The sequence below is a fragment of the Amycolatopsis sp. NPDC033938 genome (genome assembly GCF_055575975.1).
The window spans coordinates 86,822-143,009 of record NZ_JBVIRO010000011.1 but is presented as its reverse complement, the minus strand read 5'-3'; the positions used below and the strand labels follow the sequence as shown (position 1 = coordinate 143,009).

Genomic DNA, 56,188 nt, shown 5'->3' with positions numbered 1-56,188 from the left:
AGCAACACGAAGGGGCCGGGACTACCTCGACGCGCCTGGGCGATGTCCGAACTCGGTCCCGGGACGCAGGTCATCGCGGACACCAAGAAACAGGCCACGGACTACTCGGCGCTGCAGCCCGGCGACATCCTCTTCTTCAATCTGGAGCCGAACCTCGGGCCGCAGGTGTCGCACACCGGGATCTACCTCGGCATCGACGGCGACGGGAGGCGGCGGGTGCTGTCCAGCCGCAAGGTCGCCAACGGGCCGACGTTCGGTGACGCCGGTGGTGTGTCGCTGATCGACGGCGAAGGCACCTACGCCAAGGCGTTCCGCGCCGCCAAACGACTCTGAAGCAGGCTTCCGGCAAAAGAAGGGCTCCGAGACCGGCCGCCCCTCGCAAGCCGGTATCGGAGCCCCTACGGAAGGCTCGCCTCCCCGCGAGCCGACCGTAAGCACACTTGGCGAGGTTCGCGGGAAATCGGCTCGCCGGACCCCCAGTACCAGGCGATTCGTATCCCCGCGCGGTCGCCGCGCGATGGCATAACCATGCCCGGTCACCGTGGGGTCACGGCAGCGTGAAGACCCTCAACTGTCCCTGGGTAGAACTACTCAACTGGTCTTGGCGCGCGATTTGGTCTTGGCCGAAGCCTTCTTCGCGCGCGTCCGCGCTTCGTGCGCCTTGCCCGACGCTTCCTTGGCTTTCCCGACCGGATCACTGTCGGCTTCGACAGCGCTTCGCTGCAGCGCCGCCAGCAGCCGCGTCACGCCTTCCGCCTGCTCGGCGGCGGTGGGCTGGAGGACGTCGTCACCGTCGAGTTTGGCTTGGATGAGCGCTTCCAGCGCTTCCCGGTATCGGTCGGTGTACCGGCCGGGCTCGAAGTCCTGCGTGAGGTCCTCGATGAGCGAGACCGCGTTCCGCAGTTCCCCGCGCCGCAGGTCGACGTCCTCGTGCAGGAACGGGAAGTCGGGCCGCCGGATCTCGTCCGGCCACAGCATCGTCTCGAGCACGATCACCTGGTCCCGTACGCGCAGCGCGCCCAGCGTCTCGCGCTGCCGCAGGGTCACCTTCACGATCGCGATCCGGCCGGACTGCTGCAACGCCTCGCTCAGCAGCACGTACGGCTTGGTGCCCGCCGGCTCCGGTTCGAGGTAGTAACTGCGCGCGAAGTACGTCGGGTCGACCTGCTCGGCGGGCGTGAAACCGACGACGTCCATCGATTGAGTGGTCGGCGCGATCAAGGAGGCGAAGTCGGCGCTGGTCAGCAGAACCACGTCACCACCGGGGACGGGGTGGCCTTTGCCGATTTCGTTCGGCGGGACCTCGGCGCCGTCCACCTCGCAGACCCACTTCACCCGCACCCGGCCGCCGTCAGGCTCGTGCACCTGGTGGAGGGGGAGGTTGTGCTCCTCGGTCGCGCTGTACGCCTTCACCGGAATGGCGTACGTCCCGAAGCCGATCGTGCCTTTCCACACCGCCCGCATGGCCCACCTCCGCCTGGTCAGCGTATCCAGGGCCCGAAGCGGCGGGACAGCTACAAACGGGTGTCAGGGGCTACTGATTCGCTCACACATTCGAATGACGGACGTGCTTCGGCGAGCGCGTCGGCCGAACAGCCGACAGCGGTGGCGGCCGCTCGGAGTACTTCCGCGACCACCTCGACGTCCACCTGGGGAGCGGCGGCCAACGCGCCCTCACCGCCCCCTTCGACCCGGACGGCCATACCTTCGAGCGCGGTGGCCAAGGCCTGTTGCCCGGCGACGAGGTGCTCGACCACCTGGAGCAGTTCGGGCACGGTCGCGGCGGTGCCCGACGCGGTCAAGGAAGCGGCCAGGTCGTCCGCGCAGCCACGGAGGTGAGAGGCGACGACCGTCGGCGGCAGCGTGAGCCGCTGCGGTCCGGGTGCGTTCTGCTCGTGCCCCAGCACGCGCTCACCGCCCCTCCGGATCCTTCGGGTCCCGACCGCGAACATCCTGCCACCGCTACCGTCCGCCACCCGCGCGACACCCCGATCCAGCGCGTGAAGGCCCCCTTTCCTCGGCTGAGCCGAGGGAAGGGGGCCTTCACGCGCTTCTGGGTCAGGAAGCGGCCGACAGCAACGCCGCCTCGATCTTCGACCGCCAGGCCTGGTCGACCCGGCCGGTCCTGGGCGCGACGGCGAACGAGTCGACCACCGCGCCACCGAGCGTGGCCACCTTCGCCCAGCGCACCTCGGCCTCGCACCGCCGCAGCGCGCCCGCGACCCGGTACAGCAGCCCGATCCGGTTCGCGGCCCGCAGTTCGACCACGACCGTGTCCTGTCCGCTGGTCTCGTCGTCGAACCAGATCACCTTCGCTCCGGCCGGCGGCGTCTCACCACCGCCGTAGTCCCGTTCCTTGGCCGCGAGCCGCTGGGTGAGCGGCAGCGTCCCGGCCACCGCCCGCGCGAACTGCTCCCGCAGCAACGTGACGTCGGGCAGCGAGCCGAACTTCGGCGACGCCGTGAACACGCCCGCCCGGCCCCCGTCGTGCCCGCGCAGCACCGCCGCGTGCACCTCCAGGGAGTTCAGCGCGAGCACTCCGGCGGCGGGCGCCAGCAGTTCCGCACGGGCCGGGACCGCGAGCACCACGGTCACGACCTTGCCCGCGGCGGTGATCCGCACCTCGCCGCGGCCGGAAGCGACGGCCTCGGCGACGAGTTCCCGCTGCTCGGCGCCCATCGGCTCCGGCGGTACGAAACCCTTGCCGTGCAACGCCTCTTCGCAACCGGACACGAGTTCGGCGAGCAACCGGGCCTTCCAGTCGGTCCACACGCCCGGTCCGGTGGCCAGCGAATCGGCCGTCGTCAGCGCGTGCAGCAACTCCAGCAGGACCAGGTTGTCGTCGAGCGTCTTCGTCACCCGCTGGATCGTGGCCGGATCGCTGATGTCCCGCCGCGTCGCGGTGTGCGGCAGCAGCAGGTGATGCCGCACCATCGCCGAGACCAGCGCGGCATCCGCTTCCGAGAGCCCGAGCCGGGCCGCCACCTGCGCACTGATCTTCGCGCCGAGTTCGGAGTGGTCCGCGTCGCGGCCCTTGCCGATGTCGTGCAGCAGCGCGCCGATCAGCAGCAGGTCCGGCCGCGAAACGGTGGTCGTCAGTTTCGACGCTTCCACCGCGGCCCGGACGAGATGCCGGTCGACGGTCCACGCGTGCACCGGCGACCTCGGCGGGAGATCCCGCACCGACCCCCATTCGGGGAACAGCCGCGCCCACAGTCCTGTCCGGTCGAGCGCCTCGACGGCGTCGATCAGGCCTTCGCCCGCGCCGAGCATCTCCACCAGCGCCTTGAGGGCGTCGGCCGGCCACGGCGCGCGCAGTTCCGGCGCCGTCTCGGCGAGCGCACGCAGGGTGCCGTGCGCGATGGGCTTGCGGATCCGGGCCGACGCCGCGGCGACCCGCAGCAGCAGCGCCGGATCCTTGGCTGGCACCGCGTCCCGCGCCAGCGCGACCTCGTTTCCGTGCAGGACAACGCCTTCGTCGAGCGGTGTCCGTGACGGTCGCCGCCCGAACCGCGCCTTTGGCGGTTCCACAGTGGACCGAAGCGCCACGTCGACCGCGTAGGCGATCGTCCGCCCCACGCCGGAAAGCTTGCGCGCCAAGGTGAACCGGTCACCGAACCCGAGTTCACCCGCCACCGTCTCGGCTTCCGGCGCGCTGAGGATGTCCCGCTCCCGGCGCAATTCCCGGCGTAACTCCGTCCGGACGTCGAGCAGGAGCCCCTTGGCCGCGAGCAGTTCCTCACCGGGCCTCGCGGTCAGCTGCGCCGCGGCCATCGCCTCCAGGACGGCGAAGTCGCGAAGCCCGCCTCGGCCGTGCTTGAGATCAGGTTCGGCGGACTGCGCGATCTCGCCACTGCGGGCCCAGCGCTGATGCACCGAGTCCGACAGTTCGCCGACCCGTTTCCTCGCCGTCCGCCGCCACTGATCCCTTGCCGCGGCCGCCAGTCTGGCGGTGATCTCGGCGTCCCCGGCGATATGCCGGATGTCGAGCAGCCCCATCGCGGTCCGCAGATCCTCGGACGCCACCTTCAGCGCCTCACCCGGCGTGCGGACCGAGTGGTCGAGGCCGATCTTGGCGTCCCACAACGGGTACCAGATCGCGTCGGCGATCTTGCCGACCTCACCGTTGCCGTTGTGCAGCAACAGCAGGTCGAGGTCGGAGAAGGGCACCAGCTCACTGCGCCCGAGGCCGCCAACGGCGGCCAGCGCGACACCGGGATCAGCGGTGTCGACGCCGGCCGCCGCGGCGCCCTTGCCCAACCAGAATTCGTAGAGGTCGACCAGGGCCGCCCGCAACGCGGCCGCCCCTAGCCTCCCGTGCCTGCCCTCGAGCAATCGCTCGGTGGCCTTGACCAGTTCACCCCCGTCGGCCATCCGTGACGCCTATAGAGCTGCGTTCATCGGATGGCGCGATCGCGAACGCGTAGCCGGGTCGCTCGTTGGCATGTAACCCTCACCTTCAGCTGTACGGCGACCCGCCTCGCGTTAGCGAGCCCTTCGGGCGAAGCGCCGTTCTGGTCAATTCCAAGACTCCGCGGCACGCCGAGCGTCAAAGGGCGTCCGAGCCGCGTTCGCCGGTCCGTACCCGGATGACCGTCTCGACCGGCGTCACCCAGATCTTCCCGTCGCCGATCTTGCCGGTGTGGGCGGCGGTGGTGATCGCTTCGAGGACCTTCTCCACGTTGGAGTCGTCGGTGACGACCTCCAAACGCAGCTTCGCCACGAAGTCCACGGAGTACTCCGCACCCCGGTAGACCTCGGTGTGGCCCTTCTGCCTGCCGTAGCCCTGGACCTCGCTGACCGTCATGCCGAGCACACCCAGCTGTTCCAGCGCGGAACGGACGTCGTCGAGCGTGAACGGCTTGACGATCGCGGTGATCAGCTTCATGCCTTGCTCTCCTCGAGTTTCGTGGCCGCGTTGCCGGTGGACGACTTGACCGGGATGGAGCTCGGCTGGCCGAGGCCGCCGCCCGAACCGGTGAAGTCGTACGCGCTCTCCGCGTGCTGCGCCTCATCGATACCACTGACCTCGTCCTCCGCGCTGACGCGGAACCCGCCGAGCTTCTTGATCACCCAGCCGATGATGAAGGTGAGCACGAACGAGTACACGAGGACCGCTCCCGCCGCCGCGGCCTGCTTGCCCAGCTGGCCGAGCCCGCCGCCGTAGAAGAGGCCGTCGACGCCGAGCGAGTTGACGCTGGTGGTGCCGAAGAAGCCGATGAGCAGCGTACCGACGAGACCACCGACGAGGTGGACGCCGACGACGTCGAGGGAGTCGTCGAAACCGAAGCGGAACTTGAGGCTGATCGCGAGGGCGCACAGGGCACCGGCGATGACGCCGATCGCGATGGCACCCAGCGGGCTGACGAACCCGGCCGCCGGGGTGATCGCGACGAGACCCGCGACGGCACCGGAGGCGGCGCCGAGGGTGGTCGGCTTGCCGACCTTGATCTGCTCGACGATCAGCCAGCCGAGCACCGCGGCCGCGGTCGCGACGGTGGTGTTGGTGAACGCGACGGCGGCGAGGTCGTTGGCGGCCAGCGACGAACCGGCGTTGAAGCCGTACCAGCCGAACCACAGGAGCGAAGCACCCAGCAGGACGAAGGGCACATTGTGCGGACGTCCCGTGCCCTTGGGCCAGCCCTTGCGCTTCCCGAGCACGATCGCGAGCGCGAGGCCCGCCGCACCGGCGTTGATGTGGACCGCCGTACCGCCCGCGAAGTCGAGCGCCTTGAGCTGGTTGGCGATCCAGCCGCCGACCGCGTCGGCACCGACGAAACCGTTGAACGAGAACACCCAGTGCGCGACCGGGAAGTACACGATGGTCACCCAGATCGCGACGAACAGCGTCCAGCCCCAGAACTTGGCGCGGTCGGCGATGGCACCGGAGATCAGTGCGGGCGTGATGATCGCGAACATCAGCTGGAACATCACGAAGGCGAACAGCGGCAGCGCGTCCGCGCCGGGCCAGGCGACCTCGGGCGCGGTGCTGGTCGCGGCCGTGGCGAACCCGGCGAGCTTGCCGGAGATGTTCGAGAGACCGGCGAAGTCGAAGTTACCGAGCAGACCGCCGCCCACGTCGTTGCCGAACGCCATCGTGAAGCCGTACAGCGTCCAGAGGACACCGACCACGGCCAGCGCGATGAAGTTCATCATCAGCATGTTCAGGACGCTCTTCGCGCGGACCATACCGCCATAGAAGAACGCGAGTCCTGGTGTCATGAGCATGACCAGCGCGGCGCTGATCAATACCCATGCCGTATCTCCTGCGTTCAGCACAATCTTCCTCCCGTGCCTGGGGTGTACTGCGCAGGAATTTTTGGTCCGCGGTGTTTCCTCGGGCGGCGATTGGTGTTTCACCCGCGTGAACTGTCGGCGCGGCGTTGTTACGTCCAGGTTTCCGGAGACCTGGTGCGTTCTGTCCGGTTGCGAAACCTCATGGTCGAATATCCCCATGAGCACCCACGACCCCGGCAATGACCCACTGCCACCAGAGATCGTCCGGTCGCTGCTGTGCTCGGTCTGCGGTGACCCGGTCGGGGTAACCGGTCGCACGGTGCGTTGTGGGCGCGGTCACTCGTTCGACGTGGCGAAGCAGGGTTACGTCAACCTTCTGCACGCGCGTATCCCGGCTGGCACGGCGGACACTGCCCCGATGGTCGCGGCTCGCGTCGACCTCCTCTCTTCGGGCGCCTATCTCCCCCTCGCCGAGGCCCTCGCGAAGGCCGCCGCGGAGCACGTCGAGAGCGGGCTGATCATCGACGCCGGCGCGGGCACGGGCTACTACCTCGCGCACGTGCTCGACGCCGTCCCCGCCGCGTACGGACTGGCGCTGGACGTCTCCGCCGTCGCGCTGCGCCGGGCCGCTCGCGCGCACGCGCGCGCGGGCGCGGCCGTGTGGAATCTGTGGGAGCCCTGGCCGGTGGCCGACTCGAGCGCGTCACTGATCCTCAACGTCTTCGCGCCCCGCAACGCGGAGCAGTTCCACCGCGTCTTGACCTCGGACGGGCTGTTGGTCGTCGCCACGCCGAACCCCGGGCATCTCCGTGAGCTGGGCGACCTGGTGATCTCCGTCGACGGCGGCAAGGACGCGCGACTGGAAGAAACCCTCGGCGACCGTTTCGGCAGAGTCGACCGACGCGAAGTCACCCAGCGGGTGACGTTGTCGCCCGCCCAGCTCCGGCAGGTCGTCGAGATGGGCCCGAGCGCGCATCACCTCCACCGCGACGGCCGCCGCGAACGGCTCGACGCGATCACCGAGCCGGTGGATGTCACCACCTCGTTCAGCGTCACGCTGTACCGGCCGGTGCGCTGATGGAGGCACCCGCGACCCTGCTCGCCGACGCCGCCTGGGTCAGCGCCCGCATCGGCGGCGCCGCGAAACTCTACGGCTGCTCGCGGCCCGAGGTCCTCGGCACGATCTGGTGGTACTCGCTGTCCTCGGTCCTCGTCGCTCCTTCCGTCGAGTCTCTCGTGCGTGGTGAGCCGCTGGATCCTTCGCTCGACGCCGTGACCATCGACCTCGTGCCGGACGGCCGCTTCACCGGGGCTCGTTCGTCACGGGTCCTTTCCGGCGGTCTCGCCGAACTCGGCGAGGCGTTCGCCGGAACGCTGGGCGCGGCGATCGGCACCATCTCGGCGGTCACCGGGGCGAATCCGCGCGCGCTGGGCGCGATCGCGACGGATTCGATCGGCAACCGCCTGCTCTGGACCGGCGACACCGCACGGGCGATCGAGCTGGCGGCGCCGCTCGTGGCCGCGATCGGACTCGGGATGCCGGAGCCACGGTTCTCGCGAGTCGGGCGGAACACCGTGGTGCGCCGTGCGTCCTGCTGCCTGATCTACGAGGCGGGGAACCCGAAGTGCACCAGCTGCCCCCGGCAGACCCCGGACGAGCGGGAGCGGCGCCTACGCGCCGCGCTCGGCTGACCGGCCGCGTTTCGCGCGTGAAGGCCCCCTTCCCTCGGTACGTGAACAAGGCAGCAGGCCACAACAGTCACCTCAGGCGGACCTGAGTGACGTGCCCTTGATCAACTACGGAACCGGCGCGATCCCCTTGTGTCCATGAAGGAATTGGGACAGTCAGCGTCCCGATTCCTTCATGGACACGCTCGACTCATCACCACCAGCATCAACGACACCACCAGTCACAATCGTGGCGCGTGAAGGACTCCTTCCCTCGGCTGAGCCGAGGGAAGGGGACCTTCACGCGCAGCCGGTGTGACAGGTGCTGCTGCCGAGGCTCGTGACGGGCGGCCGGGCCCTCCACCGTAGATACCTGAAACACCCTTGGCCAGAACACGAATCGCCACTTACGACCAACCCAGCCCGCTCAGACGGCGGCGAGGTTCTCCTTGGTCAGCGCGGCCACCATCGCCGCGCGGGAACCGACCCCCAATTTGGTGAAGATCCGCCGCATATGCGCGGAAACCGTGTTCAGGCTGATTTCCAGTACGCCGGCGATCTGCTTGTTCGTGTAACCCCGGCTCACCATGCGCGCCACTTCGTGCTCGCGCGGGCTGAGCAGGTCGTGCGCTTCCGGTGTCACCGGTACGAGCAGGCATCTGACACCGTGCTCGGTGAGATCGAGCAACGGTCTCCGCATCGCGGCGTCGCCGTCACACAGTTCCGTGACCCGCCGGACGAGTGATCTCGCCAGGCTTCGCACGGTTTCGTCGTCCGAAACGACCTTCATCCGCTGCCGCGCGAGATCGCGTATCGGTACCGCAGGAAATCCCACCGCCGGGCTCGTGGACATAGACCGGCCTCCCCCCTCTTGGTTTCCCTCCCTCTCTAGCAAACCCCTCCGACAGGAAAAGCGCATCGTCGGTTTGTGTGACAAGGACGAACTAGTTCATTCATGTCACACAAGAACGTGTGACTACCGGTGTCCCCCGGTGCGCGGGCAGTGTCGGTTCCGTGCTCACCGACGCACCGCGCCGGCGATCGCGGATTTTCACCGGAGCAGAGGAGAACGGTTATGAGCCGTGGCTATGCGGCAGTGGACGGCGAGCTGGAAGACGAGCTGAGCCGTGAACTCGAAGCCGAGTTCGCAAACGAACTCGAGGACGAACTGGCAGGCGAATTCGAAGACGAGGACGAGTTCGAAGACGAGCTCGGCGGGCTGGCCCAGGAGCTCGAAGACGAGCTGGAGGACGAGGTCTACGGCGAGTACGAGGACGAGGACGAATTCGAGTCCGAGTTCGAGGCCGTCGTGCGGGAACTCGAGGACGAGTTCGAACTGGAGTCCGAAGGCGAGGACTTCGCGCATCCGGCCCGGCGGTACTACAGCGACGCCGAGATGATGGCGCAGCTGGCTTTCCAGGCCGAGAACGCGGAGACCGAAGACGAAGCGGAGGCCTTTCTCGGCGCGCTCGCCCCGCTGGCGTTCCAGGCGGCGAAGTGGGCGGTGCCGAAGATCATCAAGCACGGTCCGCAGCTGATCCGCGGCGCGGTCAACCTCGGCCGCAAGCTGTGGCGGAACCCGGCGACCCGGCGCGCCGTCCGGCATATCCCGAAGATCATCGGGCGCACCGCGCGCGACGTCGGCCGCCGGTACGCCGACGGCCGCCCGATCAACGCCCGCTATGTCACGCGCAGGCTGGTCGGCCACACCGTGGACAGTGTGCAGAACGCACCCGCGAACCGCCGGAACCAGCAGCGCCGCCGCGGTCGTCCCCAGCAGCGCCGCCACCGTCCGGCCGCCCGTGGCGGGCGCCGGGCACAGTCGCGGTCCCGGGCGGGTGCCGCCAGGCGTGGCAAGGCGCGCGGCCGTGCGCGCCGCCGCTGAGGCACCGCCCGCGGCATCCGGTGAAGCGGCCTCGTCCACCGGATCCCGGCGGGCGAGGCCATCCGGAGACGGCGAGCTGACGGCTTGGCTCCTTTCCCAGGCCACCAACGTGGAGCGGCATCTGGACGCGCTGAGGCCGTTTCGGTGGTCGGAGTTCGGCGACCCGGCGACCGGCCCGAGCCGGGCCCACCTCGCGGCGGTCAACCGGATGATGGCGACCTTGCGTGGGCCGTTGTTCACCGCCACCCGCTCGGCTCGCCGGGCGGCCGAAGAGGCGGCCGCAAGACCGGGACAGCCCGAACTCGCCCGGCTGTTGCGGGCGAAGTCGCGGGCACAGCGCTGGGTCAAGACCACCGAACAGGTCTGGGACTTCTATCTCGACCTGTTCAACCAGCGGCAGGGCGCGTTCGCCCCGTGGCTGGTGGCCTGCGACAGGGTGGCGCTCGACTGCTACCAGTACGCCTACCTCGGGGTCGGGCACTGGCGGTCGATCCCGACCCCGCCGCCGTTCTGCTACCTGCGCACCGGCTCCGGCCCGGCTACCTCGCGTCGCGGGATTCCGTTGCGACGACTGGGAAACCGGCTCAATCCGTTCCCGCTGATCCAGCTTCCGTACCACCGGCTGGTGAACCCGTGGACGCTCGGCGCGGTGCTGCACGAGGTGAGCCACAACCTGCAGAACGACCTCGGCCTCGCCAGGGCGATCCCGTTGCAGGTGGCGGCGAGACTCGTCGAGGCGGGGGTGCCGCGAGAGGTGACCGGTATCTGGGTCAGGTGGAACCGGGAGACCTTCGCCGATCTGTCCGCGCTGTTGCTGGGCGGTCCGGCGGTGGTCGGTTCGCTGTTCGACGTCATCGGGCGTACCGGACTCGAAACGACGGGGTTCTCACCGCGCGCGGTGCACCCGGTGCCGTACCTCCGCGCCAGGATATCGGTGGAGTTGTTGCGCCGCATGGGTTTCACCCGGCACGCGGAGTCGTATGCGGCGATGTGGCGGAAGCTGTACCCGAGGGCGAAGCTGGTCAACGCGCCGCCGTCGTTGCTGAAGACCGCGGACAAGGCGATCCCGGTGGTGGTGGACGCGATGTGCTTCACCTCGTACCCCTCGTTGGGTCATCGCGCTCTGGCGAAGGTGCTGCGGTTCGAGACCAAGGAACAGGCGATGATCGAGGAAGCCGCGGAAAGACTGGCCGACGGCGTGTCCCCGGGTGTGGTGCCGGAGCGGTTCCTGATCGGCGCGGTCCGGTTCGCGCTCGAAGAGCGGATGGCTCCGCCGAAGCGGCTGTTCGGCTTCTTCATGGAAGAGCTAGGCAGGAGGTCGAGATGACCCTCCGCACCGAATTCTCCCAGCTGGGCAAGGAAGTGAACCTGGTGGCGGCGTGCTGGCGGGCACTGGAGATCAGCGTCGCCGAGGACAGACCCGTCGGCGTCGGACTCGCCGCGGCGGATCACCTCGCCGAAGTCGTCCTCGATGGCACCGGCGAGGTCGAAGCGGCGACGCGCGCGACGCAGGGGCCCGTGAGCGCCGAGGCGTTGCACACCACGGCGTCGTCGCTGCTGAAGCTGCGGCGGCGGGTGGACGGACAGTGCCGTTCGCATCACGCGGTTTCCGGGCTGCTGCGCGCGGTGCACGGACGAGAACAGGAATGGCGGGGCTGGGCGAAGAGCTTCCACGCCGGCGTGGACCACTGCGCCGCTGCCTTGTCCTCGGCGGAGGACGTGATGGTGCGGTGCTGGCGTGAAGCAGTGGAACTGGCCGAATTCAAGGGATGTGGGGCGACCCGATGACGATCAACGACGACCGCGGCGCGACCTTGCCGCGCGCACAGGACATCGACAGCGCGTATCCGCTGTCGACCGGGCAGCACCCACCTCAGGCGGCGGCACCCGGCGCACTCGCCGAACAGACGATCAGCGACATGCTCGGCTGGAAGTGGCGCGAGGGTGACACGAAGGGGTTCGTGGCGGCGCTGACCGGCAGCTTCGAACTGAAAGAGGTCCAAGGGCACACCGAGGCCCGGTGGACCCCGCGCGGCTACGCGATCCAAGCCGATCTCGGCGACGTCACCGGCGGGCAGGCTTCCCTCGCGGCGAGGGCACGGAGCGCGGTCAAGGACGCGCTGGCGCTGCTCGGCTCGCTCCGTCCACTGAGGACGGACGCGGATCCGGAGAACGCCGAGAGCTTCCGGGCGCTGGTCCGGCACGATCTCGAACAGATCCGGCAGGAGCTGGAGAGCCGGCTGATCCGCGTGGCCCGGGTCGATCAGCTCTTCCTGCTGCTGCTCGGGAACGGTGGTCTCGCCGTCGGCGGCGGGGACCGGACGGAAGGGCACCTCGGCCGACTGCGGGACGAGTTCGGCCTGGTCTCGGGCAAGGTCAACACGATCGAGGAGGAACGGATCCAGACCTCCTTCATCACACTGGTGGATTGGGTGGTCTCGTTGTTCCGGGGCTGGCAGGACGCACGCGACAAGATCGACCCGTTCTCGCAGCCTGCCGGCGGTCAGCCGTTCTTCGGCCCCGCGGTGGTCGCGCTCTCCCAGCTGCTGGCCGCGACTGCGTCCCAGGTCGACGAAGTCGTCGCGATGCTGCGGTCGGTGTTCATCCAGCAGGAGGACCTCGAAGTGCTCCGCGTCCCCGATCCGGACGGCGGGACCATGTCGCTCGGCGGGCTGCTGCGCTGGGTCCGGGAGTTCGCCACCTTCGAGGGCGGCAAGCTGATCGAGTCGGCGGGCAAGGAAGGCGTCGGCACGTCGTTCATCCAGATCGCGAGGCGATTGCAGCGGATCGTGACGAACCTTCCCCGGCAGAACACCGGCGGCCCGAACGGGGACGTGCCGGGCAACTTCCGCGCGTCGCTGCCTCCGGGCTTCTTCAGCTCGCGTGTCCAGCGGGCCATCGACGAACTCGACGACCACCTGCAGGAGGTCGTCCGGATCGCCGGGCCGATCGGCCGGGACGGTTCACCGTCTTCGTTCGATCCGAATCCACCGGCGCCGCCCACACCGCAGCTCATGCCGGAGCCGACACCCCCGGCACCTCCGCCGCCGCCGTCCGGGCGGACTCCGGCGGTGCCGTCGGTCGCCGAACTCCGTGAGGGGGCCGGCGGGCACCAGGAGCAGACACCACCCGAGGCGGAGGAGCCGCCGAAACCCCGGACCACGCGCAAGCGGACCGGGCAGTAGCCGGACCCGTACGGGAGGAAGACGATGGGCACGGAAAAGGAATACCGGGAACTCTTCGACCGGGTCGCGGCCCTGCGCGGTCAAGTCGCCGGGAAGCTCGCCAACGAACTGGGCAGTGATCCGAAACTCGGCGACGCGGTCCTCAAACAGCTGGACGACATGCTCACCGCGGTCGAGGCCGAACAGCGGGGCAAACCGGGGCCCGCGGACGGCGGGATCGCGCAGCTCGTCGGTCTCGGCGACGGTTCGGCCGCGGACCTCGGGGCGACGGCGATGCCGCCGGGTGTCGACGCCTACGACGAGACGGTCGCCTCGGAACGGGTCATCGCGGTCGGCGATCTGTACTACCTGTACCAGCACGAACGGATCGGCGTGTTCCGCGTGGTGCAGAAACTGCAGGAGCTGTTCCAGGGCGGCGCCATCCGGCTTTCGGACGGGCCCGGCGCCTTCGGCCTGTACCGGTTCGACCGGCGTGACGTCCTGCGCTACACCCGGCGGGACCGCGTCAGCGCGTACCGGCGCGTGCTCGGCTACGGCAAGGGACTCGGCTCGGCGAACTCGCGGCCGAACACCGATTTCCACCAGCTGTTCACGCAGTTCAGCAACCAGGTCGCGTTGTTCTGGCGGGACAAGCGGATCTCCGACGTCGTACGGGAACGCGCGTACGACCCGAGCTTCGGCAGTGTCGCGGTGGTCCGGCGAAGCGGGCTCGACCTGCGGAACAACCTGAAGTTCACCTCATACGGTCACCTGAACGTGTTGCGGGTCGAGGTCATGCAGCTGCTGACGGAGGCGTTCAAGATCCTCGGCTCCGAGGACGTGCTGGATCTCTTCGGCGCGTCCAACGCCTGGGACACCGTGGACGAGGTGCTGATCCGCTACTTCGACCAGCGGCTGGTGTCCTCGCCTCGTCAGCGGATGGCCGTCACCGGACGCCAGGTGCTGCGCTGGCTGGCGGCACCGCACATCCTCGAGACCACCCGGTCGGAGTTCGAGGCGCTGCTGCTCGAAATCGCGGAGCCCGCCGAAGAGTGGCTGACCTCGGCACAGTCCCTGCGGCTGGCCGATCGGACGAACTCGCGGGAGGTGCTTCCCGCCGACCGGCAGCGGCCCGCCGGGGTCGCGGTGTCCCGTACCGAACCACGGCCGGTGACCCCGCGCCGGAACGGGCACCGTCCGGGCAGCGTGATCACCCTGGACCGCAAGTAGCGGGCTCGGCCACGTGCTGGGAACGATGGTCACGGGGTGGGACGCGAGGTAGCGTCGGACGCGATGAGTGAACGCACCTGGGGCTTCCGCACCCGCGCCCTGCACGCGGGCGGGACGCCCGATCCCGCGACCGGCGCCCGCGCCGTGCCCATCTACCAGACCACGAGCTTCGTGTTCGAAGACGCGGCCGACGCGGCGAACCTGTTCGCGCTGCAGAAGTACGGCAACGTCTACAGCCGTATCGGCAACCCGACGGTCGCGGCCTTCGAGGAACGCTTGGCCAGCCTCGAAGGCGCGATCGGCGGGGTCGCCACCAGCAGCGGCCAGGCGGCCGAGTTCTTGACCTTCTCCGCGCTCGCCGAGGCAGGCGACCACATCGTCTCCGCCGGGGGACTCTACGGCGGGACGGTCACCCAGCTCACCGGGACGCTGCGCCGCTTCGGCATCGAGACCACCTTCGTCAACGGAGACCGCATCGAGGACTACGCGGCCGCGATCACCGACCGGACGAAACTGGTCTTCACCGAGATCATCGGCAATCCGGGCGGTGGGATCGCCGACATCGCCGCGCTGGCGGAACTCGCGCACTCACACGACATCCCGCTGGTCGTCGACGCCACCCTCGCGACGCCGTACCTGTGCCGCCCCATCGAACACGGCGCGGACATCGTGCTGCATTCGGCGACGAAGTTCCTCGGCGGGCACGGGACCACGCTGGGCGGGGTCGTCGTCGAATCCGGGAAGTTCGACTGGGGCAACGGGAAGTTCCCGCGGATGACCGAGACCGTCGAGAGCTACGGCGGCCTCAAGTACTGGGAGAACTTCGGCGAGTACGCCTTCTGCACCCGGCTCCGTGCCGAGCAGTTGCGCGATATCGGCGCCGTCCTCTCCCCGCATTCGGCCTTCCTGCTGCTGCAAGGGGTCGAGACCCTGCCGCAGCGGATGGACGCCCACGTCGCCAACGCGCGAGCCGTCGCCGAGTACCTCGCGGCGGATCCGCGGGTGGCGTGGGTCAACTACGCGGGACTGCCCGATCATCCGCATCACGACCGCGCGAAGAAGTACCTCCCCGCCGGGCCGGGCGCGGTGTTCTCCTTCGGCGTCGACGGCGGTCGTGGGGCGGGCGAGACGTTCGTGAACTCCGTGGAACTGCTGTCGCATCTGGCGAACGTCGGCGACGCGCGGACGCTGGTCATCCATCCGGCGTCCACCACCCATCAGCAGCTTTCTCAAGACCAGTTGCGCGCGGCGGGTGTCGGCCCGGACCTGATCCGCCTGTCGATCGGGCTGGAGGACGTCGACGACATCCTGTGGGACCTCGATCAGGCACTCGGCAAGGCGGTGGCGGGATGAGTTACGACGTCGGCGCCGTCGAGCGCCGCCGCATCCTTTCGCGGACGAAATCGGTGACCATCGTCGGCGCCTCGAACAATCCGGCGCGGCCGAGCTTCTTCGTCGCGACGTACCTGCTCTCGTCCAGCAAGTACCAGGTGAACTTCGTGAACCCGCGGCTGGAGGAACTCCTCGGGCAGCCGGTGTACCCCTCGTTGGCCGACGTGCCCGGCGAGGTCGACCTGGTCAGCGTGTTCCGCAAGCACGACGACCTCCCCGGCGTCGCCGAGGAGGTCGTCAAGGCCGGAGCGCGCACGCTCTGGCTGCAGCTGGGCCTGTGGCACGAACCGGTCGCCGACCAGGCCATGGAAGCCGGACTGGACGTCGTGATGAACCGCTGCGTGAAGATCGAGCACGCCCGGTTCGCCGGTGGGCTCCACCTCGCCGGTTTCAACACCGGCGTGATCAGCTCACGACGTCAGTCCGCTCCCTGAGGCGCTACTCGGCCGCGGTGTTCACCGTGAACGGCAGCCACTGCACCGTGACGCCGTTCGCCGGGGAAACCGGCATCCGCCAGTTCTGGCAGCCGCGTCCGGGAATCCGGTCCCAGATGAACAGCGGCGCCCCTTGGGTCCCGGTGCAGCCCTGGTCCAGCAGCTTGCCCGCGTTCTGGACGGCGAACCGATACACCCCCGTGCCGACGGTCTGCGGTTCGATCGTCCACTTCTGGCACGCGCCCGCCACCCGGTCGTAGGTGGTCACCGGGTTCCCGCTGGCCGTACTGCAGCCGGTGTTGTCCAGTACCTGCCCGGAATGCTTGGCACGGAACTGGTAGAAGCCGTCACCGGTGCCCCACGGGAAGAACTTCTGGCAGTCCGCGCCGTTCGACGGCCACTGCTGCACCTTGGTCCCGTTGTTCCAGCCGCACGCGGCGACGTCGGCGTAGAGCCCGCTCGACACCGCTTGCAGCGAGACCCAGGCGTCGTCGCCGAACTCACCACCAGGATCGAACGTGGTGGCCCGGAACCGGTAGCTGTGGTTCTCCTGCAGCAATCCCGGCGGCACCGTCCAGGTCGCGGCGGTACCGGAGGGGACGTCCCACGCCCAGTAGTCCGCGATCATCGTTTCGCCTTCATAGACGTAGAAGACCGCGGTGACGTTGCCACCGTCAGGGTCCGTCGGCGTGAAACGCAACGTCGGGGTGAGGGACTTCGTGTAGGTGACGCCGCCGGAGTCGACCCGGTCCGAGATGTCGTGCCCGGCGGCCGGGTTCGGCCGCTGGTTCCGGTACGTCACCTCGATGTACGGCGACTTGCCACCCTCGCTGGACGAGAACTTCTTCCAGCCGAACGAATCCGACTCGTCCTCCGCCTTCAGCACCATCGAACCGGTCGCGGTACCCGCGCCCGCCCAGGCGCCGACCAGGTTCCCGATCGGGGTCCGGACCCAATCCGCCGCGCAGGCCGAGCTGTAGCCGCGGGTCGCGTTCGTCGTCGCCCACCGGTTGTAGGGCGCCGGCTGGTTCGCCCACCGGGTACCCGAGTTGACCTGTTCGGTGTCCCAGATCTCCCAGTTGCGCGGGGAGCACGAGTAGGAATGGTTGGCCCACAACGACAACGTGGCCGATTCGATCTCTGCGCCGCGGAACCGCGACACGTCGAAGTGGAGATACGACCGGGCCTTCGTGGCTCCGCCGTCGAAGGTGCCGATGCGGAGCTCGGTGGCACCCGACTGGTCGGTGGTCGCGATGTTCGACTGCGTGAAGGTGTCGAAGTTCGTCCACACCGAGACACCGGGATCGACGATGACCGGATAGGCCCGCGCCGGGTCGGCGAAATACCCCGCGTCCGGTGTCACGTCGAGGCCGAGGGTGCCCCGTTCCTTGGCGGCCATCACCTTCCCGACCTTGACCTTCGCGGCGGGGTCACCGCTGCGCTGGTCGATCCGCGAGTCCCACATCTCGGCGGCCGGCACGCTGCCGGCCACCGCGCCGGACGCGGTGACCAGTTGTGTGTTCCCGTCGGCGTCGGTGCGGGTGGTGAGCCCCGTGGCTCGCAGCGGCAGGGTGAACGTCAGCGCGCGGTCGGGCCGCCGCTTCACGACGAAGAACTGCTCGAAGCCGGTCCGGGTGGCCTTGACCTGCAGGTCGACGCCGGGCTGAACCTCCGGATAGGTGGCGACCTCACCGGTCAGGACCGGCTCGGGCAGCGCGCCCGGATACTGCAGGGCGACCTTGCCGTCCCTGCTCTGTACAGCGGCGAGATCCCCGCCCTTGCCGGTCGCGCCGGCCAGCACGAGATCACGGGGATGCGCCTTCGACCGGATCAAGCCGTCAGCGCTCTTCACCAGGGTGAGGTCGACCGGAACCCAGTCACCGCCGCGGCGGACGTGGACCGGACCGCCGTGCACCTGGGTGGTGCGGGAGCCGTCGGGATTGGCGAAGGTGGACGAGTTCTCGGTGCGTTCCGAGAGCATCTCCACCGGTTTGTTCTGCGAGCGCGCCTCGGATTCGGGCGACGTCGCCTGCGCGGGAGCGGCGAACACGGCGCTCCCGGCCAGACACGCGGCGAACAGCACGAGGCCCCGCCGCGGGATTCTTCGAGTTCGGGTCTGCACTTCGATCTCCCCAGGAAAGTGGGTGAAGTTGACATGTCGCTTACGCATGTCACACCCGTGGGGTTGCCCGCCGCTCGAAAAAATCCGGCCGCGTGAGAGGGTGGCCCCATGGCCAAACCGACGCCGCTGCAGCTCAGGAACATCGTCATGGCACTGCTCATGGCCGCTGCCCTGGTGTGGAACCTGTCCATCGGCGGCGCGTGGTGGCTCACCGCGATCTTCTCGGTGGGTATCGTCCTCTCGGCGTTCTCCGCGTACCTGAACCGGCCGGGCGCGCGCCCCTGACCCCGCGTTTCGTCAGGAGCGCGAGGCCTCGAAGCGCGAAGCGACGTCTGCGCGGCCCCGATCGGTCAGGGCACCGAAGAGGCGCAGGCGCGCCATGCCGCCATCGGGATAGATGTCGAGCCGCACCTCGGTCACCTCAGGCCCCTCGGCGAGCGCGAACCGGTGCCGGGTGTCCGGCTGCAGGCGCGTCTTCGGCAGCAGCTCGACCCACTCGTCGTCGCCGTCCCGCCCGCTCAACGCCGCCCAGCCCGGCGCGTTGCCCTTGAGGTTGCTGTTGTCCAGCTCGGCGAACCGGACGATTCCCGCGCCGGCGAGCCGGACGGTGACCCAGTCGTTCCCGTCGTCCCGGCGCCGCGCCGTCTCCCAGCCTTCGGCCTGATGCGCCGCCAGCCCCGGCGAGAACAGGTTGTTGGGCGAGGAATAGAACATGTTGCTGCATCCGGTGACCACCGCGCCGTTCTCCAGCGCAGCGAGGTCGAGCGCGCCCAGGTCCAGCAGGCGCGGATCCGGGATCGGCGTGCCGTGCACCCGCAGGCGGGCGACCCCGCCGTCGGGATGCATGGTCAGCCGGACGTGCGTGTAGCGCTTGCTCCCGCCGATCTCGAAGAAGTTCTCCGTGTGCCCCGCGGCCGCGCCGCGTTTCACCAGGACGTCCCAGTCCCTTTCGGACAGTTCGGCGGCGCTGGGGTAGCCCTCGGCCGCGCACGCCTCGACCGAGACGAACGGCGGGTAGTTCCCCTTGAAGAAGGCGGTGTCGACGATGACGCCGGTGATCGCGCCCGCCAGCCCGAGCCGGACGATGGCCTGGTCGTCGCCGGGTTCACGATGCCGCCGGGTCTCCCAGCCGTCGTAGACCTGCCCTTTGGGCCCGAAGGTCTCCGCCCGGTGCGCGGGCGTCCAGGGGTTGACCAGGTTCTCCTTCTCGGCGAACAACTCGTCCGTCGCCCACATCACGGTCCCGCCGAACTTGCGCGAGGCCAGGTCGGGCAGTGCTGTCCACTCAGGACGGTCGTTCACGGTCTCTCCCATCTCAGCATTCTCCCCGGGTCAGCAGGACGCCCGCCGGGTCTTCACCGGTGATCTCCTCGCCACGCAACCACGTACTCCGGACGACACCGGCGAGCGGACGCCCGTGATAGGCGCTGACCGGATTGCGATGCTTCAGTTTCGCGACGTCGACGACGAACGCCTCGTCGGGCGCGAACACGCTGAAGTCGGCGTCGTAGCCGGGCGCGAGGTGCCCCTTGCGGCGCATTCCCGCCTGTTTGGCCGGATGTTCGGCCATCCAGCGGACGACGTCGGTGAGCGCGAAGCCGCGCTGCCGCGCCTGCGTCCAGACGGCGGGCAGTCCGAGCTGCAGTCCGGCGATCCCGCCCCAGGCGAGCCCGAAGTCACCGCTGTCGAAGCGTTTCAGCTCGGGTGTGCACGGCGAATGGTCGGTCACCACACAGTCGATGACGCCGTCCGCGAGCCCGCGCCACAGCAGTTCGCGGTTGCCCGCCTCGCGGATCGGCGGGCAGCACTTGAACTGCGTGGCGCCGTCGCCGATCTCCTCCGCGGTGAAACTCAGGTAGTGCGGACAGGTCTCGGCGGTCAGCCGGACGCCGTCGCGCCGCGCGCTCTCGACCATCGGCAGCGCGTCCGAAGAGGACAGATGCAGGATGTGCGCGCGCACGCCGGTTTTCCTGGCGAGTTCGATGACCTGGGCGATCGCCACGTTCTCCGCGCCACGCGGGCGCGAACGCAGGAAGTCGTCGTATTTCTCGCCGTGCGGGTCGGGTGCGTGATCGATCGCCTCGGAGTCCTCCGCGTGCACGATGATCATGCCGTCGAAGGTCCGCAGCTCGGTCATCGCCTCTTCGAGCCCGCGCGCGTCCAGCGGCGGGAACTCGTCGACGCCGGAATGCAGCAGGAAGGACTTGAAGCCGAACACCCCGGCCTCATGCAGCCCGCGCAGCTCCGCGAGATTGCCCGGGATCGCCCCGCCCCAGAAGCCGACGTCGACGTGCACGCGCCCCTCGGCGGTCTTGCGCTTCACCTCCAGCGCCGCGACGTCGACCGTCGGCGGCAGGCTGTTCAGCGGCATGTCCACGATCGTGGTGACCCCGCCGGCCGCGGCCGCGCGCGTCGCCGAAGCGAACCCCTCCCACTCGGTGCGGCCCGGGTCGTTGACGTGCACGTGGGTGTCCACGAGACCCGGGAGAAGGACCACGTCCTCACCGAGTTCGAGCACCCGGTCGCCGTCCAGCGCGGCACCCGCCGGTTCCACCGCGACGATGCGGCCGCCTTCGACACCGACCGTCGCGGGCACCTCACCGGCGGCGGTTATCGCCCTGGCGGCCTTGATCACCAAGTCCATTAAAGCCTCCAACTTCCACTGAGTGGAATCGAGGTTTCACACTCCGACATTAACTCTGGCCACTGTGCTCGTCAATGAGCCCGGGCGGCGCTACCTTCGCCTGGTGCAGTTAGAAGCCGAGTTCACCAGCGAACCTTTCCACGGCGAGGGCCCGCCACCCGAGCATGCCGTCAAAGCACGCGACAAGGCGGAGGACGCGGGCCTGTCCACCGACTTCGGCCCGCTCGGCACCCTCGTCCGCGGTGACGCCGACATCCTGCTCGACGCGCTGCCCGCCATCGCCAGGGCGGCACTGGACGGCGGCGCGACCCGCGTGACCCTCCAGCTCCGCCAGATCGGCGACGACGAGACGGCCGAACCCGCCGCCGAATCGCGCAATGCCCTCGAACTGCATAACGCACTCGCCCGCCTCATCGGCGACGTCGAACGCGAACTCGGCGGCAAGCTCGACACCCTCGACCGCGCCGCCAAGCAACGCGCGGTACGGCTGCTCAAGGAACGCGGCGCGTTCGGCCTCCGCAAATCGGTGTCGACCGTCGCCGAGGCACTGGGGGTCACGAGGTTCACGGTCTACAACTACCTCAACCGCGACCAAGACTGAAGAGCGATTTCAACAAAATGTTGACGACGGTGGATCCGTCGCCGTACCGTCCATTCCCGTGCCGCTGACCATCCGAGAGTTCAACCAGGCGCCCGCACAGGACGTCCGGCCGGTGCTGACCGCCTGCCTCGACGTCCCGCGCTGGGTGGAAACCCTGCTGGCCAGGCGCCCCTACGCCGATCTGACCGCCTTGCTCGCCACGGCCGAGGCGCTCACCCCGCTTCGCCCGGAGGAGATCCGGCAGGCGATGGCCGCCCATCCCCGGATCGGGGAGAAAGCGGGCGGCGAGAGCACCGAGGCGGGCTGGTCGCGGTCGGAACAGTCCGGTGTGGACGGTGACGCCGCGCGCGAGTTCGCCGCGGCCAACGCGGAGTACGAAGCCGCGTTCGGGCACGTCTTCCTGGTGTGCGCGAGCGGCCGGAGCGGCGCCGAACTGCTGGAGAACCTCCGGTCACGGCTGTCGAACGACCCTGACCAGGAACTCGAAGTCGCCGGCCGCGAGCTGGCCGAGATCGCCGCGTTGCGGCTGGAGAAGGCGGTGATGGCATGAGCCTCGTGACCACACACATTCTCGACACCGCCGCGGGACGACCGGCGGCGGGCGTCGGGGTCCGGCTCGAAACCGGCGCGGGCGAACCCGTCGCCGACGGGCGGACCGACGCCGACGGCCGGATCCGCGACCTCGGCCCGGAGACCCTGGCACCCGGGGTGTACCGGCTGGTCTTCGACACCGGTGCCCACCTCGGCCCGGACGCGTTCTTCCCCGAGATCACCCTGACCTTCCGCATCGCCGACGGGACCGAGCACCACCACGTGCCGTTGCTGCTGAGCCCGTTCGCGTATTCCACCTATCGAGGGAGCTGATCGCCCGTGGCCATCACCCTGGGCCCCAACCAGTACGGCAAGGCCGAAGTCCGGCTCGTCACCGTCCGGCGCGAGGGCAGTGTCCACCACCTCAAGGACCTCACCGTTTCGACGTCGCTGCGCGGCGACCTCGCGGCCACCCACCTCACCGGCGACAACGCCGACGTCGTCGCGACCGACACCCAGAAGAACACCGTCTACGCCTTCGCCAAGGAGGCCCCGGTCGGCGAGATCGAGGACTTCGCCCTGCGTCTCGGGCGGCATTTCGTCGACTCGTTCGACCACATCTCCGGCGCCCGCATCCTTATCGACGAGCACGGCTGGAACCGCATCTCCGGCCACGAGCACGCGTTCTCCCAGGCCGGTAGCGAAAAGCGCACCACCGCGGTGACCGTTCAGGACGGTCAAGCGTGGGTGGTGTCCGGTTTGGACGATCTCGTGGTGCTCAAGTCGACCGGCTCGGAGTTCCACGGTTTCCCACGCGACAAGTACACGACGCTGGCCGAGACGAACGACCGGATCCTCGCGACCGCGGTGACCGCGCGCTGGCGCTACCAGGGTGACGGGATCGACTGGGCCACGAGTCACGCCGAGGTCCGGCGGATCCTGCTGGAGACCTTCGCGGACAAGCACAGCCTCTCCCTGCAGCAGACGCTGTACGCGATGGGAGAGGCTGTGCTCAAGGAGCGCGAAGAGGTCGCCGAAGTCCGGCTGTCCCTGCCGAACAAACACCACTTCCTGGTGGACCTGTCGCCGTTCGGACTGAAGAACGACAACGAGGTCTTCTACGCCGCCGACCGTCCTTACGGTCTGATCGAAGGTGTGGTCCTCCGCGACGACGCCGAGGACGCCGGTCTGGCCTGGCACACCCTCGCCGCGTTTTAAGGCACGGGCAACGGCATCCCGGGGACGCTCTGGTCGGCGGGGACGACCCCGTCGACCAGGAAGGCGTTCACGATCTCGTCCACCGCGGGGTTCCCGTCCGCGTAGAGCCCGTGGTCACCCTCACCGGTCACGGTCAGCATGCGCGAGTTCGCGAACGCGGCGTGTGCCCGCCTGGCGCCCTCGATCGCCGTTGCCGGGTCGTGTTCGGAGTGGACGATCAGCACCGGCGGGACACCTTTGCCGTCCAGCTTCGGCAACGGCCTCGGTTCCTTGTCCCAGAACAGGCACACCGAGGCGTTCAGCGTGCCGCCGCCCGCGAGGAGCAGGCCGTGGTCGAGGTTCCGCTGCGAATCGCGGATGAGCGACTCACGGGTGCCCTTGAAGCGGCCTTCGCCGCAGACGGTGTTCCAGAAGGTGGCGTCCTGCGCGTCGGGGAAGTCACCCGCGGCCTTGGCCCGCGGGTTCGCCGTCGCGGCCTGGACCTTGACCAGCAGATCGGCCAGTGCCGGGAAGGAAGCCTTCTTGTACAGCATGTAGATGATGGCGGTGTCGAGTTCCATCGGCCCCTTCCCGTCGATCGGGTTGCGGGACAAGGCATAACGCACACGCTCGTAGGTCTGCCGGACGTCCTCGCCGCTGGTGCCGAAGTGATACTTGGCGTCGTAGCGCGCCATCCACGGCAGGAAGTCCTGCCGCCAGCGTCGTTCGAAGCCGACCGGTTGCCGGTCGAACGTCTTCTGCCAGTCCGTGGTGAACTCCGTCGAGGAGTCCAGCACGAACCGCCCCGTCCGCTGCGGGAACTGCTGCGCGTAGTGCGCCCCCAGCCAGGTGCCTCCCGAGTAGCCGACCCAGTTGATCTTCTCCCGGCCGAGCAGCACCCGGAGCAGATCGAAGTCCCTGATCGTCTGATACGTGGTGATCAGCGGCCCGAGTTCGCCGCCGGCGTTCTGACAGCTCTTGGCCGCGTGCTCGGCGTTGGCCAGGATCTGGTTCAGGTTGCGCGGATCGCGATCACGCGGGTCCAGCTGCCGGATGGCGTCGACGGCTCCCCGGCAGGTGACGTTGGTGCTCTTGCCGGTCCCGCGTACGTCGATGCCGATGATGTCCTGATGTTCTCGCAGCTTCTCCTGACCGCGGAACATGGTCGGCTGCCACCGGCCCGCCCCGCCCGGCCCACCCGGGTTGGTGAGCAGTGAAGCCGTCGACGGACCGGTCGACTTCAGCCTGCTGATCGCGATCGTCAGGTCCTGGCGCTCGTCCGGCCGATCCCAATCGCGAGGCGTGCGATAGGTCGCGCACTCGAGGCCGCCGATGTCGGTGCCCGGCGGCAACGAGATCAGCTCCTCCTCCGCGCAGGGATGCCAGGCCGGCTTCTGGCCGGCGTAGTGCGGCGGGACGCCCGCCGAAACCGGTGTGGCTCCGGCGAGCAACCCGCTCACGATCACCGGGAGCATCCCGGCGATCAGTAGCCGTTTCATCCGATTCCCCGTTCTTTCCTTGGTTCCCAACGGTTCCCGACGCTAGGGCCGGGCACCGCCCGCGGACATCGACCGCGGGTGGCGCCGGATGGTGAACCAAGGGTTGAGGGGGACTAGGACTTCGGCACGAGTCCCGCCGCCGCGGCCTTGTGCCGGAGTTCGTCCGGAGTGCTCGCGTTCCGCGCGTCCGGCGCCTTCGGCGAGGCCGCGGTCGTTCCGCCGAGGGCCTTGAAGATCAGGTCGGCTTCGGCCTTCATCCCGGCCGCGTACGGGTGGTAGGCCACCGCGCGGAAGAGGTCGGTGTCCTTGCCGCTCACCCAAGCCGCGTCGCCGGCGCAAGCGTCGTGACCGAGGCTGGGGCCGTAGGTGTCGACGTAGCGGGCACCCTGCTTGCGAGCGGCGGTGGAGACGGCCTTGTTGAGAGCGCGCTCGACCTCGTCGGCCCAGGCGTAGTCACCGTCGGCGAACGGGACGACGCCGGGGCAATAACCCTTCGGCGGCACGATGCGCGGGTAGCCGACCAGCATGATGGTGGCGGCGGGAGAGCGCTCGCGGACTCCCTTGACGACCCGTTCGAGGTTCCGCTGGGTGTTCTTGATCGCCGCCAGCAGCGTGTCGGTCCCGTTGATCGTGAAGTGGTCCTTGCACGGCGAGCCCGTCGGGTCCGCGTCGCGCAGGCCGGGGCAGGTGTAGACCAAGCCGCCGAAGACGCCGTAGTCGTTGCCGCCGATGCCGATGGTCACCAGATCGGTGTCCAGGGTCAGTGCCTCGAACTGCGGGGGCACGCTGCCGAGCGCGAGGCTCGGCGAGGGCACCGTCTGCGGGCTGGTCATGTTCGTGGTGTCCGCCGACGAGCAGCTGACGTCGGTGAAGGCGCCGGCCCGGTAGTAGAGCCCGAGCTTCGTGGCGAGCCACGCCGGGTAGTTGTTGTTCGACCGGAAGCACCAGCTCGCCTGCTGCCACGGGATCAGCGGGCCCGCGGTGTACGAGTCGCCGAGTGCGACGTACTTGCGGAAGGACGGTGTCCCGGCGGCGCTCGCCGGCGTCCCGAAACTCGCTAGGGAGATGACTGCCAGCAGGGCGGCGATGGCGAAGCGGGCGGTACGGCGCATGGCGACCTCGTGATCCGTCGTTGGATTCCTCGCCGATCCTGACAAGATCACACCGCCGTCCACAATAGAAGTGAGCATCTTTCACGTTTCAGGGGTGAGACGGCGGTTGATAGAACGCTCTATCATGACGAAGTGACAGGGACCAGGGAACGTATCGTCAACGCCGGCGCCGAACTGCTCCGGCGGAACGGGTACACCGGCACCGGAGTGAAGCAGATCGTCGAGGCGGCGAAGGCGCCTTTCGGCTCGCTGTACCACTTCTTCCCCGGCGGCAAGGAGCAACTCGGCGAAGAGGTCATCCGCACCTCCGGGATGATGTACCTCGCGCTGTTCGACATCTTTTTCGCCGACGAGCCGGATCTGATCCACGGGATCGAGGCTTGCTTCGCCAGCGCGGCCGAAACGCTCCGCGCGACCGACTACGCCGACGCCTGCCCCATCGCGACGGTCGCCCTCGAGGTCGCGAGCACCAACGAAAAACTGCGGGTCGCCACCGCCGACGTCTTCACGGCGTGGATCGACGCGGGCACCGAGAAGCTGGGGAAGTACGGCCTCGAACCCGCGGCCGCGCGACAACTCACGATCGGGCTGGTGAACAGCCTCGAAGGGGCGTTCGTACTGAGCCGGTCACTGCGGAACACCGAGGCGCTCGACGTCGCCGGGCTCTCGACCGTCGCCCTGGCCCGCACCCTGCTCCCGTGAAGGCCTCCTTCCCTACGCTGAGGGTAGGCCTCCGGCAAAGTGAGCCTTTTCATCCTGGTTGTGACTCGGGGGCTGAAGGGCGCTTTCCCCGCATCGCATGCGGGGAAAGCGCCCTTCGCCGCGTGAGATGAGGCGAAGGGCCCCTTCAGCCCCCCGGCGCTAGGTCAGAGGGTCGTGAGATACGCCCGCCAGTCTCCGACTTCGGTGATGTCCGTCAGCTCAGGCGAGTCCACAAAGGACGGACGCAGGACGGTCGCGAGGCAGGCCGCGCCGTCCTCCAGTTCGACGACGCCCAGCTCCAGTTCCGGCGGCTCCGCCGGGACGAGGTGGTCCCGCAGGACCGCGAGCGGCAGGTCGTAGACCTCCCCGACCACGGATCCGGAACCGCCCTCGTACATCGCCGGGAACCGGTCGCCCACCGAGAAATACCGGTACTTCGGCGCCGAACGCGCCACGCAGCACAGCGGCGCGCCCTGCAATTGTTCGTGCAGCGGTCCGCCGCGCATCCCACCGCCGTTGAGGAACATCAGAACCACGACATGATCCCTTCGATCCCGAAGTACACCCCGAACACCGCGGCCAGGATCCCGAGGATCCAGCCGATCTCGCGGATCTTGCCCTTGCAGATCTTGATCAGCACGTAGGCGACCAGCCCGGCGCCGATCCCGTTGGTGATCGAGTAGGTGAACGGGATCAGCGCGATGGTGAGGAACACCGGGATCGCGAAATCCAGGTCCCGCCAGGGAATCCGCGCGCACTGCGCCATCATCATCCCGCCGATGACCACCAGCGCGGGCGCCGCGGCCTGCGCCGGGACGACCGCCGCGATCGGGGTCAGGAACAGCGTCGCGGTGAACAGGCCGCCGGTGACGATACTCGCCAGCCCGGTCCGCGCGCCTTCGCCGACACCGGCCGCCGACTCCAGGAAGACCGTGTTCGGGGCCGATCCGGTGACGCCGCCCGCGAGCGCGCCGGCGCCGTCGACCAGCAGGATCCGGCCCATTCCCTCGACCTTGCCGTCCTTGGTCAGCCCCGCTTCCTCCGAGACGCTGGTGATCGTGCCCATCGCGTCGAAGAACCCGGAAAGCACCAGGGTGAACAGGAACACCGCCGCGGTCACCGCGCCCGCAGACCCGAAGCCGCCGAAGAGATCGATGTCCCCCAGCAGGCTGAAATCGGGATGCGCCACGACCTGGTCGGGCACCTTGGGTTCGACCAGTCCCCAGCCTTCGACGTGGAACACGCTGTTGACGAGCACCGCGAGCCCGGTCGCGACCGCGATGCTGATCAGCACCGCGCCCGGCACGCCGCGGCTCACGAGCACGATCATCAGCAGCAGGCCGAGGCAGAAGATCGCGATCGGCCAGCCCTCCAGATGACCGGCGATCCCCATCCGCACCGGCACCGTCGACTGCGCGGCGTCCGGTGTCCGCGTCACGAATCCGGCGCTGACCAGGCCGACCAGCGCGATGTAGAGCCCGATGCCGACGGTGATCGCGACCTTCAGCGGCATCGGGATGGCGTTGATGATCCGTTCCCGGATCCCGGAAACGGCCATGAACACGATGCAGACGCCTTCGAGGACGACGAGTCCGAAGGCCTGCGCCCACGTCATGGTGGGTGCCATCTGGAAGGCGACGACGCCGTTGACGCCGAGGCCCGCCGCGAGCGCCAGCGGCGCGTTGCCCACGAGGCCCATCAGGATGGTGGTGACCCCCGCCGCCAGCGCGGTCGCGGTGGTGATCGCCTCGGTGCTCAGCCGCGCGCCGGTGATGTCGGCCGACGCGCCGAGGATGAGCGGGTTGAGCAGCACGATGTAACACATCGCGACGAAAGTGGTGATCCCGCCGCGCACTTCGCGGCCGATCGTGCTGCCGCGGTGGGAGATCTTGAACCAGCGGTCGAGCCCGGACAGCCGCCTCGGCTCGGGCGAGGGCAGGTGGGGACGCTCTGTACCTAATTGGGTCATGCCTACTCCACAACGTTGTGGGGCGGGAAGAAAATCAGTAAGCCTTCTTGTCGGGTTTCGACAGCCAGGCCTGGAAAGGCGCGAAAGAGTCCGAAAGGGACAGTTGGCCGACGGGTAGCGACCAGGTCTCACGCGGGCGGGAAAAGAGCTCGTAGAACTCGCGGTCGTCGAAGCCCGCCTCGGCCGCGTCGTGGCGGTCGGCGGCGTAGATCACCTTGCCGACACGCGCCCAGAGCGCGGCGGAGAGACAGAGCGGACAAGGCTCACACGAGGTCACGAGGACGCAGCCGTCGAGTTTGTAGTCGCCGATAGCCTGGCAGGCGGCGCGGATCGCGACCACCTCGGCGTGCGCTGTCGGGTCCAGGGTCGGCGTCACCTGGTTGGTCCCGGTGGCCAGCACCGAACCGTCCCGCACGATCATCGCGCCGAACGGGCCACCGCCGCTTTCGACGTTCGCGGTGGCCAGGCCGACGGCCTCGGTGAGCCATTTCCGCTCGTCGGACTCCGAAATGGACAGACGGGTACCCACAGTTGTGCTCCTAGCTCGAAAAGTACGGTTCTCTCAGGTGCCGGTGAGGTGTTCGGGGCGCACCGGGACCCGGGTGAGCGCGAGCCCGGTGGCCGCGCGGATGGCCGCGACGATCGCCGGGGTGGACGAGATCGTCGGCGGTTCACCGACCCCGCGCAGACCATACGGCGCGTTGGGGTCCGGGCGTTCCAGGACGTCGATGTCCATCGGCGGCATGTCCAGCACGGTCGGGATCAGGTAGTCGGTGAACGACGGGTTGCGGATCTTCCCGTCGACGGTCTGGATCTCCTCCATCACCGCGAGCCCGAGGCCCTGCGCCGACCCGCCCTGGATCTGGCCGAGCACCGCCTGCGGGTTGAGCGCTTTTCCGACGTCCTGCGCGCAATCGAGCGCCACGACCTTGATCAGCCCGAGTTCGGTATCGACGTCCACGACCGCGCGGTGTGCCGCGAAACCGTATTGGACATGCGCGTCGCCCTGTCCCGTCTCCGGATCGATGGGCACGGTCGGGCGGTGCCGCCACTCGACGGTCTCGTCGAAGACCTCGTCGCCGAGGACGTCGGCGAGGTCCGCCAGCACGCTGCCGTCCGCCGAGACGACCTTGTTCCCGACGACGTTCAGCTTCCCGTCCGCGGCGAGTTTGCCCGCCAGATGCTTGTGCAGCCCCGAACGCACCGCCACGCACGCGGCCTGGACGGCGCCGCCGGTGACGTAGCTCTGCCGTGAGGCCGAAGTCGAGCCACCGTTGCCGATGGTGGTGTCCATCGGCAGGATCGTCACCTGCTCGATGCCGAGTTCGGTCCGTACGATCTGCTGCATGATCGTCACCAGCCCCTGGCCGACCTCGCAGGCCGCGGTGTGCACGGTCGCCGCGGGTTCGCCGCCGACGAGTTGCAACCGCACGCGGGCCGTCGAATAGTCGTCGAAGCCTTCGGAGAAGCAGATGTTCTTGATCCCGACCGCGTAACCGACCCCGCGGACGACGCCTTCGCCGTGCGTGGTGTTGGAGACGCCGCCGGGCATCCGGCGCAGGTCGAGCGCCTTGTCCTTGACCGGAAGCGGTTTGGCGCGCAGGCGTTCCAGCAGTTCGGCGACGGGCGCGGCCGAGTCGACCACCTGACCGGTCGGCATGACACTGCCCTCGGCCATCGCGTTGCGGATCCGGAGGTCGACCGGGTCGATGCCACAGGCCTCGGCGAGTTTGTCCATTTGCGACTCGTAGGCGAACGCCGCCTGCACCGCGCCGAACCCGCGCATCGCGCCACAGGGCGGGTTGTTGGTGTACACGCCCCAGCAGTCGACCGAGGCACTGTCCACATTGTACGGACCGACGCCGAGGGTGGCGGCGTTCGCGACCACCGCGCCGGTGGACGAGGCGTACGCGCCCCCGTCCAGGTACAGCTTCGCCTTCACATAGACGAGCCGGCCGTCCTTGTCCGCGCCGTGCTCGTAGTACATCTTCGCGGGGTGGCGGTGCACGTGACCGTAGAAGGATTCCTCGCGGTTGTAGACCATCTTGACCGGCTTGCCGGTGTGCAACGCGAGCAGACAAGCGTGGACCTGGATCGAGAGATCCTCGCGGCCACCGAACGCGCCGCCGACGCCGCCCAGCGTCAGCCGCACCTTGTCCTTGGGCAGGCCCAGCGCCGCGACGATCTGCTGCTGGTCGACGTGAAGCCATTGCGTGGCCACGTAAAGGTCGACGCCGCCCTCGGTGTCCGGGATCGCCATCCCCGACTCGGGGCCGAGGAACGCCTGGTCCTGCATGCCGACCTCGTAGACCCCGGACACCACGACGTCGGCCTTGACCGACTGGTCGCCATGGCGGATCTTGGCGTGCCGCACGACGTTCCCGCCTGGGTGCAGCTCCGCGCCTTCGCCCGCGGCGGCCTTCTCGGAATCCGTCACCGGTTCGAGGACCTCGTAGGAGACCTTGATCCGCTTCATCGCGCGGCGCGCGGTCTCGGGATGATCCGCCGCGACGAGCGCCACCGGCTCGCCCTGGTAGCGCACGACGTCGACGGCGAGCACCGGCTGGTCGGAGTGTTCCAGGCCGTACTTGTTCACCCCGGGCACGTCTTCGTGCGTCAGCACCGCGTAAACCCCTTGCACCGCGAGGGCTTCGGCGATGTCGATGCCGGTGATCCGCGCGTAGGGATGCGGGCTGCGCAAGGTCGCGCCCCACAACATGTCCTCGTGCCACAGGTCCGAGGAGTAGGCGAACTCACCGCGCACCTTGACCGTGCCGTCCGGGCGCCGCGGACTCGTCCCCACCCCGTTGCCGGCGGTGGTCTGGTTGGCCGTCTCAGTCGAGGTCATACCGTCTCCCTCAGCCGGGCGCCGGCCACGGCCAGCTCGCGGGCGATCTCGTCTTCGGATTCCTCGCGTAGCGTCCCGTCGGTCACCACGGTCGCGCCGCCGACGAACAGCCGCGCGATCGGCGGGGTCGCGCCGAGTACCAAGGCTGCGACCGGATCGGTGATCCCGGCGTAGTTCAGGCCGTTGAGGTTCCACACGGCGAGGTCGGCGAGCTTGCCGACCTCGATCGAGCCCAGATCCTTGGCCCGGCCGAGGCAGCGCGCGCCGCCCATCGTGCCCATCCACAACGCCTCGCGCGTGGTCAGCGCCCGCGGCCCGCCGCGCTGCCGCGCCTGCAGCAGCGACTGGTGCAGTTCCTCGCCCAGCCCACCGGATTCGTTGGACGCGGCGCCGTCGGCGCCCAGCCCGACCGGCACCCCGGCGTCGAGCAGCTGCCGGACCGGCGCGATCCCGGCGCCGATCCGCCCGTTGGACGTCGGGCAGTGCGCCGCTCCGGTGCCCGTGGCGCCCATCCGCCGGATGGCTTCCGGGGCGAGGTGGATCGAGTGCGCGAGCCAGACGTCGTCGCCGAGCCAGCCGAGCTTGTCGGCGTACTCGGCGGGTGTGCAGCCCACCTCCGCGAGGCACTGCTTCTCTTCGTCGATCGTCTCGGCGAGATGCGTGTGCAACCGGACTCCCTTGCGCCGCGCGAGTTCCGCCGCACCGGTCATCAGCCGCTCGCTCACCGAGAACGGCGAGCACGGCCCGGCCGCGATCTGCAGATGCGCGCCCGCCGAGTCGTCGTGGAACCGGTTGATCGCGGCCTCGGTACCGAGCAGCGCGGCCTCGGTCTCCTCGACGAGGTTGTCCGGCGGGAGCCCGCCCTGCGACTCACCGCGGTCCATCGAGCCGCGGACCACGTGCAGCCGCACGCCGACGCGGATCCGGGCGGCGGCGAGGGCTTCGACCTGGTCGCCACCGTCACGCGGGAAGACGTAGTGGTGGTCGGCGACGGTGGTGCAGCCGGTGGTGGCGAGCCGGGTGAGCCCCGCCGTGGCCGCCGCGTGCGTGATGTCGGCGTCGAGCCTGCCCCAGACCGGGTAGAGCGCGACGAGCCACTCGAACAGCGTGTGGTCGGCGGCGAGACCGCGCGTGGCCCACTGGTAGAGGTGGTGGTGGGTGTTGATCAGGCCCGGCGTCACCAGGTACCCGGAGCCGTCGATCCGTTCGTCGTACTCGTCCTCGGGTGCCCTGCCGTCGCCGACGGCCGCGATGCGGTCGTTTTCGATGACGACATGGCCCGAGGCGTGCTCGGTGCCCGCTCCATCGACAGTGGCTATCGCGGCGTTCTCGATGACGGTTTTCACGTGCTCGCTCCCCTGGTCGCGGCCAACCGGACGGCGTCGAGGATCTTCTCGTATCCGGTACACCGGCACAGGTTCCCCGCCAGCGCCTCGCGAATCTCCTCGTCGCTCGGCTTTTCGACGCGGTTGAGCAGATCGTGCGCGGCCACGACGAGGCCGGGGGTGCAGAAGCCACATTGGACGGCACCCGCGTCCACAAAGGACTGCTGGACCGGGTCGAGCTCGTCGCCGTCGGCGAGCCCTTCCACGGTGCGGACCTCGCGGCCCTCGACCTGACCGGCCGCGACCAGGCACGAGCACACCGGGACCTCGTCGAGGTACACCGTGCAGGAACCGCATTCGCCCTGCTCACAGGCGTTCTTGGAGCCCGGGAGACCGAGCCGCTCGCGGAGCACGTAGAGCAGGCTCTCGCCTTCCCAGACGTCGTCGGCCTGGCGGGCTTCGCCGTTGATCGTCACGTTCACGCGCACTCGCGTTCACCCTTCTGGAAGTCGTTCCACGCCCAGGTCAGCGTCCGCCGCGCCAGGACGGACAACGCGTGTTTGCGGTAGTCGGCGCTGCCGCGGACGTCGTCGATCGGCGACGACGCCTGGGAGACCAGCTCGCCGAACCGGCGTTTGACCGAATCCGCGACGGACGCCTTGGTGGACCAGGGAAGTTCCGCGGAAAGGAACTCTTCGGCGGCGGTCGCCCGGCGTGGGGTCGGCGCCGCCGAGCCGACCGCCGCGCGGATCTCGCGGGTGTCCAGGTGCAGCGCCAGCGCGAACGAGCAGACCGCGATGACCATCGCGTTGCGCGTCCCCACCTTGGCGAACTGCTGCGGCCCGACGCCGGCGGGCAGGTGGACGGCGGTGATCAGCTCGTCGGGTTCGAGGGCGTTGCGCTTGACGCCGAGGTAGAACTCCTCGGCCGGGATCAGCCGGGTTCCGCGCACGGAAGCGACCTCGACTTCGGCGCCGAGCACGAGCAGCACGGGGTGGGTGTCGCCGGCGGGCGACGCGGCGCCGAGGTTGCCGCCGACGGTGCCGCGGTTGCGGATCTGCGGCGAGCCGACGGTGCGCGAGGCCATCGCCAGCGCGGGGAGAACTTCACCCAGCTCAGCGATCACCCGGACGTAGGGCACCGAGGCGCCGAGCCGGATCCTGCCGTCGGTCTCGGTCCACTCGGCGAGTTCGGTGACGCGGTTGAGATCGAGCAGCGCGCCCGGGCGGCGGTGGTCGAAATTGAGCTCCACCATGACGTCCGTGCCGCCCGCGATGGGCACCGCGTCGGGCCGCTCGGCCTTGACGGCGAGCGCCTCGGTCAGCGAGCTGGGGCGCAGGAAATCCACTCTCGGGCTCCTCGGTTCGGCGGCGGGCTGTGACGGCTGACTCAGTAGACGCCCTCCGCCCGTACGGCGGCAACGGTGCCGAAGCATGAAATCTCCCCAGCACACGCCGGTCGATTTGTGGTTTCCTACAAACCTGATGACGACCGTGAAAACTCTGCTCGCGCTGCCCGGGTTGCGCTTGCGCGTACGCGCCGGGACCGCCCTTCTCGACCGTCCCGTGTCCCGGATCTACGTCACCGAACTGCCCGATCCCGGCCGGTACGTGTCGGCGGGCGAACTCGTGCTGAGCGGGTTGCTGTGGTGGCGCGGTCCCGGCGACTCCGAGGCGTTCGTCGCCGCGTTGGCGAAGGCCGGGGCGGCGGCGCTGGCGGCTTCCGGCGCGGATTCCGACGGCATTCCGGAAGACCTCGTCGAAGCCTGTACGCGACACCGGATCCCGTTGCTGGAGGTACCGGCGGATCTGTCGTTCTCCGTCGTCACCGAGCGGGTCGTCCTGGCGTTGGCCGGGGCCGCGGAAGGCGCCCGCAAACGTTTGCTTTCAGCGGCGACCGAAGACGTGCCGATGGAGACGCTGCTGGACCGGGCCCGCGCGGAGCTCGGCCTCCCCTGCTGGGTGGTACCCGCGACCGCGCCGAACGAACTGGTGCGCCGGTTCGTCGCCGCGGGCGGGCGTTCCCTCGAAGCGGACGACGTCTCCATCCGGCCGGTGGGCGGAAGGCACGCGGTGCCGTGGCTGCTCGCGATCGGCGGCAGGCTCACCGCGGCGCAGGCGGAGATCGCCGAAGAACTCGCCGGGCTGATCGGGCTCGCGCGGACCCGGGCGGACGAGGTCCGCGCGGTCACCGACCGGGTGGTCGAACCGCTGCTGGCCGCTCTCGACGAGGGAAGCGATCCGCACGCGGCACTGACCGCGACCGGACTGCGCGGCGATCTGCGTGTCGTCGTCGCCCGTGCCGAGGGATCCGAAGCGGCGCGCGGGATCTTGACCGAGTTGCTGCCTCCGGGCGCCCTCGTCGGCATGGGCGGCGAAACGACCTGGGCGGTGGCCGAGGACGACGGCGAGTGGCCGGAGGACTGGCCCGCCACCGTGGCGGAGGCCTTGGCCAGGGTGGAATCGCTGTTGCCGTGCCGTCGGGTGCTGATCGGGATCAGCGACCGTTCCCCGGTTTCCGCGCTGCGGGGCGCGAAAGAGGTCGCGCGCTACGCGCTGGCCGTGGCGGCGGAGCGGGCGGGCGCGGTCGAGGTCGTCCCCGGCGGCGAGATCGGCATGCACCGGCTGCTGCTGGCTGGCGCGTCCGACGACCTGCGGGCGGCGTTGCGGCAGCGGGTACTGGGCCCGCTGCTCGGATACGACGCCGAGCAGGGCACCGATCTGGTGCACACCCTGCGCGTCTTCCTCGAATGCTCCGGCTCGCCGACGCGAGCGGCGCGGGCACTGCACGTCCACGTCAACACCTTGCGGTACCGGATCGGGCGGGCGAGTGAACTGCTCGGCGTCGATCTGAGCGAGTTCACCGAGCAACTGGACGTCTATCTGGCTTTGTCGGCAGGGAGCTGAAATGCGCATCACCACGGCGAAGGAAGCCGCCTACGACCCGCGGGTGGTCGCGTTCGGGCGGATGATGGGCGCGGCGAACCGGCTCGAATACCTCCTCGGCCGCGCGCTGGAGACCGAATGCGGGATCTCGCATCTGATGTTCGAGGTCCTGCTGATCGTGGGACGGTCGGGTGCGGCCGGGAGGAGCATGCGCGCGATCGCGCAGGAGCAGGTGCTGACCACCGGCGGCGCGACCCGGCTGGTCGACCGGATGACGACGCTCGGCCTGGTGGTCCGCACCGCCGATCCCGACGACCGCCGAGTGCAACTCGTCCGGCTGACCGAAGCGGGCGAGGAGACGACCGTGCGGGCCGCGCGGGTGCACGTCGAGAACATCCAGCGGTTCTTCCTCGACCCGTTGCCCGCCGACCACCGCGAACAGTTCACGCAGGACCTGCGGACACTGAGCCATTTCGCCCGCGACGCTCTTCCCCGGCTCCGCTAGGGTCACTCGGCTTTGACCGGCTTTTCCAGTGCCGCCAGCATCTTCTCGCGATCCAGTTGCTTCTCCGACTTCGCCACCACGAAAGTCGCGACGCAGTTTCCCAGCAGGTTCACGAAAACGCGCATCGAGTCCATCAGCCGGTCCGCGCCGAGCAGCAACGCGACCCCGGCGACCGGGAACGCGCCGATCGCGGCGGCCGTCGCCGACAGCGCGAGGAACGACGAGCCCGGAACGCCCGCCATCCCCTTCGACGTGAGCATCAGGATCCCGACCGCGAGCAACTGCTGACCGATCGACATGTCGACTCCGAACGCCTGCGCCAGGAACACCGTGCAGATCGACAGGTAGATCGTCGCGCCGTCGAGGTTGAACGAATACCCGGTCGGCACCACGAGTCCGGTCGCCGCACGCGAACAGCCGGCGTCGGTCAGCTTCGTCATGATCCGCGGCATCACGGATTCGGTCGACGCCGTGCCGAGGGCCAGCAGGAACTCTTCGCGGGCGTACCGGAGGAACCGCCAGATCGAAACCCCGGCGTAGAACCGGGAAATCAAGGCGAGAATCAGGACGAACAGCACACCCGCGCCATAGCAGGCGGCGATCAGTTTCGCGTACGTGCCGAGCGTGGAAATCCCGTACTGGCCGATGATGAACGCCATCGCGCCGAACGCGCCCAGCGGCGCGACGCGCATGATCCAGCCCATCACCTTGAAGATGATCTGCTGCACCTGATCGACGAACCCGAGCACGAGCGGCGCCCGTTCCCGACCGATGGCCGCCAGCGCGACGCCGAAGAACACCGCGAACACCAGCACCTGCAACAACTGGTTCTCCGCGAACGCGTTGACGACACTGTCCGGGATGGTGTGGAGGAGGAAGTCGCCGATGGACGGCAAGTGTCCGCCGTTGGTCTTCTTGTCCACCGCGGCCGGGTCGAGCGTCGCCGGATCGATGTCGAGCCCACTGCCCGGCCGGAACACGTTGGCGATCAGGAGACCGAAGACCAGCGCGAAGGTCGTGACGATCTCGAAGTACAGGATCGCCTTGAACCCGATCCGGCCGACCGCCTTGATGTCACCGACCGCCGCGATCCCGGTCACCACGACACAGAAGATCAGCGGCGCGATGATCATCTTGATCAGCCGGATGAACCCGTCACCGACCGGTTTCAGCTGCGCACCCAGCGACGGCCAGAAATGTCCGATCAGGACACCGGCCACCACGGCGACCAGCAATTGCACGAACAATGATGTGTACCAACGCCCACCGGACTTCGACATGGGCGGAACCTAAGGGTCGGATGTTCCGCGCGTGTTACGCCGCGCTGTGAGAGGAACCACCCTCGACCGCGGCCATCACTAGACTCCAGGCCATGTCCACTCCCCTCGCGCTCCGGCGGGCGACCACCGCGGACTCCGACGCCGTCGCGGAAATCTGGTACCACGGCTGGAAAGACGGCCATCTCGGCAACGTGCCCGACGCGCTCGTGCGCATCCGCACTCGCGAATCCTTCTGGAAACGCGCCGGGGAACGCGTCGGCGACACGACCGTCGCCGTGGCTCGCGGCGAGGTGGCGGGGTTCGTGATGGTCGTCGGCGACGAGGTCGAGCAGGTCTACGTTTCCTCGGCTCATCGCGGGAGCGGGGTCGCCGGGACACTGCTTTCGGAGGCGGAGCGGCTTGTGAGCGAAGGCGGGCATTCCCGCGCCTGGCTCGCCGTGGCGCCGGGGAACGCGCGGGCGCGGCGGTTCTATGAGCGGTGCGGGTGGGTGGACGACGGCGAGTTCGAGAATCGGGTCGCCGGGCCGGAGGGGCCGGTTTTGGTTCCCTGTCGGCGTTATGTGAAGGCGCTCGCGTAAGGGCGCTCGCGAACCGCGTTTAGCCGGCTAAACGCGGTCCCGGAACGCACTGTGTCGGGGTGGCCGTGAGTGGTAAGTGTCGTTAGAACGAACCCTCACTTAGGTGCCTACGCCTGACCTGCGGGTGGCGCGTGGCGGTGCAACCACCTCGTCGATGACGGAATTGGGACGTTGAGTGTCCCAATTCCTTCATCGACGAGCCACCGCCACACAGCGTGCGGCTCTCGGGCACGGAACACCCTTGGCCAGAACGACACTTACCACTCACGACCACCCGGCCCCAGGTAAGCCAAAGTCATCTCGGTCATTTCGCTCGCCCAAACCTCCCAGCTCAGGCCGTCGGGCCAGTGACGACCGGTGGCCGCGCGGTGCACGCAGGAACCGATGACGGTCCGCGTCAGCATGCCGATGGCCTGCTCGCGATCCGTCCGGCGGATCTCCTCGAACCAAGGCCGCGCGGCTTCGACGAAGGCGGTCTGGATCGCGGCCAAGGCCTGGAGCCCGCGTTCGCGTCCGTCGGCGCGCTGACCGTCGAGCAGCTCCGGGAAGATCCGGTCGTGACGGGCGAAGGTGTCCGCCAGAGCCTGGGTGAACGCGCCGACGATCCCGGCCAGTCCGGGAGGCGCCGCCCGAAGCGCTTCGCTGACACCACTTTCCAGTTGGCCGAGCAACTGGTCCTTCACGGCGTACAGCAGCTGGTTCTTGCCCACGAACCGGCGATAGATCGCGCCCACCGACATGCCCGCCCGCTCGGCGACCGCCGCGACGGTGAACTCCTCGATGCCCTGTTCGGCCAGGACATGCTCGGCGGCGGCCAGCACCTTGTGCAGGGACTCCCGGCTGCGGGCTTGTTGCGGCGGGCGAAAACCCTGTTCGACGGATCGCTGGCTCACCGGGCGCACGTTACCTCCCGTCGACGGGAGGCCGAAACTCGACCAAATGCGAATGATAACTTCCGTTCGCATCTGGCGAGACCGAGCAGCACGGAGGGCGGCACGATGGTGAGCATCGAGGTGCAGGGCGCGTACGTCGATTTCCCGATCTTCGACGCCAAGACCAGGTCCCTCAAGAAGGAAGTGCTCGGCAAGGTCGGCGGCAAGATCGGCACCGGAGCGAAGATCCCCATCGTCGAGGCGCTCAGGAACATCACCCTGTCACTGAGCGACGGCGACCGAGTCGGCTTGGTCGGGCACAACGGTGCCGGGAAGTCCACTCTCCTGCGGCTGCTGTCCGGCATCTACGAGCCGACGCGGGGCACCTCGCGGGTCGTCGGCCGGATCGCGCCGGTCTTCGATCTCGGCGTGGGACTGGACCCGGAGGTCTCCGGCTACGAGAACATCCTGATCCGGGGCCTGTTCCTCGGCATGAGCCGCAGGCAGATGGAGAAGCGGGTCGACGACATCGCGGAGTTCACCGAACTCGGCGACTATCTGCGCATGCCCCTGCGCACCTACTCCGCCGGCATGCGCGTGCGGCTCGCGCTCGGCGTGGTGACCACCATCGACCCCGAGATCCTCATCCTCGACGAGGGCCTCGGCGCGATCGACGCCGCGTTCCTCGCCAAGGCGCGCGAGCGGCTGGTCGACCTCGCCCGCCGCTCGGGCGTGCTGGTGTTCGCTTCACACGCCGACGAGCTGCTGCGCGAACTGTGCACCACCGCACTCTGGATGGACGAAGGCCGGATTCGCGCACACGGCTCGCTCGACGAGGTTCTCGCCGAATATCACGGAGTTCTGCGTACGTAACCGTCCAATTCGGACCGCGAGAACGAAAGCTCCCCTTCGTCCACCGCGCCGCAATCCAGTCCTCGCAGCAGGAAACCCGCCAGCGCCTGCGCCGTCGCGGGCTCGTCAAGCACTCCACGACCGGTCTGGTCCGCGTAGTCCCGCAGCCGTCCCAAAGCCGCCGGGAAGCCCTCGCGGAAGAATGCGTACGTCGCGGCGAACCGGGTCGGCAGCTGATGCGGATGCAGATCCCAGCCCTGATAGAAGCCGCGCTCCAGGGAACGCCGCACCAGGCGCAGATGTTCGCGCCAGGCCGGGAGGATCGCGTCGCCGACGGGCAGCTTGTTCGTCGAGCCGTCGGAAAGCCGGACACCGGTACCGGCGGCCGAAACCTGCATGAGCTGCTTGGCGAAGTCGGCGGCCGGGTGTTCCATGCTCTGGTACTCGGCGCTGATCCCGAGCCCCGCGCTGTAGTCGTAAGTCCCGTAGTGCAGCCCCGAACACCGGCCGCGCGCGGCTTCGATGATCCGCGGCACCGCGACCGCCCCATCGACGTCCACAATGGACTGAGCAGTCTCGATCTGGACTTCGAACCGCAGGGCACCGCTGGGCAGGCCGTACGCGGATTCGAGGCGCTCCAGGACATCCGCCGCCACCTCGACCTGCTCGACGGCGGTCACCTTCGGCAGCGTGACGACGAATCCTTCCGGCAGCGGCCCGCTTTCCAGCAACCCCGCCAAAAACAGGTCCAGGGTGCGGATACCGCGACGCCGGGTGGCCTGCTCGAAGCTCTTGAACCGGATGCCGACGAACGGTGTGCCGCCGGTGATGGCCAGCGTCCGCCCCGCGGCGAGCGCGGTGGCGTCCTCCTCCGCGTCGCCGGGTTTGCCGTAGCCGTCCTCGAAATCGATCCGCAGATCCTCGATCGGCTCGGTGAGCAGTTTGGTCCGGACGCGGTCGGCGACGTCAGCGTCCAGGCCCAGCTGGTCGGCGTGCTCGCCGAAGACCCGCAGGGCCTGCTTTCCCCAATCCGCCACCAGCCGCGTCTTGTACCGCGACGCGGGCACGTACACGGTGTGGACGGGCTGGCGGCCGGGCGGCTCACCAGGGTAGTTGGCCGCGACGCGCGCGTCGGCCTCGGCGAGGCGCGCGTCGGCGGCGGTGTAGACGTCCTCGGTGAGCCGCCCGTTCCCCATCTGTCTACTTGATCCGTTCGTAGGCGGGCAGCGTCAGGAAGTCCGGGAACTCGTCGGCGAGCGCGACCTGCTCGAACAGTTCGACGGCGGGTTCCAGCAGCTCCGGCTTGATCTCGGCGGCCAGTTCGCCGCGGACCTCGGCCAGCACACCTCGCACCAGTTCCTCGGTGACCTTGTCGCCCGTGTCGAGCTGCGTGCCGTTGCGCACCCACTGCCACACCTGCGAACGCGAGATCTCCGCGGTGGCCGCGTCCTCCATCAGGTTGTGGATCGCCGCCGCGCCGTTTCCGCTCAGCCAAGAGGCGATGTAGCGGATACCGACGTCGACCGCGGCCCGCAGACCGGCCGCGGTGGCGCCACCCGGCGTCGAAGCCGCGTCGAGCAGCTGGTCGGCGGTCACCGACACCTCGTCGCGGGTCCGGTCGAGCTGGTTCGGCTTGTCGCCGAGGACCTTGTCGAACTCCTCGCGGCAGATGTCGACCATGCCCGGGTGCGCGACCCAGGAACCGTCGAAGCCGTCGCCGGCCTCACGGCTCTTGTCGGCGCGGACCTTGTCGAGCGCCGCGGCGGTGACTTCCGGGTCCTTGCGGTTCGGGATGAACGCGGCCATACCGCCGATCGCGAACGCGCCGCGCTTGTGGCAGGTGCGCACCAGCAGTTCGGTGTAGGCGCGCATGAACGGCGCGGTCATGGTGACCGAGTTGCGGTCCGGCAGCACGAATTTCTCGCCCGCGTCGCGGAAGTACTTGATCACGCTGAACAGGTAGTCCCAGCGGCCGGCGTTGAGACCGGAAGCGTGCTCGCGCAGTTCGTAGAGGATCTCCTCCATCTCGAACGCGGCCGGGATGGTCTCGATCAGCACGGTCGCGCGGACGGTGCCGTGGTCGATGCCGAGGGTCTTCTCCGCGTGGGTGAAGACGTCGTTCCAGAGCCGGGCTTCGAGGTGGCTCTCCATCTTCGGCAGGTAGAAGTACGGGCCCTTGCCGCGGTTCAGCAGCTCCTGGGCGTTGTGGAAGAAGTACAGGCCGAAGTCGACCAGCGCGCCGACGGCCTGGCGCCCGCCGAAGGACAGGCCGCGCTCGTCGAGGTGCCAGCCGCGCGGGCGGACGACGATGGTCGCGTGCTCGACGTCGTCCTTCAGCGCGTAGCTCTTGCCGCCGCTCTCCAGCGTGATGGTCTCGCGGACGGCGTCGTACAGGTTGACCTGGCCGGAGATGACGTTCGCCCAGTGCGGCGTGTTGGCGTCTTCGAGATCGGCGAGCCAGACCTTGGCGCCGGAGTTCAGCGCGTTGATGGTCATCTTGCGGTCGGTCGGGCCGGTGATCTCGACGCGGCGGTCACGCAGGGCGGGCGGGGCCTCGGCCACCTTCCAGTCGCCCTCGCGGATCTCCTTGGTCTCGGGCAGGAAGTCGAGTTTGCCGGTGGTCCTGGCCTCCTCGCGGCGCTTGCTCCTGGCCTGCAGCAGCTCGTCGCGGCGGGCGGCGAAGGCCTCGTGCAGACCGGCGAGGAAGGCAAGGGCCTCCGGCGTGAGGATCTCTTCCCCGCGCTCGACCGGATCGCCGAGCACCTGAGCTTCAGACATGAGTAACACCCCGAGTTCGGAAAGATAACGTCCCTACGGTTTTACATGACGGACTATAGTTTCTGCATAGCGGAACATCAACGCGGACGTAAGGAGTACCACGGTGGCAGCGGAGAAGAACGGGCGCGACGGCGGCGTCCAGTCCCTTCAGCGGGCCTTCGAGCTCCTCGAGCATCTCGCGGACACGGGCGGCGAGGCCAGTCTTTCGGAGCTGGCCACCCTGTCCGGGCTGCCGATGCCGACCATCCATCGGCTGATCAGGACGCTGGTGGACCTGGGTTACGTCCGGCAGAACACCAACCGCCGGTACGCGCTGGGCGCCCGGCTCATCCGGCTGGGTGAGAACGCCAGCATGCAGTTCGGTTCGTGGGCGCGGCCACTGCTCGCGGAACTGGTCGACGAGGTCGGCGAGACCGCGAACCTCGCGGTACTGGAGCGGGACGAGGTCGTCTACGTCGCCCAGGTGCCGTCGAAGCACTCGATGCGCATGTTCACCGAGGTCGGACGGCGGCTCCTGCCGCACGGCACCGGCGTGGGGAAAGCGATGCTCGCGCATCTGCCGTCCAAGGACGTCACGGCACTGCTCTCGCGGACCGGCATGCCCTCCTACACCGAGCACACCTTCACCGACCAGGACGCGCTTCTGCGCGAGTTGGCGAAAATCGCCCAGCAGGGTTACGCGCTCGACGAGGCCGAGCAGGAACTCGGCGTCCGCTGCGTGGCCGTCGCGGTCCCGGGCGCGCCGGTGCCGGCCGCGGTCTCGGTGTCCGGACCTTCGGGACGGCTCACGATGGAGGCCGTCGAGCGGATCGCGCCCGCCGTCCAGCGGATCGCGACCGCGCTCGGTTCGACCCTTTCGCGTGACGGGGTCACCGTTTGAGGCGGGTCTCCAGGCCGTCGAGCATCCGCTCCAGCCCGTAGCGGAACTTCTCGTCGCGGAGCCGCTCCGGGTCGGTTTCGACGTCGTCGCGGACGAGCCGGTCCCGCTGGTGCGGGTACTCCCGTGCCGCCTCCTCGACGGCGGGGCGGAGATGCGCCGCCCATTCACGCTCGCTCCGACCGCTCTTCGCGACCGTCGTGAGCCATGCCGCCTCGGTGGTCCCCATGCCGATGACATACGAGATCACCGCGCTGATCGCCTGATCCGCCTCGTCGTCCGGGAAGCCCGCGGCCACGAAGACGGCCAGCAGCCGCTCGTTGAGCCGCATGACGTTCGGCCCCAGATACGACAGGCCGACCGAGCCGAGCAATGACGCGATCCAGGGGTGCCGCAGGATCATCGCGCGCACGCTTTGCGCCCCCACCACGGCCGCTTCGCGCCACCCGGCATCCCCATCCGGCACGGTGATCTCGCCGTAGACCTCGTCGACGACCAGCTCGATCAGCTCGTCGCGGTTGGCCACGTGCCGGTACAGCGAGGTGGCGCCCGCGTTGAGCGCGGTGCCGAGCCTGCGCATGCTCAGCGCGTCGACGCCTTCGACGTCGAGGAGCCGGACCGCCTCGGCGACGATCTGCGCCTGGCTCAACGCGGGTTGATCCCGCTTCCGGCGCGGACGGGTCCACACCGACTGGATCGGCTTCTCGTCAGTTGGCATGCCGCCACCCTAGCGTACGACGTACCCCCTTGCGAACGCTCTCGCCTTCTGCGTACAGTGTGCGCATCAACGGAACAACGTACGCAACTACCTCTGGGGGTTTCCCGATGAAGGCGATCGAAGGGCGCGATCCGCGCCGCTGGTGGATCCTGATCGTGCTGTGCCTGAGCACGCTCGTGCTGGTCGTGGACAACATGGTGCTGACCGTCGCCGTGCCGCCGCTCGCCGAAGACCTCGGGGCGAGCGCCCAGGACACGCAGTGGATCCTCGACTCCTACATCCTGGTGTTCGCCGGGCTGCTGCTCACCTCGGGAAGTCTCGGCGACCGCTTCGGCCGCCGGAAGGTGATGATCCTCGGCCTCGCCCTCTTCGGGGCGGCCTCACTCGTCGCCGCGTTCGCCGCGAACCCGCTGGAACTGATCGTGGCCCGCGCGGTGATGGGGGTCGGCGGCGCGCTGATCATGCCGAGCACGCTGTCGATCCTGATCACCGTCTTCGACGACGAGGAACGCCGCAAGGCGATGGCGGCGTGGAGCGCGGTCGCGATGCTCGGCCTGATCGGCGGCCCGGTGCTGGGCGGCGTGCTGATCGCGTGGTTCTGGTGGGGTGCGGTGTTCCTGATCAACGTGCCGATCGTCGTCGTCGCGGTGCTCGCCGCGCTCACGCTGATGCCCGAGTCCAAGGGCCCGTGGCAGAAGCCGGACCCGCTCGGCGCGATCCTGTCCGCGACCGGCATGGTCGCGCTGGTCTGGACGATCATCGAACTGCCCAAGCACGGCATCACCCAGGCCGGGACCCTGATCCCGCTGGCGATCGCGGCGGTGAGCCTGATCGGCTTCGTGCTCTGGGAGCGGCACACGCCGTCGCCGATGGTCCCGCTCAAGCTGTTCCGCAAGCGCAACTTCAGCGGCGGCAGCCTGTCGCTCACGCTGGTGCAGATCGGCAACGGCGGACTGCTGCTGCTCCTGACCCAGTACCTGCAGTTCGTCCTCGGCTACACCCCGACCGAGGCGGGGCTGGCCTTCATCCCGATGGCCATCGCGTCGCTGCTCTGCAACACCCTCGGTGCCACGCTGGGCCAGAAGATCGGCAACCGCGCGCTGGCCACGGCCGGGATGACGGTGATGGCCGCCGGGTTCGGCCTGCTCGCGACCCTGTCGACGGACGACGGTTTCCTGCTGCCCGCCGTCGCGCTGTTCGTCCTCGGTGCCGGTGGCGGGCTGGCGATGCCGGCGGCGATCGCGGCGTTGATGGGCGAGGTCCCGGAGGAGCAGGCCGGGGTCGGCTCCGCGCTCAACGACACCATCCAGCAGCTGGGCGCCGCACTCGGCATCGCGATCCTGGGCAGCGTCGTGTCCGGTCTGTTCACCTCGCAGATGCCCGCGTCCGCCCCGGCGCGAGCGCGGCTTTCGATCAGCGACGCCTTCGCCACCGGTGACGGCGGGCTGATCACCGCGGCCCGTGAGGCGTTCACCTCGGCGATGTCGACGACGTTCCTGGTGAGCGCGGTCGGTGTGCTGGCCGCGGCGGTGGTCGCGTTCCTGGTGATGCGGGACAAGAAGACCGCGGCAATCGAGGACGGCGCTCCGGTCTCCGTCTGACCGCGAAGTCCGCGAAGGCCCCTCTTTCGGCTGAGCCGGGAGAGGGGCCTTCGCCGTAACCTCGAAAGGGGCCGAGCGAGGGGATGTCCGATGGTCGAACCGGTGATCGCCTGGGTGGGGCGGAAACTCGCGGAGAAGGCGCTCGACCGGGCGATGGCCACGGACGGCCGGAAGCCGCGGCGGCACGATCTCAGCGTCCAAGGCGCCGAAGCGACCAGCGACCTCGACATCACCGTGAAGTACACCCTGCCGTACTGGCGAGGCGCGAAAGCACCGGTCCGGCTGATCTTGCGGAAGGTCGACGGCTACCCCGAGACCCTGAGCCTGCCCATGGTGCTCGGGGAAACCCTCCGCGTGAGACTGAGACGGGGCACCTACGAGATCACGGCGTGGGTCGTTCAGCTCTCGCCCCTGCACGGCCAGACGGAAACCCTGCACGCCGTCGGATGGCAACGGCTCTGGCTCGGCCACAACCGCACCAGGAAGGCACGGCTGCGCCCGGCGCCGGTGCTCGTCCAGGCACCCCGACGACTCGAGCCCAAACGAAGCGGAGCCAAACCGGGCGCATCCAAGCCGTCACGCAAGCCCTCCACAGCCCAGGCGTCTCCGCCCGACCCGCCCGCCGGCGGCTGGCGGGTCGGGCGGCCGTCCGGGTCCTAGCTGCTGAGCAGGGCCTCGACGAACGCGCCCGGCTCGAAGGGCGCCAGGTCGTCCGGCCCCTCACCGAGACCGACCAGCTTCACCGGCACGCCGAGTTCACGCTGCACCTGGAAGACGATGCCGCCCTTGGCCGTGCCGTCCAGCTTGGTGAGCACGATGCCGGTGACGTCGATGACCTCCGAGAACACCCGGGCCTGCATCAGCCCGTTCTGCCCGGTGGTGGCGTCGAGCACGAGCAGCACCTCGTCGACCTTCGCCTGCTTCTCGACGACTCGTTTGACCTTGCCCAGCTCGTCCATCAGGCCGGTCTTGGTGTGCAGACGGCCGGCGGTGTCGATCAGGACCGCGTCCACCCCTGCCTCGGTGCCGCGTTTGACGGCGTCGAAGGCGACCGCCGCCGGGTCCGCGCCTTCCTTGCCGCGCACGACCTCCGCGCCAACGCGCTTGGCCCAGGTCTGCAACTGGTCCGCCGCGGCGGCCCGGAAGGTGTCGGCCGCGCCGAGCACGACGGAGCTCCCCTGCGCGACGAGCACCCGGGCGAGCTTGCCGGTGGTGGTGGTCTTGCCGGTGCCGTTGACCCCGGCGACCAGCACGACAGCGGGCTGCTTCACGCCGTCGACGACGTGCGGCAGCGCACGGACGGCACGGACGGCGTCGGTCGACAGAGCGGCGGTGAGGACCTCCTGCAGGACCGTGCGCGCCTCCTCGGACGTCCGTACGGCGCGGCGCTTGAGCTCTTCACGCAGGCGTTCGACGATCTCGGTGGTCGTCGCGGCGCCCAAGTCGGCCATGAGCAGCGTGTCTTCGACGTCCTGCCAGGAGTCCTCGTCCAGGTCACCGGCACCCAGCAGGCCCAGCAGGCTCTGCCCGAACACCGAACGCGACTTCGAAAGCCGGCCGCGCAGCCGCTCGATCCGCCCGGTCGCCGGGGCGATCTCCTCGCGAGCGGGAGCGGGCTCCTCGACGGGCCCGGCGGGTTCGGGGAGTTCGACGTCGCGCACCGTGCGCTGCGCGGAATCCCTCGGCACCGCCGCGTCGTCCCCGACCGCGGGCTGGCCGTCGGTCTCGGGACGATCCTCGACCGGATGCTCCGGCTCGACGGGCTCCTCGGCCTCGTCGGTCTTCTCACCACCCGGAGCGAGCGCGATCCCGCCGGTCGCGGCATATCCGCCGCCCTTCGGCTTCGCGCGCTCGACGGCCTCGGCAGCCTTGGATTCGTCCAGGCTGATCCGGCGGCGGCGCGCGATGAACAGCCCGGCCACCAACACGGCGACCAGTACCACGACGGCAACGACAACGATCCAGAACCAGGGGGAGCTCGACACGGCGCCATCTTCGCATCCGCACCCGGCCCGGCTCAGGCGCCCCACTGCGAGGTAGCGGATCTTGTCAGACACCCACTGGATAGGACTCATTTCGGACAAGAAGAAACAGTCCTGCTTGCGCGGCCTCCGGAACGAGGGCTAGACCACTCCAAATGACGGTTTTCTCCGGCACTGGGGTCCGGGTGATCGGACTCATCTCCGGCACGTCGATCGACGGGATCGACGTGGCGGCCGCCGAACTGCGCGCCCACGGTGACACCGTGGAGCTTTCCCCGCTCGGTCAGCTCGAAGTCCCTTATCCCGAACCGCTCCGCGAAGCCTTGCTCGGCGCACTGCCGCCGAATCCCTGCAGCGCCGAACAGCTCACGAAACTCGACACCCTGGTAGGCCAGGCCTTCGGCGTGGCCGCCGCTCGCGGCATCGAGGAACTGGCGGGCGGCAAAGCCGACGTCGTCGCTTCACTGGGCCAGACGGTGTTCCACTGGATCGAGGACGGCACCGCGCGCGGCACCCTGCAACTGGGGAATCCGGCGTGGATCGCCGAGCGCACCGGGCTGCCCGTGGTGGCCGACCTGCGCGTGCGCGACGTCGCCGCCGGCGGGCACGGCGCACCGCTCGCCGGCACGCTGGACGCGTTGTGGCTCCGGGAAATGGCCGATTCCGGCCCGGTCGCCGCCTTGAACATCGGCGGCATCGCGAACATCACCGTGGTCCCCGCGGACGGCGGTGCCGTTCTGGCCTACGACACCGGGCCGGGCAACGCCCTGATGGACATCGCCGCGCATCGCGCCACCGGACGGCGTGCCGACATCGACGGAGCGCTCGCCCTGCGCGGGAGCGTCCGGACCGATCTGCTCGCGAAACTCCTGCTCGATCCGTATTACGCGGCCGCGCCGCCGAAGTCGACCGGCAAGGAACTGTTCCACGGCGCGTACCTCGACACCGCGCTCGAAGGTCTCCCGCCCGTCGGCGCGGAAGACCTACTGGCGACGCTGACCGAACTCACCGCCGTGACGATCGCCGCGGAATGCCGTCGGCACGCGATCACGACGCTGATCGTCTCCGGCGGCGGCGCCGACAACCCGGCGCTGATGGCCGCACTCGCCCGAAATCTGCCCGATACGGCGCTGAAGACCAGCGACGACCACGGGTTGCCACGTGCGGGCAAAGAGGCATACCTGACCATTCTGCTCGGCTGGCTGACCTGGTCCGGCGTCCCGGGAAACCTCCCGTCGGCGACCGGCGCCCGCGGCGACCGGCTGCTCGGCAACATCACCCCGGGCGCGGGGCCCCTGCGGCTTCCCGTGCCTCATGCCTCAACCGTGACCCGGCTACGGGTAGCGGCGACGACCGGCGAGCGATAGGAGATACGGATGCGCGCACTTGACCTCGCGATCATCGGGCTTTTTCTGGTCGGCATGCCCCTGCTGGGCATCTGGATCGGCGGCAAACAGAAATCCGGCTCCGACTACTTCGTCGGCGAAGGCAAGATCTCCTGGTGGGTGGCCTGCCTGTCGGTGGTCTCCGCGGAGACGTCCACCCTCACCGTGCTCTCCGTACCGACGGTGGCCTACATCGCCACCCCGGGCGAAGGCGGGATGACCTACCTGGCGCTGGCGATCGGCTACATCGCCGGCCGGATCGTGGTGTCGATGGTGCTGTTGCCCCGCTATGTGGCGGGCAACCTGGTCACCGCGTACGCCTTCCTGGGCAAGCGGTTCGGCAACGGGTTGCAGGGCACCGCGTCGGTGACCTTCCTGCTCACCCGCACGCTGGCCGACGGCATCCGGCTGTTCGCCACCGCCATCCCGATCAAGGTGGTGCTCGCCGCGTACGGCCTGACAGTCTCGTACTGGACCATCGTGGTCGGGCTCGGCATCGCGATGGTGATCTACAGCTTCTTCGGCGGGGTGCGCGCGGTCGTCTGGGTCGACGCGATCCAGATGCTCTGGTACATCCTCGGCGCGGTCGTGGTCATCTGGGTTATCGCCGGGCGGCTCCCGGACGGCTGGTTCGGCAAGGCCGTCGACGCCAACAAGTTCCAGCTCTTCGACTTCTCCTCGAACATGCTCACCGGGCAGTACGCGTTCTTCACCGCCGTGATCGGCGGCGCGGTGCTCTCGATGGCGTCGCACGGTTCCGACCAGCTGATCGTGCAGCGCCTGCAGGCCACCAACGACCTGCGCGCCGCGCGGAAGGCCCTGGTCGCCAGCGGTTTCGTGGTCTTCCTGCAGTTCGCGCTGTTCCTGTTCATCGGCGTACTGCTGTGGGCGCTGTACAACGGCCTGAACCCGACCAAACCGAAGCCGGAAGGCCTCGGGCTCGCCAACAAGGACGAACTGTTCGCGAACTTCATCGTGAACGACCTGCCGAGCGGTCTGTCCGGTTTCGTGATCGCCGGGATCCTCGCCGCCGCACTGAGTTCGTCACTCGGCGCGCTGGCGTCGTCCACGGTGACCGACGTCTACGAACGGGTGATCGGCAGGCAGCTGCCGGAAGCCGACCGGCTCAAGCACGGCCGGATCTGGACGATCATCTGGGCGGGCGCGCTGATCCTGTGCGCGGGCTTCTTCGCCTCTTCGAACAAGACGTCGGCCGATCCGATCGTGGTGCAGGCCCTCGGTATCACCGGCTACACCTACGGCGCGCTGCTCGGCGCGTTCCTGCTGGGGCTGCTGTTCAAGCGGGCGAGGCAGTCGGACGCGATCGTCGCGTTCGTGTCGACGGTGATCGTGATGGCTTTCCTCATCCTCGGCGTCAAGTTCAACAAACCGGACGGCAGCCTGATCGGCATCGACTTCGGCCGGGCCGCCGGGACCAAGGTGGCGCTGGCGTGGCCTTGGTACACGTTGTGCGGCGTGGTGATCACGCTCGTGGTGGGCGGACTTCTTTCGCTGCGGCACGGGAGCGTGGACCCGCTCGCGGAGCCGGACGTGAAAGAAGCCGAGTCAGTGTGAGCTGAGTCACATCTTTGAACGTTCTCTACCTCTCCTCCGTGTCGGCTGCGGGACCTGCCTGAAGACGGCGGGCGAGGAGAGGTAGAGACGATGAAGCGTGCGACTGTCACCATCGCGATCGGCGCCCTGTTGCTCGGGAGCGGCGCGAGCGCGTATGCCGCGAACAACCCGGCCGATGTCCAGGCAGGCGGAAATCAACGTCCAGTACCGGAATCCGTCAAGGTTCCGGACGGGAACACCCGGGTCGCCACCTACCGAGGCGAGGGCGTGCAGATCTACGGCTGCGCCAACGGGGCGTGGACCCTGATCCAGCCCGCCGCGACACTGAGCCACCACGGACGGGCGATCGCCCTGCACAGCAAGGGTCCGGTGTGGACGTCCACTGTGGACGGCAGCACGGTCGGCGCGGCGGTGGTGCCCGGCGCCTCCAGCCCCCGGCCGAACGCGGTACCGGAACTGCTGCTGAAGGCGAACCTGAACAGTGGCGACGGGGTCTTCGGCAAGATCACCTACGTCCAGCGGCTCGACACGCGCGGCGGGCTCGCTCCGGCGGGCACCTGCACGGCCGGCGCGCAGACGGCGAGCCGGTACTCCGCGGACTACGCGTTCTGGGCGGCCAAGTAGCGCCGGCGGCGTGCAAGGAAGGGGCTGAAGGGGCCCTTCCCCGCATCTCACGCGGCGAAGGGCGCTTTCCCCGCATGCGACGGGAGGGAAAGCGCCCTTCAGCCCCCGAGCCGCAACCAGGTGGGAAAAGACGCCATGAAAGGTCCTTTCCTTGCAAATTTTGCAAGGAAAGGACCTTTCATGGCGCGCGCTAGGCGGAAACCGGGTCGTCTTCGGCAGTCCGCAGCCGCTGCGAGATGACCTTCGTGATGCCGTCACCCTGCATCGAAACGCCGTACAGGGCGTCGGCGATCTCCATGGTCGGCTTCTGGTGGGTGATGATGATCAGCTGCGAAGAATCGCGCAGCTGCTCCAGCAGCCCGATGAGCCGTCGCATGTTGGTGTCGTCGAGCGCGGCCTCGACCTCGTCCATGACGTAGAAGGGCGAAGGCCGGGCACGGAAGATCGCCACCAGCATGCCGACGGCGACGAGCGACTTCTCGCCACCGGAGAGCAGCGAGAGCCGCTTGACCTTCTTGCCCGGCGGGCGCGCTTCGACGTCGACGCCGGTGGAAAGCAGGTCGTTGGGCTGAGTGAGCACCATGCGCCCCTCGCCGCCGGGGAACAGCACGCTGAACACGGTCTCGAATTCGCGCGCGACGTCCTCGTACGCCGACGCGAAGACCTCGAGGATCTTCTCGTCGACCTGTTTGATGACGGCTTCGAGGTCCTTGCGGGTGTCCTTGAGGTCTTCGAGCTGGGTCGAGAGGAACTTGTACCGCTCCTCCAGCGCCGCGAACTCCTCCAGCGCCAGCGGGTTGACCTTGCCCAGCAGGCTCAGGTCCTTCTCCGCGCGCTTCGCCCGGCGGGCCTGGGTGTCGCGGTCGAACGGCATGGGCGGCGGAGGGGTGACGTCTTCGCCGCGTTCCTTGGCCGCTTCGTACTCGGCCATCTCCCCCGCGCTCGGCGGCACGGGGACGTCCGGGCCGTATTCGGAGACGAGATCTTCGAGACCGATCCCGAAGTCTTCGGCGATCTTGGTTTCGAGCTGTTCCAGCCGCAGCCGCTGCTCGGCCCGCAGGACCTCGTCGCGGTGGACGGCGTCGGTGAGCTTCTCCAGTTCACCGGTCAGCTCGCGGACCTTGCCGCGGACCTGCGTCAGCGCGGTCTCCCTCGACTGCCGCCGCGCCTGCACCTCGTCCCGTTCGTGGGCGGCGCGCTGCACGGAGACCTCGATGCGCTCCAGCGCGATCTCGCCGCCGTTGACCACCGCGTTGGCGATCTCGGCGCCGCGTTTCCGCGCTGCCCTGGACTTTTCGGCGCGTTCACGGGCCTGCCGTTCCGCGTGCGCGGCCCGGCGGAGCGATTCGGCCTTGCCCTGGATGCTCCGCGCGCGCTCCTCGGCGGTGCGCAGCGCGAGCCGGGACTCCATCTCCTCCTGGCGGACCGTGCCGAGGTCTTCGGCGGCCTGGTCGCGTTCGGCGGTGTCCGGATCCTCGTCGACCTCTTGGTCGGCGACGGCGGCCAGCCGCTCTTCGAGTTCCGCGAGCTGCCGCAGTGCCTCTTCACGACTCTGCTCGACCTTGGCACGCTGATTGCTCAGCCGGTCCATCTCGGCCTGGGCGGCGCGCGCGGCCTGCTGCATCCGGTTCAGCCGCTCGGACGAACGGGCCTTGCGGACCTTCGCGTCCCCGAGCGCGTCCTTTGCCCTGCCGACCTCTTCACGGCGGGCCTGCTGGCTGGCACGGGCACCTTCGAGTTCCGCGGCGGTGCGTTCCAGCGCGCGCTCGGCGGCCCGCAGCCGGTCTCCGGCCTCGTCGACGGCGGCCTGTACCTCGATCACGCTCTCGCTGCGGGCCGAACCACCGACCGCCCAGCGGGCACCGAAGACGTCGCCCTCCGGCGTGACCGTACTGACCTCGGGGTACACCTCGACCAGACGGCGCGCGGAGTCCAGACCGTCCACAATGGCCACCCGGTCGAGCGCGTGCTCGACGGCGGAGCGCAGCGCGGACGGCGCCGTGACCACTTCGCGGGCCCAGCGCGCGCCCTCGGGCAGCGACGGCCAGGCACTGGTGTCCACAGTGGATTCCAGGCCACCGAGCAGGATGCCCGCACGACCGGAGTCGTTGTCCTTCAAGAACTTCAGCGCGGCGAGCGCGTCGGCGCCACCGTTGACCGCGACCGCGTCGGCCACCGGGCCGAGCGCCGCGGCCAGCGCGACCTCGTGGCCGGGTTCGACGGTGAGCAGCGCGGCCACCGAGCCGAGCAGACCGGGGAGTTCGTGCTGCGCGCCGAGCAGCGCACCGGCGCCGTCCTTGCGGCGCAAGCCCATCGACAGCGCCTCGACGCGCGCCTTCTCCGAAGCGATCTCGCGTTCAGCCGCCCGCTCGGCCTTGACCAGCTCCTCGACCCGCGCCTTGGCGGCGTTGTTGGCCTCCACCGCGCGGTCGTGGTGGGCCTGCAGTTCGGAGTCGTCGGACTCCTCGACACCGCCCGCGGCCTTGGCCTCTTCGAGCTCCTCGACGGCGATCTCCGCACGCTCGGCGGCCTCTTCGAGCGACACGGTGAGCCTGTCGATCTCGTCGGAGGTGGCACCGTTCTTACTTCGCAGCGCCTCGACCTGCCCGGAGAGCTTCGCCAGCCCTTCCCGGCGATCGGCGATCGCGCGGACGGCGGCCATATGCGCGCGCTCGGCCGCCTGGACGAGGTGTTCGAGCTGCTCACGACGCTGGACGGTCTCCGAGAGCATCATCCGCGCCTCGGCGACGGCCTCGTTGAGCTCCTGCTCCCGCTCGGCGACCTGCTCGGCCTCGGCGAGCAGCTCGTCGGGGTCACGGCCGGTGCTCGCCTGCTGCACGTCGGACGACAGATGCCGTTGACGCTCCAGCGCGAGCCGCACGGTGCCGCGCAACCGTTCCGTCAGCGCGGAAAGCTTGTACCAGGTCTCCTGGGCCGCGGCGAGCTTCGGCGCGTCCTCGGCGAGCGAGGCTTCGAGTTCGGCTTCCTCGGCGGAGACGATCTCCAGCGCCTGCTCGACCTCTGCGCGGCGCTGACGGGCGACGCGCTCGTCCGCCTCTTCTTTGGCGAGGCCTTCGCGCTGCGTGACCAGGTCGTGGGCGAACAGCCGCAGCCGGGCGTCACGCAGTTCGGACTGCACCCACTGCGCCTTGCGGGCGATCTCGGCCTGTTTGCCCAGCGGTTTGAGCTGGCGGCGCAGCTCGGTGGTGAGGTCGCCGAGCCGGTCGAGGTTGCCCTGCATGTTCGCGAGCTTGCGCAGGGTCTGTTCCTTGCGCTTGCGGTGCTTGAGGACACCGGCGGCCTCTTCGATGAAGGCGCGGCGCTCCTCGGGTTTGGATTCGAGGATCGCCGACAGCTGGCCCTGCCCGACGATGACGTGCATCTCGCGGCCGATACCGGAGTCCGACAGCAGTTCCTGCACGTCCATCAGACGGCAGCGGTCACCGTTGATCTCGTACTCGCTCGCGCCGTCGCGGAACATCCGGCGGGTGATCGAGACCTCGGAGTACTCGATGGGCAGCGCGCCGTCGGCGTTGTCGATGGTGAGGGTGACCTCGGCGCGCCCGAGCGGGGCGCGGCCGGCGGTCCCGGCGAAGATGACGTCCTCCATCTTGCCGCCGCGCAGGTCCTTCGCGCCCTGGGTGCCCATGACCCAGCGGAGCGCGTCGAGGACGTTCGACTTGCCAGAGCCGTTCGGTCCGACCACGCAGGTGATGCCCGGCTCGAAACGCAACGTCGTCGCCGAGGCGAAGGACTTGAAGCCCTTGAGCGTCAGGCTCTTCAGGTGCACGTCGTGCTGACCCCTCTTGCCGCGGGAACTCCTCGTTCAATCGGCCCAGGCTACCTGTGTGCCCGGTGCGATCGTGGGACGCGGGTACGTAGGCGCCGGTTCAGCGTTCCACGAACCCGCGGAGCCCGCCTTTCGCGGGTGACCAGCGCTCGACGACGCGATCCACACTACCGGGTGATTCTCCCGAGCGCAGAGCCGCCAAAAGCCGCTCACAGTGTTCACGAACACCCTCCGCTATCACCTCGACACGCCCGTCCGCCAGATTGGCCGCGCTCCCGACCAACCCCAGCTCCAGCGCACGGCTACGGGTCCACCAGCGGAAACCGACTCCCTGTACCCGGCCGTGCACCCACGCCGTCAGCCTGATGTGTGTTTCTTCCTCACTCACGACCCCTATCGTGCACCATGCGGACGAACGCGGAGAGTGAACACCCGGTCCGCCGTCGTTCGCGGAGGGTGAAGTGGCGGTGATAATCTCCGCGCCGGGTCCCCACTTGGGCTACCTCGCCCGGGTAGCCGGAGACGGCTTGGCATACTCGCCTGCTGTCTCGAACTCCCCGAAGTCCCCCATCCGAGGAGCCAGCACATGTCCCGTCCCGACGGGTCTGATCCGAGCGCACGCGTGTCCGTGGCGCCCCCGCGCGGCGCCACCGGCAAGCTCAACCGCAGCGGCTACGCCGTACTCGGCGTCAGTGGCCTCGTGGTGGCGACGGCCTTCGCCGCGATCGCCGAACTGGCGGGCCCCGGCGTCTCGGCCACCGCGGGCGGCACCGGCATCCCCGGCGGACAGAACACCTCCCCCGCCGGCGTCCAGCTGGTCCCCGGCAACGCCGTCCCCGGCGGCCCGATGACCGTCAGCGGCGAGCCGACCCCCGGCGCGCCCACCAGCTCCACGCCGCCGCCGACCACGGTGACGTCGGTCGGCGCGGACGGCAAGGAGACGACGAGCATCGTCACCCCGCCGCCGATTCCGATCCCGATCCCTAACCCCGGACCGGGTCCCGGCCCCGGACCGAACCCCCCTTCGTCGTCGAAGCCGCCGTCCTCGTCTAAGCCGCCGTCGGAGAAGCCTACGACCAGCAACCCACCGGAGACTTCGACCGGCAATCCGCCGGCTACCACTACGACCACTACGGGCGGCGGCTCCAGCTCCAGCGGCGCGCCCGACTCCTCGCCCGGCCGGTCCAGCACCTCGGGCACCGACACGAGCACGAGCAGCGCCCAGTAGGCCTCCCTAGCGCGCTATGAAAGGTCCTTTCCTTGCAAATTTTGCAAGGAAAGGACCTTTCATAGCGCGCGTTCCAGTCTTGGCGCGCGGTGAGCCGG

General features: G+C 69.1%; 53 protein-coding genes (1 of these 53 only partly in view). 27 read left to right on the top strand and 26 right to left on the bottom strand.

Annotated features, from left to right (window positions below):
- Positions 1-333 carry the 3' portion of an NlpC/P60 family protein gene (locus tag ACZ5ZX_RS26020; protein WP_465504593.1) on the top strand. 672 nt of this gene lie to the left of the window's left edge, so only the last 333 of its 1,005 coding nucleotides appear in the window; the start codon falls outside the window, past its left edge; it ends in the stop codon at positions 331-333.
- A 258-nt stretch (positions 334-591) separates the two neighbouring features.
- On the opposite strand, the gene ku is transcribed toward ACZ5ZX_RS26020, so the two are convergent.
- From ku to ACZ5ZX_RS25995, 5 genes are all read right to left on the bottom strand, one after another.
- A complete protein-coding gene (ku, locus tag ACZ5ZX_RS26015) occupies positions 592-1,464 on the bottom strand; it encodes a non-homologous end joining protein Ku (RefSeq protein ID WP_465504592.1) in 873 nt (290 codons plus the stop codon).
- Between the two features lie 50 nt (positions 1,465-1,514).
- Positions 1,515-1,907: a hypothetical protein gene (locus ACZ5ZX_RS26010; RefSeq protein WP_465504591.1), complete on the bottom strand. Its 393-nt coding sequence runs from the start codon at positions 1,905-1,907 to the stop codon at positions 1,515-1,517.
- A gap of 151 nt (positions 1,908-2,058) precedes the next feature.
- Positions 2,059-4,374 carry a [protein-PII] uridylyltransferase gene (locus ACZ5ZX_RS26005; protein WP_465504590.1) on the bottom strand — a complete coding sequence of 772 codons (2,316 nt, stop codon included), beginning with the start codon at positions 4,372-4,374 and terminating at the stop codon, positions 2,059-2,061.
- A 175-nt stretch (positions 4,375-4,549) separates the two neighbouring features.
- Positions 4,550-4,888: a P-II family nitrogen regulator gene (locus ACZ5ZX_RS26000; RefSeq protein WP_037303519.1), complete on the bottom strand. Its 339-nt coding sequence runs from the start codon at positions 4,886-4,888 to the stop codon at positions 4,550-4,552.
- Entirely contained in the window at positions 4,885-6,279 is a 1,395-nt protein-coding gene (locus tag ACZ5ZX_RS25995) for an ammonium transporter (protein ID WP_465504589.1), read from the bottom strand. Before ACZ5ZX_RS25995 ends, ACZ5ZX_RS26000 begins: the two co-directional genes overlap by 4 nt.
- A gap of 175 nt (positions 6,280-6,454) precedes the next feature.
- On the opposite strand from ACZ5ZX_RS25995, the gene ACZ5ZX_RS25990 reads away from it, so the two are divergent.
- Together ACZ5ZX_RS25990 and ACZ5ZX_RS25985 are read left to right on the top strand one after the other, a co-directional pair.
- Positions 6,455-7,315, top strand: a complete 861-nt coding sequence (locus tag ACZ5ZX_RS25990) for a putative RNA methyltransferase (protein ID WP_465504588.1) — start codon at positions 6,455-6,457, stop codon at positions 7,313-7,315.
- Positions 7,315-7,929, top strand: a complete 615-nt coding sequence (locus tag ACZ5ZX_RS25985; RefSeq protein WP_465504587.1) for a (2Fe-2S)-binding protein — start codon at positions 7,315-7,317, stop codon at positions 7,927-7,929. Before ACZ5ZX_RS25990 ends, ACZ5ZX_RS25985 begins: the two co-directional genes overlap by 1 nt.
- A gap of 403 nt (positions 7,930-8,332) precedes the next feature.
- On the opposite strand, the gene ACZ5ZX_RS25980 is transcribed toward ACZ5ZX_RS25985, so the two are convergent.
- On the bottom strand, positions 8,333-8,758 hold the full coding sequence (locus ACZ5ZX_RS25980) for a response regulator transcription factor (protein ID WP_465504586.1): 426 nt from the start codon (positions 8,756-8,758) through the stop codon (positions 8,333-8,335).
- Positions 8,759-8,980: 222 nt separating this feature from the next.
- On the opposite strand from ACZ5ZX_RS25980, the gene ACZ5ZX_RS25975 reads away from it, so the two are divergent.
- From ACZ5ZX_RS25975 to ACZ5ZX_RS25945, 7 genes are all read left to right on the top strand, one after another.
- A complete protein-coding gene (locus ACZ5ZX_RS25975) occupies positions 8,981-9,790 on the top strand; it encodes a hypothetical protein (RefSeq protein WP_465504585.1) in 810 nt (269 codons plus the stop codon).
- Entirely contained in the window at positions 9,774-11,117 is a 1,344-nt protein-coding gene (locus ACZ5ZX_RS25970) for a hypothetical protein (RefSeq protein ID WP_465504584.1), read from the top strand. Before ACZ5ZX_RS25975 ends, ACZ5ZX_RS25970 begins: the two co-directional genes overlap by 17 nt.
- Positions 11,114-11,578, top strand: coding sequence for a hypothetical protein (locus ACZ5ZX_RS25965; protein ID WP_465504583.1), 465 nt, complete (start codon positions 11,114-11,116; stop codon positions 11,576-11,578). The genes ACZ5ZX_RS25970 and ACZ5ZX_RS25965 overlap by 4 nt, the downstream gene beginning before the upstream one ends.
- Positions 11,575-12,975, top strand: coding sequence for a hypothetical protein (locus tag ACZ5ZX_RS25960; RefSeq protein ID WP_465504582.1), 1,401 nt, complete (start codon positions 11,575-11,577; stop codon positions 12,973-12,975). Before ACZ5ZX_RS25965 ends, ACZ5ZX_RS25960 begins: the two co-directional genes overlap by 4 nt.
- A 24-nt stretch (positions 12,976-12,999) precedes the next feature.
- Entirely contained in the window at positions 13,000-14,184 is a 1,185-nt protein-coding gene (locus tag ACZ5ZX_RS25955; protein WP_465504581.1) for a hypothetical protein, read from the top strand.
- Positions 14,185-14,247: 63 nt separating this feature from the next.
- The gene (locus tag ACZ5ZX_RS25950; RefSeq protein ID WP_465504580.1) at positions 14,248-15,537 is read left to right on the top strand and encodes an O-acetylhomoserine aminocarboxypropyltransferase/cysteine synthase family protein; all 1,290 of its coding nucleotides are present in this window, start codon (positions 14,248-14,250) and stop codon (positions 15,535-15,537) included.
- The gene (locus ACZ5ZX_RS25945) at positions 15,534-16,010 is read left to right on the top strand and encodes a CoA-binding protein (RefSeq protein ID WP_465504579.1); all 477 of its coding nucleotides are present in this window, start codon (positions 15,534-15,536) and stop codon (positions 16,008-16,010) included. The genes ACZ5ZX_RS25950 and ACZ5ZX_RS25945 overlap by 4 nt, the downstream gene beginning before the upstream one ends.
- Positions 16,011-16,014: 4 nt before the next feature.
- On the opposite strand, the gene ACZ5ZX_RS25940 is transcribed toward ACZ5ZX_RS25945, so the two are convergent.
- Positions 16,015-18,132: a DNRLRE domain-containing protein gene (locus tag ACZ5ZX_RS25940; protein WP_465504578.1), complete on the bottom strand. Its 2,118-nt coding sequence runs from the start codon at positions 18,130-18,132 to the stop codon at positions 16,015-16,017.
- 108 nt (positions 18,133-18,240) lie between these two features.
- Here ACZ5ZX_RS25940 and ACZ5ZX_RS25935 point away from each other — a divergent pair, with 108 nt between their 5' ends.
- The gene (locus ACZ5ZX_RS25935; RefSeq protein WP_465504577.1) at positions 18,241-18,417 is read left to right on the top strand and encodes a hypothetical protein; all 177 of its coding nucleotides are present in this window, start codon (positions 18,241-18,243) and stop codon (positions 18,415-18,417) included.
- Between the two features lie 12 nt (positions 18,418-18,429).
- Here ACZ5ZX_RS25935 and alc read toward each other — a convergent pair whose 3' ends face one another.
- Entirely contained in the window at positions 18,430-19,446 is a 1,017-nt protein-coding gene (gene alc, locus ACZ5ZX_RS25930) for an allantoicase (protein ID WP_465504576.1), read from the bottom strand.
- Position 19,447: 1 nt separating this feature from the next.
- Positions 19,448-20,776, bottom strand: coding sequence for an allantoinase AllB (gene allB, locus ACZ5ZX_RS25925; RefSeq protein ID WP_465504575.1), 1,329 nt, complete (start codon positions 20,774-20,776; stop codon positions 19,448-19,450).
- A 103-nt stretch (positions 20,777-20,879) separates the two neighbouring features.
- Between allB and ACZ5ZX_RS25920 the strand changes: the two genes are divergently transcribed.
- The 4 genes from ACZ5ZX_RS25920 to pucL are packed head-to-tail and all read left to right on the top strand — an operon-like array spanning position 20,880 to position 23,126.
- A complete protein-coding gene (locus ACZ5ZX_RS25920; protein ID WP_465504574.1) occupies positions 20,880-21,377 on the top strand; it encodes a helix-turn-helix domain-containing protein in 498 nt (165 codons plus the stop codon).
- Between the two features lie 58 nt (positions 21,378-21,435).
- Positions 21,436-21,927: a 2-oxo-4-hydroxy-4-carboxy-5-ureidoimidazoline decarboxylase gene (gene uraD, locus ACZ5ZX_RS25915; RefSeq protein ID WP_465504573.1), complete on the top strand. Its 492-nt coding sequence runs from the start codon at positions 21,436-21,438 to the stop codon at positions 21,925-21,927.
- Positions 21,924-22,241, top strand: coding sequence for a hydroxyisourate hydrolase (gene uraH / locus ACZ5ZX_RS25910; RefSeq protein ID WP_465504572.1), 318 nt, complete (start codon positions 21,924-21,926; stop codon positions 22,239-22,241). The genes uraD and uraH overlap by 4 nt, the downstream gene beginning before the upstream one ends.
- Positions 22,242-22,247: 6 nt before the next feature.
- Entirely contained in the window at positions 22,248-23,126 is an 879-nt protein-coding gene (gene pucL / locus ACZ5ZX_RS25905; RefSeq protein ID WP_465504571.1) for a factor-independent urate hydroxylase, read from the top strand.
- On the opposite strand, the gene ACZ5ZX_RS25900 is transcribed toward pucL, so the two are convergent.
- The gene (locus tag ACZ5ZX_RS25900) at positions 23,123-24,604 is read right to left on the bottom strand and encodes an alpha/beta hydrolase (protein ID WP_465504570.1); all 1,482 of its coding nucleotides are present in this window, start codon (positions 24,602-24,604) and stop codon (positions 23,123-23,125) included. The two genes, pucL and ACZ5ZX_RS25900, sit on opposite strands and share 4 nt — an antisense overlap.
- A gap of 113 nt (positions 24,605-24,717) precedes the next feature.
- Positions 24,718-25,716 carry an SGNH/GDSL hydrolase family protein gene (locus ACZ5ZX_RS25895; protein WP_465504569.1) on the bottom strand — a complete coding sequence of 333 codons (999 nt, stop codon included), beginning with the start codon at positions 25,714-25,716 and terminating at the stop codon, positions 24,718-24,720.
- A 132-nt stretch (positions 25,717-25,848) separates the two neighbouring features.
- Between ACZ5ZX_RS25895 and ACZ5ZX_RS25890 the strand changes: the two genes are divergently transcribed.
- Positions 25,849-26,418: a TetR/AcrR family transcriptional regulator gene (locus tag ACZ5ZX_RS25890; protein WP_465504568.1), complete on the top strand. Its 570-nt coding sequence runs from the start codon at positions 25,849-25,851 to the stop codon at positions 26,416-26,418.
- A 164-nt stretch (positions 26,419-26,582) separates the two neighbouring features.
- On the opposite strand, the gene ACZ5ZX_RS25885 is transcribed toward ACZ5ZX_RS25890, so the two are convergent.
- From ACZ5ZX_RS25885 to ACZ5ZX_RS25855, 7 genes are read right to left on the bottom strand one after another with little or no spacing between them, the layout of a single operon-like run.
- Positions 26,583-26,954 carry an allophanate hydrolase-related protein gene (locus tag ACZ5ZX_RS25885; protein ID WP_465504567.1) on the bottom strand — a complete coding sequence of 124 codons (372 nt, stop codon included), beginning with the start codon at positions 26,952-26,954 and terminating at the stop codon, positions 26,583-26,585.
- Entirely contained in the window at positions 26,945-28,387 is a 1,443-nt protein-coding gene (locus tag ACZ5ZX_RS25880; RefSeq protein WP_465504566.1) for an NCS2 family permease, read from the bottom strand. The genes ACZ5ZX_RS25885 and ACZ5ZX_RS25880 overlap by 10 nt, the downstream gene beginning before the upstream one ends.
- Positions 28,388-28,421: 34 nt before the next feature.
- Positions 28,422-28,916: a nucleoside deaminase gene (locus tag ACZ5ZX_RS25875; RefSeq protein WP_465504565.1), complete on the bottom strand. Its 495-nt coding sequence runs from the start codon at positions 28,914-28,916 to the stop codon at positions 28,422-28,424.
- 33 nt (positions 28,917-28,949) lie between these two features.
- Complete coding sequence (gene pucD, locus ACZ5ZX_RS25870; protein WP_465504564.1) at positions 28,950-31,235, bottom strand: xanthine dehydrogenase subunit D; 2,286 nt, start codon at positions 31,233-31,235, stop codon at positions 28,950-28,952.
- On the bottom strand, positions 31,232-32,581 hold the full coding sequence (locus tag ACZ5ZX_RS25865; protein WP_465504563.1) for an 8-oxoguanine deaminase: 1,350 nt from the start codon (positions 32,579-32,581) through the stop codon (positions 31,232-31,234). The genes pucD and ACZ5ZX_RS25865 overlap by 4 nt, the downstream gene beginning before the upstream one ends.
- On the bottom strand, positions 32,578-33,048 hold the full coding sequence (locus tag ACZ5ZX_RS25860; RefSeq protein ID WP_465504562.1) for a (2Fe-2S)-binding protein: 471 nt from the start codon (positions 33,046-33,048) through the stop codon (positions 32,578-32,580). The genes ACZ5ZX_RS25865 and ACZ5ZX_RS25860 overlap by 4 nt, the downstream gene beginning before the upstream one ends.
- Entirely contained in the window at positions 33,039-33,908 is an 870-nt protein-coding gene (locus ACZ5ZX_RS25855) for an FAD binding domain-containing protein (RefSeq protein WP_465504561.1), read from the bottom strand. The genes ACZ5ZX_RS25860 and ACZ5ZX_RS25855 overlap by 10 nt, the downstream gene beginning before the upstream one ends.
- A gap of 136 nt (positions 33,909-34,044) precedes the next feature.
- Between ACZ5ZX_RS25855 and ACZ5ZX_RS25850 the strand changes: the two genes are divergently transcribed.
- Together ACZ5ZX_RS25850 and ACZ5ZX_RS25845 are read left to right on the top strand one after the other, a co-directional pair.
- Positions 34,045-35,466 (top strand): PucR family transcriptional regulator, encoded by a 1,422-nt coding sequence (locus ACZ5ZX_RS25850; protein WP_465504560.1) that lies wholly within the window; start codon positions 34,045-34,047, stop codon positions 35,464-35,466.
- 1 nt (position 35,467) lies between these two features.
- On the top strand, positions 35,468-35,950 hold the full coding sequence (locus ACZ5ZX_RS25845; RefSeq protein ID WP_465504559.1) for a MarR family winged helix-turn-helix transcriptional regulator: 483 nt from the start codon (positions 35,468-35,470) through the stop codon (positions 35,948-35,950).
- Positions 35,951-35,952: 2 nt separating this feature from the next.
- Here the strand turns inward: ACZ5ZX_RS25845 and dctA are convergent, their stop codons facing one another.
- Positions 35,953-37,230: a C4-dicarboxylate transporter DctA gene (dctA, locus tag ACZ5ZX_RS25840; RefSeq protein ID WP_465504558.1), complete on the bottom strand. Its 1,278-nt coding sequence runs from the start codon at positions 37,228-37,230 to the stop codon at positions 35,953-35,955.
- Positions 37,231-37,322: 92 nt separating this feature from the next.
- Between dctA and ACZ5ZX_RS25835 the strand changes: the two genes are divergently transcribed.
- Entirely contained in the window at positions 37,323-37,808 is a 486-nt protein-coding gene (locus tag ACZ5ZX_RS25835) for a GNAT family N-acetyltransferase (protein ID WP_465504557.1), read from the top strand.
- Between the two features lie 257 nt (positions 37,809-38,065).
- Here ACZ5ZX_RS25835 and ACZ5ZX_RS25830 read toward each other — a convergent pair whose 3' ends face one another.
- Positions 38,066-38,701 (bottom strand): TetR/AcrR family transcriptional regulator, encoded by a 636-nt coding sequence (locus ACZ5ZX_RS25830; protein WP_465504556.1) that lies wholly within the window; start codon positions 38,699-38,701, stop codon positions 38,066-38,068.
- Between the two features lie 105 nt (positions 38,702-38,806).
- Here ACZ5ZX_RS25830 and wzt point away from each other — a divergent pair, with 105 nt between their 5' ends.
- Positions 38,807-39,553 (top strand): galactan export ABC transporter ATP-binding subunit Wzt/RfbE, encoded by a 747-nt coding sequence (gene wzt, locus ACZ5ZX_RS25825; protein WP_465504555.1) that lies wholly within the window; start codon positions 38,807-38,809, stop codon positions 39,551-39,553.
- Here the strand turns inward: wzt and ACZ5ZX_RS25820 are convergent.
- The gene (locus ACZ5ZX_RS25820; RefSeq protein WP_465504554.1) at positions 39,532-40,728 is read right to left on the bottom strand and encodes a DUF6986 family protein; all 1,197 of its coding nucleotides are present in this window, start codon (positions 40,726-40,728) and stop codon (positions 39,532-39,534) included. The two genes, wzt and ACZ5ZX_RS25820, sit on opposite strands and share 22 nt — an antisense overlap.
- A gap of 4 nt (positions 40,729-40,732) precedes the next feature.
- Positions 40,733-42,310, bottom strand: a complete 1,578-nt coding sequence (gene aceB / locus ACZ5ZX_RS25815; protein WP_465504553.1) for a malate synthase A — start codon at positions 42,308-42,310, stop codon at positions 40,733-40,735.
- Positions 42,311-42,413: 103 nt separating this feature from the next.
- Here aceB and ACZ5ZX_RS25810 point away from each other — a divergent pair, with 103 nt between their 5' ends.
- Positions 42,414-43,190 (top strand): IclR family transcriptional regulator, encoded by a 777-nt coding sequence (locus ACZ5ZX_RS25810; RefSeq protein WP_465504552.1) that lies wholly within the window; start codon positions 42,414-42,416, stop codon positions 43,188-43,190.
- On the opposite strand, the gene ACZ5ZX_RS25805 is transcribed toward ACZ5ZX_RS25810, so the two are convergent.
- Complete coding sequence (locus ACZ5ZX_RS25805) at positions 43,180-43,905, bottom strand: TetR/AcrR family transcriptional regulator (RefSeq protein ID WP_465504551.1); 726 nt, start codon at positions 43,903-43,905, stop codon at positions 43,180-43,182. The two genes, ACZ5ZX_RS25810 and ACZ5ZX_RS25805, sit on opposite strands and share 11 nt — an antisense overlap.
- Before the next feature lie 107 nt (positions 43,906-44,012).
- On the opposite strand from ACZ5ZX_RS25805, the gene ACZ5ZX_RS25800 reads away from it, so the two are divergent.
- Positions 44,013-45,506, top strand: coding sequence for an MFS transporter (locus ACZ5ZX_RS25800; protein ID WP_465504550.1), 1,494 nt, complete (start codon positions 44,013-44,015; stop codon positions 45,504-45,506).
- Positions 45,507-45,596: 90 nt separating this feature from the next.
- Positions 45,597-46,166 carry a hypothetical protein gene (locus tag ACZ5ZX_RS25795; RefSeq protein WP_465504549.1) on the top strand — a complete coding sequence of 190 codons (570 nt, stop codon included), beginning with the start codon at positions 45,597-45,599 and terminating at the stop codon, positions 46,164-46,166.
- Here ACZ5ZX_RS25795 and ftsY read toward each other — a convergent pair.
- Positions 46,163-47,491 carry a signal recognition particle-docking protein FtsY gene (gene ftsY, locus ACZ5ZX_RS25790; protein WP_465504548.1) on the bottom strand — a complete coding sequence of 443 codons (1,329 nt, stop codon included), beginning with the start codon at positions 47,489-47,491 and terminating at the stop codon, positions 46,163-46,165. The two genes, ACZ5ZX_RS25795 and ftsY, sit on opposite strands and share 4 nt — an antisense overlap.
- Before the next feature lie 152 nt (positions 47,492-47,643).
- Here ftsY and ACZ5ZX_RS25785 point away from each other — a divergent pair, with 152 nt between their 5' ends.
- The 3 genes from ACZ5ZX_RS25785 (at position 47,644) to ACZ5ZX_RS25775 (ending at position 51,072) form a co-directional block, all read left to right on the top strand.
- The gene (locus ACZ5ZX_RS25785; RefSeq protein WP_465504547.1) at positions 47,644-48,855 is read left to right on the top strand and encodes an anhydro-N-acetylmuramic acid kinase; all 1,212 of its coding nucleotides are present in this window, start codon (positions 47,644-47,646) and stop codon (positions 48,853-48,855) included.
- 9 nt (positions 48,856-48,864) lie between these two features.
- Entirely contained in the window at positions 48,865-50,448 is a 1,584-nt protein-coding gene (locus ACZ5ZX_RS25780) for a sodium:solute symporter (protein WP_465504546.1), read from the top strand.
- 90 nt (positions 50,449-50,538) lie between these two features.
- Positions 50,539-51,072 carry a DUF3455 domain-containing protein gene (locus ACZ5ZX_RS25775; RefSeq protein WP_465504545.1) on the top strand — a complete coding sequence of 178 codons (534 nt, stop codon included), beginning with the start codon at positions 50,539-50,541 and terminating at the stop codon, positions 51,070-51,072.
- 190 nt (positions 51,073-51,262) lie between these two features.
- Here the strand turns inward: ACZ5ZX_RS25775 and smc are convergent, their stop codons facing one another.
- A complete protein-coding gene (gene smc, locus ACZ5ZX_RS25770) occupies positions 51,263-54,862 on the bottom strand; it encodes a chromosome segregation protein SMC (RefSeq protein ID WP_465504544.1) in 3,600 nt (1,199 codons plus the stop codon).
- A 100-nt stretch (positions 54,863-54,962) separates the two neighbouring features.
- A complete protein-coding gene (locus tag ACZ5ZX_RS25765) occupies positions 54,963-55,250 on the bottom strand; it encodes an acylphosphatase (RefSeq protein WP_465504543.1) in 288 nt (95 codons plus the stop codon).
- Between the two features lie 198 nt (positions 55,251-55,448).
- Between ACZ5ZX_RS25765 and ACZ5ZX_RS25760 the strand changes: the two genes are divergently transcribed.
- Positions 55,449-56,090 carry a hypothetical protein gene (locus ACZ5ZX_RS25760; protein ID WP_465504542.1) on the top strand — a complete coding sequence of 214 codons (642 nt, stop codon included), beginning with the start codon at positions 55,449-55,451 and terminating at the stop codon, positions 56,088-56,090.
- The last annotated feature ends 98 nt before the right edge of the window (positions 56,091-56,188 follow it).

Bases quoted from the DNA above. Each gene is read 5' to 3' on its own strand.
- ku (WP_465504592.1), bottom strand. From the start codon at position 1,464: ATGCGGGCGGTGTGGAAAGGCACGATCGGCTTCGGGACGTACGCCATT.
- ACZ5ZX_RS26005 (WP_465504590.1), bottom strand. From the start codon at position 4,374: ATGGCCGACGGGGGTGAACTGGTCAAGGCCACCGAGCGATTGCTCGAG.
- ACZ5ZX_RS26000 (WP_037303519.1), bottom strand. From the start codon at position 4,888: ATGAAGCTGATCACCGCGATCGTCAAGCCGTTCACGCTCGACGACGTC.
- ACZ5ZX_RS25990 (WP_465504588.1), top strand. From the start codon at position 6,455: ATGAGCACCCACGACCCCGGCAATGACCCACTGCCACCAGAGATCGTC.
- ACZ5ZX_RS25985 (WP_465504587.1), top strand. From the start codon at position 7,315: ATGGAGGCACCCGCGACCCTGCTCGCCGACGCCGCCTGGGTCAGCGCC.
- ACZ5ZX_RS25980 (WP_465504586.1), bottom strand. From the start codon at position 8,758: ATGTCCACGAGCCCGGCGGTGGGATTTCCTGCGGTACCGATACGCGAT.
- ACZ5ZX_RS25975 (WP_465504585.1), top strand. From the start codon at position 8,981: ATGAGCCGTGGCTATGCGGCAGTGGACGGCGAGCTGGAAGACGAGCTG.
- ACZ5ZX_RS25965 (WP_465504583.1), top strand. From the start codon at position 11,114: ATGACCCTCCGCACCGAATTCTCCCAGCTGGGCAAGGAAGTGAACCTG.
- ACZ5ZX_RS25960 (WP_465504582.1), top strand. From the start codon at position 11,575: ATGACGATCAACGACGACCGCGGCGCGACCTTGCCGCGCGCACAGGAC.
- ACZ5ZX_RS25955 (WP_465504581.1), top strand. From the start codon at position 13,000: ATGGGCACGGAAAAGGAATACCGGGAACTCTTCGACCGGGTCGCGGCC.
- ACZ5ZX_RS25950 (WP_465504580.1), top strand. From the start codon at position 14,248: ATGAGTGAACGCACCTGGGGCTTCCGCACCCGCGCCCTGCACGCGGGC.
- ACZ5ZX_RS25945 (WP_465504579.1), top strand. From the start codon at position 15,534: ATGAGTTACGACGTCGGCGCCGTCGAGCGCCGCCGCATCCTTTCGCGG.
- ACZ5ZX_RS25935 (WP_465504577.1), top strand. From the start codon at position 18,241: ATGGCCAAACCGACGCCGCTGCAGCTCAGGAACATCGTCATGGCACTG.
- alc (WP_465504576.1), bottom strand. From the start codon at position 19,446: ATGGGAGAGACCGTGAACGACCGTCCTGAGTGGACAGCACTGCCCGAC.
- allB (WP_465504575.1), bottom strand. From the start codon at position 20,776: ATGGACTTGGTGATCAAGGCCGCCAGGGCGATAACCGCCGCCGGTGAG.
- uraH (WP_465504572.1), top strand. From the start codon at position 21,924: ATGAGCCTCGTGACCACACACATTCTCGACACCGCCGCGGGACGACCG.
- ACZ5ZX_RS25900 (WP_465504570.1), bottom strand. From the start codon at position 24,604: ATGAAACGGCTACTGATCGCCGGGATGCTCCCGGTGATCGTGAGCGGG.
- ACZ5ZX_RS25895 (WP_465504569.1), bottom strand. From the start codon at position 25,716: ATGCGCCGTACCGCCCGCTTCGCCATCGCCGCCCTGCTGGCAGTCATC.
- ACZ5ZX_RS25880 (WP_465504566.1), bottom strand. From the start codon at position 28,387: ATGACCCAATTAGGTACAGAGCGTCCCCACCTGCCCTCGCCCGAGCCG.
- pucD (WP_465504564.1), bottom strand. From the start codon at position 31,235: ATGACCTCGACTGAGACGGCCAACCAGACCACCGCCGGCAACGGGGTG.
- ACZ5ZX_RS25850 (WP_465504560.1), top strand. From the start codon at position 34,045: ATGACGACCGTGAAAACTCTGCTCGCGCTGCCCGGGTTGCGCTTGCGC.
- ACZ5ZX_RS25845 (WP_465504559.1), top strand. From the start codon at position 35,468: ATGCGCATCACCACGGCGAAGGAAGCCGCCTACGACCCGCGGGTGGTC.
- dctA (WP_465504558.1), bottom strand. From the start codon at position 37,230: ATGTCGAAGTCCGGTGGGCGTTGGTACACATCATTGTTCGTGCAATTG.
- ACZ5ZX_RS25835 (WP_465504557.1), top strand. From the start codon at position 37,323: ATGTCCACTCCCCTCGCGCTCCGGCGGGCGACCACCGCGGACTCCGAC.
- wzt (WP_465504555.1), top strand. From the start codon at position 38,807: ATGGTGAGCATCGAGGTGCAGGGCGCGTACGTCGATTTCCCGATCTTC.
- ACZ5ZX_RS25820 (WP_465504554.1), bottom strand. From the start codon at position 40,728: ATGGGGAACGGGCGGCTCACCGAGGACGTCTACACCGCCGCCGACGCG.
- aceB (WP_465504553.1), bottom strand. From the start codon at position 42,310: ATGTCTGAAGCTCAGGTGCTCGGCGATCCGGTCGAGCGCGGGGAAGAG.
- ACZ5ZX_RS25805 (WP_465504551.1), bottom strand. From the start codon at position 43,905: ATGCCAACTGACGAGAAGCCGATCCAGTCGGTGTGGACCCGTCCGCGC.
- ACZ5ZX_RS25800 (WP_465504550.1), top strand. From the start codon at position 44,013: ATGAAGGCGATCGAAGGGCGCGATCCGCGCCGCTGGTGGATCCTGATC.
- ACZ5ZX_RS25795 (WP_465504549.1), top strand. From the start codon at position 45,597: ATGGTCGAACCGGTGATCGCCTGGGTGGGGCGGAAACTCGCGGAGAAG.
- ACZ5ZX_RS25785 (WP_465504547.1), top strand. From the start codon at position 47,644: ATGACGGTTTTCTCCGGCACTGGGGTCCGGGTGATCGGACTCATCTCC.
- ACZ5ZX_RS25780 (WP_465504546.1), top strand. From the start codon at position 48,865: ATGCGCGCACTTGACCTCGCGATCATCGGGCTTTTTCTGGTCGGCATG.
- ACZ5ZX_RS25775 (WP_465504545.1), top strand. From the start codon at position 50,539: ATGAAGCGTGCGACTGTCACCATCGCGATCGGCGCCCTGTTGCTCGGG.
- ACZ5ZX_RS25760 (WP_465504542.1), top strand. From the start codon at position 55,449: ATGTCCCGTCCCGACGGGTCTGATCCGAGCGCACGCGTGTCCGTGGCG.